The organism is Rhodococcus koreensis (genome assembly GCF_017068375.1).
Classification (GTDB): Bacteria; Actinomycetota; Actinomycetes; order Mycobacteriales; family Mycobacteriaceae; genus Rhodococcus_F; species Rhodococcus_F koreensis.
The window spans coordinates 401,540-459,210 of sequence record NZ_CP070611.1 but is presented as its reverse complement, the minus strand read 5'-3'; the positions used below and the strand labels follow the sequence as shown (position 1 = coordinate 459,210).

Genomic DNA, 57,671 nt, shown 5'->3' with positions numbered 1-57,671 from the left:
CATGGCCTGCACATCCTCGCATCATGAGGCGAAGCGAGGGTGCCCACACGATGCAAACTGCACGAGCTAGACGCGCTCATGTCACGACACGGACCCGACGCACGACATCCTGTCGTCCTCACCTGACGCTACCCGCCGAATTACCGTGACCTCAGGAAATCGATGCGTACCCCACGAGCACACTGGGCGACGGTCACGGATCGGGGGCGGTAAGGGAGGCGATCAGCGTCTGGGCGACGCGGTGCAGTTTCGTGCGGGTCCGCTGCGAGATCTCCACCAGCCGGAAGAACGCCTCGTCGGCGGTGATGTTGTGCATCGCCATCAGCATGCCCTTGGCCTGGTCGATCTCCGCTCTGGAAACCAGCGCCGCCTCGAGTTGGCCGACCTTCGCCGCCGCGCTGTGCCAGCGGCGGCTGTTGCTGATCGCCGCCGACGCCGCCGTCGTCAACAGACACATCAGCTTCTCGTCGAACGGGTCGAACGCCTCCGCCCGGTAGCTGTAGACGTTGAACGACCCGACCAACTCCCCCGGTCCGTCGCCGTCGACGATCACCGGGACCGACAGATACGCGCGGATCCCCGCCAGCTTCGCGGCCGTATCGAATTCGGGCCACTGATCGGTATGTTCCCCGATCACCGCGCGGACCGGTGCGCGGCGGTGGGCGGCGGCGAGGCACGGTCCCCGGTTTGCCGCGTACTGCTGCGCGTCAATGTCCAGCACGGTGTCGTCGGTGGCCACGATCGTGACCGGATCCGGGGTGTCGATCCGTGTCACGCTGACCGCGTCGGCATCGAGCAGGGCGATCACTGTCGTGCGGGCAAGCCGGCCCAGCACCGCCTCGAGGGTTTCCTCCGCGGCGGTCGCCGACCGCAACTGATCCAACGCCTCGGTGACGGTGTCCAGCGCGACAGCGACCGTCTCCATCGATACAGACCCGGCGCCGTTCGCACCCAGCTCACCCATCACGACCAGGCCTCCTACCCACTCAACCCCGCTCCCCTGAGTATCCCCCTCCGCATGCGCCGCGCCGCCGTCATTCTCGGCTGACCATCGCTGCTGCCCACTGAGGCGCGTGCCGTGCTGTATGGCCGGCTCAGGGCCGCCGCGGCATTGCAAGTCAGCGCACCGGAACCCCGGCAGGAACACCGGCCCCGTGCACCTCATTGCCGACGCCGGGTGCGCCGTCTGCGCTCGCTCTCGCACATCCTGTCCCACGTTCCGTACGGTTCGGCCACCGGCAGGGCGTACTCGCGGCATTCGATGAGCATCCGGCCGTCCTGGCACACGCGTTTGGTGTGCGTTTCGCCGCGTCCGGTCCCAGCCACCCTCCTGTGAGGGGAGAAGAACAACGACGACGCGGCGGTCCGGCGCGAGCCGCGGAGGCGCCAACCTTGGCGATCATGGTCGACGGTCAGTCCGGTCCGCGGCCGGTGTTTCACGGCGGGAAGCCAGCGCAGTCCTCGGCGGACGAATGGGTTCTGCAGTCACCGGATCGGTGTCACTCCTCCACGTTTCGAAACCCGTGCAGCGGATCACCGCCAGCCGGAAAGCCACCCAGTCCCCCGTCGTGGACGTCGAGGACACCGACACCGCTGAATCCTTCGAACTGCATCGACGGCCAGGCTTCCAGATCCCATGCCGTCGCGATTCCTGGTTGCTGACTCAGGGTGGGCCTGTACGCGACCCAACCTCCGACAACTACATTGCGGCGCTGGCTGTTCGCGCTGACGATCCGGTCGACTATGTTCGCCCACTCCACGGACGCCTACCACCGCAAAACGGCGGTGCGGCGCGGACAAACGGTCACCACCAAGGTTGCAACGTTGTCGCAACCCTCCCGCTCGTAGTGTTGTGAATCACATCCATATGTGGGGATGAGAAGCACACCGTTGAGGAGTTATCGATGACCGTGTATGCCCGCCCGGGTTCGCCGGACGCCGTCATGTCCTTCCAATCGCGTTACGACAACTGGATCGGCGGCCAGTGGGTTGCGCCCGTCAAGGGCCAGTACTTCGAGAATCCGACACCCGTCACCGGGCAGCCGTTCTGTGAGGTCGCGCGTTCGACGTCCGAGGACATCGAACTTGCGCTCGACGCCGCACACGCTGCGGCTCCGGCCTGGGGTAAGACGTCGGTGGCCGAGCGCGCCATCATCCTGAACAAGATCGCGGACCGCATCGAGGAGAACCTCGAGTCCATCGCGCTCGCCGAGTCCTGGGACAACGGCAAGCCGATCCGCGAGACCCTGAACGCCGACATTCCGTTGGCCATCGACCACTTCCGCTACTTCGCCGGCGCGATCCGGGCGCAGGAAGGCGCACTGTCGGAGATCGACTCCGACACCGTCGCCTACCACTTCCACGAGCCGCTCGGCGTCGTCGGCCAGATCATCCCCTGGAACTTCCCGATCCTCATGGCCGTGTGGAAGCTCGCTCCCGCACTCGCCGCGGGCAACGCGGTCGTTCTCAAGCCGGCCGAGCAGACCCCGGCGTCGATCCTGCACCTGATCTCCGTCATCGGCGACCTGCTGCCCGCCGGTGTGGTGAACATCGTCAACGGCTTCGGTGTGGAGGCGGGCAAGCCGCTCGCCTCGAGCCCGCGGATCCGGAAGATCGCTTTCACCGGTGAGACCACCACGGGTCGGCTCATCATGCAGTACGCGTCGCAGAACCTGATCCCGGTCACCCTCGAACTCGGTGGCAAGAGCCCCAACATCTTCTTCTCCGACGTTCTGTCCTCCAACGACGACTACCAGGACAAGGCGCTCGAGGGCTTCACGATGTTCGCCCTCAACCAGGGCGAGGTGTGCACCTGCCCGTCGCGTTCGCTGATCCAGGAGGACATCTTCGACGAGTTCCTCGCGATGGCGGCCATCCGCACCAAGGCCGTCCGCCAGGGCGACCCGCTCGACACCGACACGATGATCGGCGCGCAGGCCTCGAACGATCAGCTCGAGAAGATCCTGTCGTACATCGAGATCGGCAAGGGCGAAGGCGCCAAGGTCGTCACCGGCGGTGAGCGCGCCGAACTCGGCGGCGATCTGTCCGGCGGCTACTACGTGCAGCCGACGATCTTCACCGGTCAGAACAAGATGCGGATCTTCCAGGAGGAGATCTTCGGTCCGGTCGTCTCCGTCACGTCGTTCAAGGACTACGACCAGGCCATCGAGATCGCCAACGACACGCTGTACGGCCTCGGCGCCGGCGTGTGGTCGCGGGACGGTGGCGTCGCCTACCGGGCCGGACGTGACATCCAGGCCGGCCGCGTGTGGACCAACACGTACCACCAGTACCCCGCGCACGCCGCGTTCGGTGGCTACAAGCAGTCCGGCATCGGCCGCGAGAACCACCTGATGATGCTCGAGCACTACCAGCAGACGAAGAACCTGCTGGTCAGCTACGCCCAGAAGGCTCAGGGCTTCTTCTGATGGACACAGCCCGGGCCCCTTAGCGCCCCTGAGACTGAGCCGTGGTTCTTTTTCAAGCAGGAAGATTCACACGACAGGCACGATGACGGCCGCGACCATTCACGAATTCGGATTCCGACACCGGTCCGCAACGAGGACCTGGTGAAGGTCGAGACCAGCGGAATCTGCCACACCGATCTTCATGCTGCGAATGGCGACTGGCCGGTCAACCCTCTCCGGCCTACATCCCGGCCACGAGGGCCACAGGACGGTCGTCGAAAAAGCGAGACCGACCAATCTCGAAGAGGGTCAGCAGCAGCGGGGGCCGGCAATGCGTGGCTGCGGTCGACGACGTGCCTATAGCGCGGGGGGTGCCGCACCCCAGGGGGAGACCCTCTGCGTGAAGCAAAGTCCAAACCTCAACGGTCTCCCCTGGGGGACTTCCCGGCGCCCCTGTTCGACACCGCACTCGAGGACCTGACCATCGGCGGGTCGAGCGTCGGTACCCGCCAGGACACGGAGACGCTCGACTGCTACGCCCGCGGCAACCCCCCCGGCAAAATCACCCCCACAACGCACACCGGCAAGCCCGAGGGGATCAACGCCATCTTCGAGTTGCGTCGACGCAAGATCGGCGGACGTATCGTCCTCGAACTCACATGAACGCACCACGAGGGACGAGACGGACGGACGAGAAACGTCTTCAGTCCGCAGTTTCGCATTCTCGTCGCACACCACGACCCCGACCTCACCACCGACCGCCGCCTCACAACCACAACAGCCGACAGGAGCGCCACCCCATGAGCACCAGTTCCATCATCGAAGACACACGCATCATCGAATTCGCGCGGCGCTGGCTGCCCTACGGTGGCGGCACCACCGGTGACCTGCTCGTCGAATTCGGCATGACACCCGCCTGCTACCTCGCCCGGCTCGGCAAGATCCTCGACAGTCCCGCCGGCCGGCAACTCGATCCACAACTACGCGCCGACCTGCTCACCTTCGTCGCCACGCGCACCCCCACCCAGCACCCCACAGGATCGGTATCCAACCGCACCGTTCCCGTCCCGGGAGCCACCCCCTCTCCCGCGAGCTAACCCGCACCCAACAAACCCGGTACGACCCCACAGCCGCCACCTCGCGATGACACGTGTCTGCAATCCCCGTGACCCCGACAGGAGGCGCGCTTCAGCTAAACCGGACCCCCGTCTTCGTCGCCAACAACAAAGCCCGAGAACCACAACGCGGAACATCGCACCGAAACGCCAAGACCCCCGCGAGGTGCTCATCGCGAGGGCTGCGGTTGGTGGGCTGCCTCTTCACCGTCGTGGCGATGACCTACACGGTCACCTACCGGGAGATGCCCACCAGCGCCCCCATCGCGGGTGTGTTGATCGCCTCCCTCGCCCAGTTCTCTGGACTTCCGCCGTGCTCATCTTCGAAGTGACGTGCCCGTTCGCATTCGTCAACAAGAGCAATCGGGCAGAGATCTTCGCCCAGCCTTCGCGGGCGCCTTCGCGGCCATGATGCGGCCGCCGGTGCCCGGTTGCTGCCGAATGGGCAGGTGATCTGGGATCAGTGTTGAAATTCCTGTCCTCGCGGTAGCGCGCCGTCGACTTCATTCCCGCGGCCGGCGAGGTCCTTTACGCGCGAGTATTTTTCATCCCCCACGCGCCCACCGAAAGCCTGCGGATCACGTTCCCGTCGGTGTGCTCTGCTCTGCGATGAATTTGAGTCGCCGCAGAGATTCACGGTTGCGTGGGTACACAAGCGTGTCGTGCACCTCCCGCGGTATCCGGTTGAAGGGTCGATGGGCGACCATCTCGGACATCTCGATGCGGCAACCGGTGCCGCGAGGTTCGAGGAGCAGTGTCACCTCCGCCTGGCCTGCCGGCAAGGCGCGGGCCAGCAACCGCAGTTCCCGCCCCTCAACGGCCGACAGGACCTCGGTGTGGTCGTGCAGCAGCGCAGGCCACAGCCCGACCGAGTGGTGGAGACGACTGCCGACTTCCGGCCAGTTGTTTTCGACGGCCCGCATCCGTGCCGCCCCGACCACCCACACCGGGTACATCCATCCGTCGGATAGCACCGACCACACCCGGGCTGCGGACGCCGTGGTGTCGCAATGAGCTCTGATGTCGATCACTCCCTCGTAGGGACGACGGAACCTGTTGGCGCTTCGCGCATACCCGGCATCCGGGGCGGCGAAACTGCCACCCCGGGGTCTGTGGACCTGTCCGCGTGCTGGTTGTCGCAATCGACAGGAGGTGGTCGTGGGTGCTGGCGAGGTCCGAGAATTGCTCCCGGGCGACGCGACGGATGTGCTGGAGTGTTTCGCCCCGAGACCGTCCCGTTCGCGCTGGGGCGGGAGCATTCCCGCGGACGCGGCCTACCACGTCACATCGCTTTCGCAGTGCTGCCCGGTGAGACAGCAGTTTTCACCGAGCGGTGGGGTCACGGCACGCTCGTGGTGTCGTGGCGGGCACCGGCGCGGATCGACGTGGTGCAGTGTCGACGGAAGGCGGGGTCGGGCTGGTCAGTGGGTCGTGTGAGGTCGTTTTTCGACGACATCTTTGAATCTTTTCATGTCCTCCTTGACACGGTGGTCGAGTACGCCGGCGTGGTCGGCGACGAACTCTGTCACAGTGCCGGGATCGATCTCCATCTCGGCGGTGATGCGGGTGTGGTCGTCGTCGAGCGGTGCGAAGGTGATGATGCCGCAGTGACGGGGTCCGGTCTCCGATCGCCAGGACAGACGCTGGTTGAGGTGTTGTTCGAGGATGGTGGCGCGGAACCGTCGGCTGGTGAGCCCGACCTTGACCGTCCAGTCGAGATGGGTGTCGTCCACCCGCTCCACGGACTCGACTCCCTCCATGAAGGTGGGGAAGGATTCGAACTCGGTCCATTGGGTGTATGCGACGCTCGCCGGTACGGCGACGTCGATGGATTCGGTAATACTCATGACCACCGGGTACCCGGATCAACGTAGCCTGCACTGTTGCGGTGCATCATTGCGGTCCCTGTGCGGAACGGAGACGTTCGAACAGCCCGGGCGGGGTGGTGCCGGCGATCAGGTCGTCGATCCGGTGGGGCGTCGATCGCGCTGACACAAGGAATTCCACGGTCGCGGGCCTGCTGGAGCAGCACGGCGTCCTCGGTGGGGCAATGATGGTGCAACACCCGGGTGGGGGCTACCGCACAGATCACGGACTCGGTCAGGGTGCGGGTGGGTGTGAGCCGTGGCGGATAGCCCAGTGACGGAACACCGCCCACCGTTCGACCTCGGAGGATTCGATGGGATTGCCGATGACAGCAGCATCCGCGGTGGCGGTGGTGGTTCGGGGCCGGTCATCGCGCGCTCCGAGAGGTGGTGCCTGCCACGGTGGCAGAGGGAATCGCGTCGGCACCCGTTTCGGTTATGCGGGCGGCGACGTCCATGTCCTGCACCTGTGGCGGACCCATCACGCGATGCTACTTCCTGTCAGGCGGTCCTCTGCCGGAGAGACGATGTACGCGAACGAATCCTCTTCATCTCACTCGTAATCGTTGCGGTAGCGCAATCATTTGTTTTCCGGCGGCCGTCTACACACCCTCGGTTGCCGCTGCTCGTGCAGTGGTCCGCCGATCCACACTCGCTGCCTGCGTTTTGTCGACTGGTCGGTGGTGGGCACGGTCAGAGCGCGGCCGAGGCATGGTTGTGCCCCGTCGGGTTCGACAGTTCGGGGGCGATCCATCGGTTGTCCCGGTGTTCGATCGGGATGGTCGCGGTGACGATCGGCGGTTCCATCGGGAACGGTGCGTGGATGCGCGGGACGCGGTCCCCGCTGCCGGTGGTGTGCCAGGTGACGTCGACTCCGGCGTCGGTCAGTGCCTGTTCGTCGAGCACGATCAGCAGCAGCGGTGCCCTCACGTGGGCGTAGGGGTGGGCAAGCACAGCAGGTAGCCGGGCGGCGGTGGTTGCGTGAATGTATCCGGTGTCGTCGAACGGGGTGACCAGGGTGGCGACGTCGTACTCGCCGAATCGCAGGCATCCCTCCCAGTCGTCGGCCAGAGCTACGTGCAGGATTTGTTGACCCATGTGACTTTCCTTTCCGAAGGGGTTGACTCCTGGGTGGGTCAGCTGGCCAGCACTTGGGGTGCGAGGACCTTGAGCATGGCGTTGGTCCACCGCAGTTGCCGCAGCGTCTGCGGGTGGCAGCGCTGGGTGAGGGCGAGCAGTTCAGGGTCTGTGACGGCCTGGGCGCCTTGTGCGAGCAGTTCCCAGTCGACGGACACTCCCGCGGCGACCCGGTGCAGGTGCCGCAGATCCATCAGCAGCACCAAGGCCGGTTCGGGTCGGTGCCCGAGCAGTTCGCTGAGCTTCTCTTGCACCGGAGTGGTGAGGGCCTCGGTCCGCGGGGCGGCGTTCAGGTCGAGCCCGTACCGGGTTCCGGCGGCGGCGAGCTCGCACAGGTGGTTGTTCGACCAGTCGGCGAGATCGAGTGCGACGTGGTGGATTTCGTGGTCGGTTTTGTGCCGGGCGGCCAGTGCCGACAGGGTGAGGGCGAGCTTGTGCTCGGAGCGGTGGAGTTCGCGCAGGGCGAAGTCGATCTTCATCGTCGTTCTCCCCCGTGGGGGTGGGTGGGTCTGCCGGTGGTGTCGGTGACCATTGCGGGAGGCCGGCCGTCGGTTTCGGTGACCACTGCAGTGGGTCCGCCGGTGGTCGGTGCGATGCCGGCGGTGGTGGGTGCGGACGCCGTCGTGGTCGGTGCCGGGGCCGGCCCGTCACCGGCCCGGACACGAGCAACGGTCGCGGCGGCGGTCTTGAAGATCGGCTGCTTGGAGGCGGGATCCCAGTCGGTGACCGTCAGTTCGTTCGCCGCCCGATCATGTTCGCCCTCCGTGGCGGTATCGGTGTCCCAGTAGCCGTAGTGGAACGGAATGAACAGCACGCCGGGCCGGATGCCGGTGATCCGCGCCTGGGCGTGCAGGGTTCCCCGCGGGGAGGAGATCGCGAGCACGTCCCCGTCCACGATTCCCTGTTGTAGTGCGTCCTGTGGGGAGATTTCCACCCACACTCGGGGTGCGGCAGCGTTCAGCTGCGGGGAGCGGCCGGTTTTGGTGCGGGTGTGAAACTGGTAGAGGGTGCGGCCGGTCATCAACGCGAACGGGTAATCGTCGTCGGGTTCCTCGTGCGGGGGAAGGTATTCGGCGGCCTTGATGATCGCCCTTCCGTCGGAGTTCAGCGCCCGGTACTCGGTGGGTTCGAGCGGCGCCCCGGTGACCAGGTCCTTGCCGTAGGACTCGCAGTAGTCCGGTGCGGAGTAGAACCGTCCATCGGTGTAGAGGCGTTCGGTGCCGTCCGGGTGCTCGGTGGTGCAGGGCCATTGGATGCCCGATCCGCCGCGCAGGCGGTCGTAGCTGAGTCCGGTGTAGTCACAGGGCCGCCCGGCCGAACATTGCTTCCACGCCTCGAACGTAGAGGCCGCGTCCTCCCAGCCAGGCAGGGGGTGGCCGTCCTTGTCGCGGAAGTCCATCCGGCGGGCGTAATCGAGGAAGATGTCCAGATCGGGTCGGGCCTGGCCGGGCGGGTCGACCGCTTTGTCGGACAGGTGCACGGTGCGGTCGGCGTTGGTGAAGGTGCCGGTCTTCTCCCCCCACGTAGCCGCGGGAAGAACGACATCAGCCAGTTCTGTTGTCTCGGTGCGAAAGATGTCCTGCACGACCAGGAACAGCCGATCCTGGGACAGGATCGACCGGATCCGCGCCAGGTCGGGCATCGAGACCGCGGGGTTGGTGGCGCTGACCCACAGCATCTTCAGGCTGCCCTGCTCGGCGTACCGGAACATCTGCATTGCATGCGTGGGCGGCCCGTAGTGCGGGATTTTGTCGGTCTCGACGTTCCACAGTTTCGCCAGTTCGGCGATGTGCGCGTCGTTGGCCCAGTTGCGGAACCCGGCGAGATCACCGTCGGCACCGCATTCGCGGGTGTTCTGCGCGGTGGGCTGGCCGTTCATCTGCAGCACCCCGCAGCCGGGTTTGCCGAGCATCCCCCGGATCAGGTGCAGATTGTTGACCTGCACCGCGGCGGCGGTGGCCTGATGGGACTGATAGAACCCCTGCAAGACCGTCGAGAGGAGGCGGTCGGTGGTGCCGAGCAGCCGTCCCGCCTCCCGCAGATCGTCGGCGGGGACATCGCAGGTCGCCGCCACCTTCTCCGGTGTGTAGGGGGCGAGTTGGGTGCGCAGTTCCTCGAATCCCACCGTGTGGCGATCGATCCACTCACGGTCGACCCAGTCGTTGGCGACGATCTCGTGGAGTAAACCGTTCATCAAGGCGACATTCGTGCCCGGCAACGGGGCGAGATGGACCGTCGCGTGGTCGGCGACCGGGGTCGGTCGCGGATCGACGTATACGATCGCGGGTGGATTCGGGCCGGCGAGCCGGTCCAGGATCCGCGACCACAGCACGGTCTGGGTTTCGGCGACGTTGTGCCCGAACAACGCGATCACGTCGGCATGGTCGACATCGGTGTAGGAACCGGGTTGGCCGTCGCAGCCGAACGATTCCTTCAACGCCTCCGCCGCGGTCGCGGTGCACAGCCGGGTGTTGCCGTCGACGTGATTCGTGCCGATCGCCCCGTGCGCGATCACCGAGAGGGTGTAGTACTCCTCGAGGAACAGCTGCCCGGAGGTGTAGAACCCGATCGCACTCGGCCCCTGCTCATCCAGCAGTTCCCGGCTACGCGTCACGATCCGGTCCATGGCGGTGTCCCAGTCCGTCTCCACCAGCTCACCGTTCTGTCGGATCAGTGGCCGGGTGAGCCGGTCCGGGGACGCGTTGGCCTGCCACCCGAACAGATCCTTCGGACCCAACCGGCCGCGGTTGACCCGGTCGACCCCGCGGCCCCGGACCCCGACGATCTCGTTGTCCTTGACCGCGATGTCGAGGGCATCCCCATTGGAGTGGAGGATCGACGCCGACTGCACCCACCGATCCACCGAGCCTGGGTCGAGACCGCCGGCGAGGTACTGATCGACCCGCTGCGGCCACGACCGGCCCGGCCCGTACGGGGTGCGAGTACCCCAGGGTTCGGCGATCCGGTCCTGTGAAGCGGTCATCGGCAGCTCACTTCCTGTCGGGGTCGATCACTGTGTTCGCGAGGCTCTGGTCGTTCCCTTCCGGCATGCAGGTGCCGACACCCCGCCTTCCCTCATCAAACGCGCAATGGTTGCGATTACGCAATGGTCAGGTGCAGGATGGAGGGGCAAGAGTGGGTGTGAAAGCGACTCAGGATGGCGCGCCGCCCCTCGCGGCACGGGGATCGCGCACACATTCGTGCGAGGCCGCCGACGATCGGTAGTGGTCGCTCGCGCAGCGCACCACCTCGATAGTCGGCCTGGGAAGAGATCGAGAACACTATGCCTACGTTCGTCGTCGAGTACACCTACAGCCCCGAATCCTCCTCCGGTCGTGACGATCACCGAACCGATCACCACGCCTGGCTCGCCGAACTGGTGCGCCGTAAGGTGGTGCTGTCGTCGAGTCCCCACGCCGACCACAGCGGCGCCCGGTTCGTCGTCGACGCTGCGGACGCCGACACTGTGGAACGCCTGTTCGGGCACGACCCATTTGCGCAGGCGCACCTCGTGTCCCATGTATCCATCAGCCCGGGAGCCGGTGACTCGTTTCCGGGGTTCGCTACGCATTAGGGCTGGCGCTTCGGGTCGGCACCGGGGTGGAAGGTGGCCGCGCTGGCGGCAGCCCAGTCGGCGGCCCACGTGCGCGGGGTCTCGTCGAGTTCGCCGGGTGCCAGCCAGTCGTAGATGTTCGCGTAGGAACTCACACAGGTCGGGGAGATTTTCTTCCGCAACAGGCGCGGGGTCAGCTTGGACGGGTCGGCGATGCCCATCGAGGCCATGATCTGCACGGCCTGAGGGACCGTGACCGCTCGCGGTACCGGTACGCCGGAGAGTCTTGTCCGCCACGCCGCAAGCGCGCATGCGTTTCGGGTCCTGGGTCGCGACACCGACCGGGCAGCTATTGGTGTGACAGCGCTGCGCCTGGATGCAGCCGATAGCCATCATCATCGCCCGGGCGGCATTGCCGTAGTCCGCGCCCTGGCCTCAGCCGCTTGACGATGTCGTTGCCGACCGCGACCTTGCCGCTGCCCCCGAGCCGGATCGGCGCCCGCAACCCAGTTCCGACTACGGCGTTGTGGACGGTCATCAGCCCCTCGGGTTCGCGGCGGCATGCACGCATCCTTGGGCTCGGCGAGAGGCAACATTAGTCCGTTTCACTGGCAGCAAAGCTCCATTCAGGCAAGCCCCGCCCGATCGCAGATCCCGGGTCGCGTAAGCGACAATGCTGCGAGGAGACGCTCCGCACACCCGCCTCCGAACGCAATGGTTGCGGTCACGCAATGACCGGGTGCAGGATTTGGGTATGAGCGCGGCGCGGGGACAGCGGACACAGTCGGGGCCACGATTCACCGAGCAGGTGGAGGCGGTGCTCTGGGCGTCGCGGGCGCTGGTGGGCATCGCGGCGGCGTCGGTCGCCGAGGTCGAAGACGTGGTCACGGTGCCGCACCTGCGGATCTTGGTGATGGTCGATACCCGGGGGCCGCTGAATCTGGGTGCGGTCGCCGACGCGCTGGGAGTCAATCCCTCCAATGCCTCGCGGGCGGTGGACCGGCTGATCAAGGCCGGGTTGCTGGATCGGCGCGATGCGCCGGAGGACCGGCGGAATCTGAATCTGACGCTCACCGCCGCCGGACAGAAACTGGTCAATCGCGTCAGCACGCACCGCCGGCAGGCGATTTCCGGGGTCCTCGACCGAATGGCACCCGAGGACCGGGATGCGTTGGCGTCCGCGTTGCGTCGGTTCGCCGCAGCCGCGGGCGAACCGATCGACGGTGATGTTCTCACGTTGTTGTGGCCGCCCGCCCACTGAGCCGCGGGTCGACAGTGCGGCGAGCGACCTGAAGACCGGCAGCGGCGAAACCGCTGGCGCCCAGCATCTCTGCAACCGCCGCCGCTCGACGCCGGCGGAGGTCGCAGAGCGCGCACAGCATGCTGGCCGCGTGCGCGGCATCGACACCCGCGCCGCACAGCTGCAGCATTCCGTCACCCAGACGAACTGCTCCAAGGAGGGCGGGCGGTCATCGCCGGCCCCGGAGGGTGAGGAGGACGGCCGCGCCAGCGGCGAGCGCACCCGCGGCGGCGCCGAGCATCCCATGGTGCTGCGACGCCCACAGTTGTCCACTACGCGGGTGGGCTTGGTCGTCGAAGATGCCGTGGGCACCGAAATCGCGGCCTCCGGTGCCGTCGGCGGGGTGCCACAGATTCGAGGGTTGCTGTCGGTCGCGGGGCTGGTCGGTTTGCTGGGAGGAGAAGCCGGTGGCTGCGAGGTACCGGTCGAGCAGACCCGGTGCGATGGCGTTGGCGGCGAGGGTCGCGGCGGTGCTGGCGCCGACCCAGTATTCGCGGCGGCGGGGGTGCTCGGCGGCGTAGAGCACCGCTCGGGCGGCGACTTCGGGTTGGAAGATCGGCGGCACCGGCTGCGCGTGGCGGGGCAGCCGGTTGAGCACCCAAGAGAACTGGGGGGTGTTGACGGCCGGCATCTGCACCATCGTCACCCGGATACCGGATTTGTCGTGCAGCAACTCGCAGCGCAGTGCCTCGTTGAAGCCCTGGATGGCGTGTTTGGCGCCGCAGTACGCGCTTTGCAAGGGGATGCCGCGGTAGGCAAGGGCCGAGCCGACCTGCACGATGGTGCCGCGGTTGCGGGGCCGCATGCGGCGGAGCGCGGCCATGGTGGCGTAGACGTAGCCGAGGTAGCTGACTTCGGTGACCCGTTTGTATTCTGCCGCGGTGATCTCGGTGAACGGGGCGAAGACGGAGGTGAAGGCGACGTTGATCCAGATGTCGATCGGCCCGAGGGTGTTCTCCACCGCATCGGCGGCGGCCTCGACCTGGTCGGGGTCGGCGACGTCGGTGGGCACCGCCACGGCGATCGCCCCGGCGTCCTCCACCTCCCGAACGGATCCGTCGAGGCCCTTCTTTCCGCGGGCAAGGAGGGCGATCTTGTCACCGCGGGCGGCGAAGACGCGGGCGACGGCGCGACCGATTCCCCCGGAGGCGCCCGTGATCACGACGACACGGCCGGATGCCGGTGTGCTCATGACGATCATTCCTTTCTCGGACGGAGCTGGCCGGCCTAGTGATGGGGTGGCCGCGGCCGGGCGAGACGGTGTGCGGATTCCAGTAGCAGGGCGTGGACGAACGCCTGCGGGAGGTTGCCCCGCAACTGGTGTTCGACGACGTCGAATTCCTCGGTGAACAACGCCGGGGAACCGCAGGCCGCCCGGTTGCGTTCGAACCAGCGCACCGCGTCGACCTGATGGCCTTGCTGGTGTTCGGCCAGGGCCATGAGAAAACCGCAGAGCAGGAACGCCCCTTCGGCGTCGGCGAGCGGGCGCTCGTCTTGGCGAAACCGGTACACATAGCCGTCGCGGCCGAGCTCGCGGCGCACCGCGGCCAGAGTCAGTGCGGTGCGCGGATCGGCGGCGGGCAGAGCGCCGCGGATCGCGGGTAACAGCAGCGCCGCATCGACCCGGTCATCACCCGGGGCGCGTTGCCACCGTCCGGTGCGGTGCAGGCAATCTCGGGCAGTGTCGGTAACCAGCAGGTCCGCGAGAGACGACCACTGCGCCGACTGCGGGGCGGGCGCAGCGGCGGCGATCGCGCGCAGTCCAGCCGCGCAGATCAGCCGCGAGTGCGCCCAATGCTCGTTGCCGAGTTCCCAGATCCCGGCGTCGGGTTCTCGCCAGCGGCGTTCGATCGCCGACACCGCGATGTCGGCGGCCTGCCAGTGCTCGCGATCCAAGCGGTCGTGGCGAGCGGCAGCGGCCAGCAGCAGCAACGCCTCACCGAAGTTGTCGAGTTGGAACTGGTCGTTGACCCAGTTTCCGGTGCGGGCGTCGGCGCCGGGATACCCGGGCAGATCGAGGGTGGTCTCGTCGGGGACCCGGCCGCCGCCGACGGTGTAGGCGGGTTTGAGGTCGGGGCCGTCGGCAAGCAGGCGGTCGCTGACGAATCCGACGGCGTCGTCGAGCAATGGGAGCGGACCGGCGGCCGCGGCGACGGCCTGTCCGGCGTAGCACTGATCCCGGATCCAGCAATACCGGTAGTCGTAGTTGCGGCCCTGCTCGGCCCGCTCCGGCAGTCCGGTCGTGGCGGCGGCGACCATGCCCCCACTCGCGCTGGTCAACCCGCGCAGTACCGCATAGGCGTGCCGGGAATCCCGGTCCGCCAGAGACCCGTCGATCGGCGGAACCGCCTCGTGCCAGGCCTGTTCGGTGCGCTGCCACAACCGGCCGGGGTCCGGGACCTCGTCGGGAAGGGGGCGGTCGCCGAGCTCGAGGACCAGATCGTGATGCTGGCCTGCCGCGACGTCGAGGACCGCCTCGAGTCGTCCGTTGCGGTGATGCGCCGCCGGCGCTCCGGACCACCGCACCTGCAGTGATCCGGCGCGCAGGGTCCGGATCCCGTCCTGATGACCGATCTGCTGCATCGGATGCGCACCGAAATCGGCGGCCACGTCGAGTCCCACACTGACCTGCGCGTCACCGTCCACAGCAAGGACCCGGCGCAGCAGCACCGCGGTGTGCCGATCACCCGGGAAGGCCAGCGCCTCACGGCATTCGATGATGCCGTCCGCGGTGACCCACCGGCTGCGCCAAATCAACGTGCCCTGCTCGTAGTAGCCGCCCCAGGTGAACCGAAGATCGGTCGGGGAGAGCGCATAGACGCCGGGTCCCCCGAGCAGCACCGAAAACACCGCCCCGTCGGCCCAGGACGGGGTACACAGCCACGCGATGTCCCCACGCGGACCGATCAAGGCACCGCGCTCACCGTCCGCGATCAGCGCATACTCCCGGAGCACATGCGGAGGAAAGAGCACCTTGTCAGCGCGCCCGCCCATCAATCACGTCCCCTTCATATCGTCCGCAATCTTTGCGGAACCGCAAAGAAGTGCTGCTACGACGAATTCCCTGTAATGGCCCGTCCAAACATTTCCGTCCGGCTGCGGACGGTTCATCCCTCACAGGTGGGTACAGGGACCCACGCGGACATGTAGTTCTCGGCGCGCATCCTCTTCGGGGACGCATCCTGCCACGATCATCACCGCGCCGACCACTGGCCAGTGGCGTCCGTACTACGGCACAATGCCCGTTGCTTCGCGGACGTCGAACACCCACACGTCGATGCCACCGCACACGAGCGCCCCCGCCACACCTGAGTCGTACCCGTCAACCACACACTCGCAATCATTGCCCTATCGCAAATTTTTTGGTGGATCCCGGTTTCGGTTCCCCTGGGTCGGGTACGTGGGAAGAAGTGCGGCCACCAACCCGTGCTCCGCGCCGAAAATGACCCCTTGGGTGTGCGCCCTCATTGCGGCTAGGAGGATTCGATGGCAGACCAGAATGTCGCCGATTACCTACTCGAGCGCCTGCGCGCGTGGGGGATCGAGCACGTGTTCGCCTATGCCGGGGACGGCATCAACGCGGTCCTCGCCGCCTGGGCCCGCGCGGACAATCAGCCTCGTTTCGTCCAGGCCCGGCACGAGGAGATGTGCGCCTTCGAGGCCGTCGGCTACGCGAAGTTCACCGGCCGGGTCGGGGTGTGCATGGCCACCTCCGGGCCGGGCGCGGTGCATCTGCTCAACGGACTCTACGACGCCAAACTCGACCACGTCCCGGTGGTCGCCATCGTCGGGCAGACCAACCGCACCGCGATGGGCGGCTCGTATCAGCAGGAAATCGACCTGCTCAGTCTCTACAAGGACGTCGCCAGCGACTACGTGCAGATGGTCACCGTTCCCGAACAACTCCCCAACGTCCTCGACCGGGCCATCCGGGTCGCGATCACCCAACGCGCCCCCACCGCCCTGATCATTCCGGCCGACGTGCAGGAGCTCGACTACTCCCCACCGACCCACGAATTCAAGATGGTGCCCTCCAGCATCGGCATCGACTGGCCCACCACCACACCCGACGACCAAGCGATCATGCGGGCGGCGGAGATCCTCAACGCCGGCAGCAAGGTCGCCCTCCTCGTCGGGCAAGGTGCCCGCGGCGCCCACGAGGAGATCGCCCAGGTCGCCGACCTGCTCGGTGCCGGGGCCGCGAAGGCACTGCTGGGTAAGGACGTCCTCTCCGACGAGCTGCCGTGGGTCACCGGCTCCATCGGCCTGCTGGGTACCCGCCCGTCCTACGAGATGATGACCGGCTGCGACACCCTGCTCACCATCGGGTCCAGCTTTCCCTATACCCAGTTCCTGCCCGAGTACGGGCAGGCGCGTGGGGTGCAGATCGACATCGACGGCCGGATGATCGGGATGCGCTACCCCAACGAGGTCAACCTGGTCGCCGACGCGAAAACCGCTTTGCGGGCGTTGATCCCGCACCTAACCCGTAAGGACGACCGGTCCTGGCGGGAGGAGATCGAGGCAAATGTGGCCCGCTGGTGGGAAACGATGGATATGCAAGCACAGGTGGACGCCGACCCGGTCAACCCGCTGCGGCTGTTCGCCGAACTGTCCCCGCGGCTGCCCGACGATGCGATCGTCACCGCCGACTCCGGGTCGGCGGCGAACTGGTACGCCCGCCAGTTGCGGTTCCGCGGGAACATCCGCGGCTCCCTGTCCGGGACGCTGGCCACCATGGGACCCGGCGTCCCGTACGGGATCGGCGCCAAATTCGCCCACCCCGGCCGCCCGGTGATCGTCTTCGCCGGCGACGGCGCCATGCAGATGAACGGTCTCGCCGAACTGATCACCGTCAAGCATTACTGGCAGCAGTGGGACGATCCCCGCCTGATCATCGCCATCCTGCACAACAACGACCTCAACCAGGTCACCTGGGAGATGCGGGCGATGTCCGGATCCCCCAAATTCACCGAATCCCAGACGCTTCCGGATGTCGACTACGCCGCCTTCGCCGCCGGCCTGGGCTTGCACGCCGACACCGTCACCGACCCCGACCAACTCGCCGGGGTCTGGGAGAAGGCGTTGTCGGCGGATCGTCCCACCGTCCTGGACGTGCACACCGACCCGAACATGCCCCCGATCCCACCGCACGCGACGTGGGAGCAGTTCAAGTCCGCCACCGCCGCCGTCCTGGCCGGCGACGAAGACTCCTGGGGGTTCATCAAGACCGGGATCAAGACCAAGGCGCAGGAATTCCTCCCGCACCAGAACACGTGAGCCACGATCCGCCATGATCGACACCACCCCGGTCACCGGCGTCACCGCGGCCGCCTACACCATCCCCACCGACAGCCCCGAGGCCGACGGCACCCTGGCCTGGGACTCCACCACCATGGTGCTGGCGCAGGTGTCCGCGGGCGGGCAGGTCGGGACCGGGTGGACGTACGCACCCCCCGCGGCCGCGGCCGTGGTCACCGGCATCCTCGCCGACCTGGTCACCGGCGAGGACCCGACGGCTGTGCCCGGCCTGCACGCAACCATGGCCGCGGCGATCCGCAACGCCGGCCGACCCGGCATCGCAGGGTGCGCCCTCTCCGCCGTCGACATCGCCCTGTGGGACCTCAAAGCCCGGCTGCTGGGGGTGTCGCTGCACCGGCTGCTCGGCGCTGCCCGCGACACGGTGCCGATATACGGATCCGGCGGCTTCACCACCTATCACCGGCACCAACTCGAGCAGCAACTCACCGGATGGGTGCAGGAGCAGTCGATTCCGCGGGTGAAGATCAAGATCGGCGAAGCCTGGGGCACTCACACCGACCGGGACCTGCACCGGATCCGGCAGGCCCGCTACGTCATCGGCGACGATACCGCACTGTATGTCGACGCCAACGGCGCCTACGGGCGCAAACAAGCGATCCGGGTGGCCGCCGACGCCGCCGACGCGAATGTGGTGTGGTTCGAAGAACCCGTTTCCTCCGACGACCACGCCGGACTCCAGCAGATCCGCCAGATGGTGCGCCCGGATGTGGCCGCCGGCGAATACGGCTACGACCTGCCCTATTTCGAGCGGATGTGCGCCGCCGGGGCGGTGGACTGTCTGCAGGCCGACATCACCCGCTGCGGCGGGATCACCGACTGGCTGAAGGTGGCCGCTGTCGCCGCCGCCCACAATCTGGAGATCTCCGGGCACTGCGCCCCCCACCTGCATGCCCATGCCGCGGCCGCGATCCCGAACCTGCGGCACCTGGAGTGGTTCCACGACCACGTCCGGATCGAACAGCGATTCTTCGACGGCGCGTTCAACCCTACCGGCGGCATCCTGCGGCCCGACCCGCACGCCCCCGGGCACGGTCTCACCCTGCGCGCACCCGACATCGCACCGTTCCGGGTCGCCTGAACCGAGGAGGTTGCTGTGACCGCCGAGCACACCCGTACGACACCGCTGTTCCAGGCTCTCGAACAGCGACTGCACGAGGCGGTCGAGGGTGAGGTGCGGTTCGATCCGGGGTCGCGGGCGGCGTATTCCACCGACGCCTCCAATTACCGGCAGGTCCCGATCGGGGTGGTGATCCCCCGCACCCCGGACGCCGCCGAGGCGGCGATCGCGGTGTGCCACGACTTCGATGTTCCGGTCCTCTCCCGCGGCGGGGCCACCAGCCTGGCCGGGCAGTGCTGCAACACCGCGGTGGTGCTGGATTGGAGCAAGTACTGCACTCGCGTCGAATCATTGGACGTCGACGCCGGAACCCTGGTGGTGCAACCCGGCATCGCCCTCGACCCGCTCAACGATCACCTCGCCCGGTGGGGGTGGATGGTCGGCCCGAAACCGTCCACCCACGTCTCCTGCACCATCGGCGGGATGATCGGCAACAACTCCTGCGGCTCCACCGCCCAGGCGTACGGGAAGATGGCCAACTCGGTGCGCCGCCTCGAGATCCTCACCTTCGACGGGCACCGGATGTGGGTGGGCCCCTCCCCCGAAGACGAAGTGGATCGCATCATCGCCGCTGGTGGTCGGCGCGGTGAGATCTACACCGGGTTGCGGCAACTGCGCGACTCCTACGCCGACGAGATCCGTGCCCGCTACCCCGACATCCCCCGCCGGGTCTCCGGCTACAACCTCGACCAGTTGTTGCCCGAGAACGACTTCCATGTCGCCCGGCTGCTCGTCGGCTCGGAAAACACACTGGTCACCGTGTTGCGGGCGGAATTGTCGCTGGTGCGGGTGCCGGCGGCGACGTCGTTGGTCCTGCTCGGGTTCGACGATATTTGCTGCGCCGCCGACGCCGTCCCCCGGGTCCTCGAACACACCCCGGCCGCACTGGAGGGGATCGACCACCGGTTGGTGCAACTCGAGCACAGTCAGCACCTCGCCGCCGCCGCGCTGCGGGAGCTACCCGACGGCACCGCGTGGTTGATGGTGCAGTTCAACGGCGAGGCCAAGGACGACACGGATGCCAAGGCCCACGCCATGATCGACGACCTGCATCCGGTCACCCCGCACGCGAAGCTCCTCGACGATCCCGACCACGAGCAGCAGGTGTGGGCCGCCCGCGAAGCCGGACTCGGGGCGACCGCGTACCCGCCGAACGACCCGGAAACCCACGAGGGCTGGGAGGACGCCGCCGTCCCACCACGGTCCCTCGGCAACTACCTGCGCGACTTCCGGAAACTGTTGGACAAATACGACTACGGGACCGCGTCCCTGTACGGGCATTTCGGGCACGGCTGCGTCCACACCCGGATCCCGTTCGACCTGCGCACCGCCGAGGGAATAGCGAAGTACCGGTCCTTCGCCGAAGCCTCCGCCCGCCTGGTGGTCGACTATGGCGGATCGCTGTCCGGGGAGCACGGCGACGGGCAAGCCCGCGGGGAACTGCTGCCGATCATGTTCGGTGACCGCCTGGTCACCGCGTTCGGGACCCTGAAAAGCATCTTCGATCCCGGCAATCGGATGAACCCCGGCAAGATCGTCCACCCGTACCGGCTCGACGAGAACCTGCGGCAAGGAGTGAACTACCTGCCGATCGAACCGGCCACCCACTTCGCCTACCCCGACGACGACCACCGCTTCAGTAGGGCGGCCGCCCGCTGTGTCGGCGTCGGCAAATGCCGGGGCCACGAATCGGGGGTGATGTGCCCGTCCTACCGGGCCACCGGCGAGGAGGAACACTCCACCCGCGGACGAGCCCGACTGCTGTTCGAAATGCTCCAGGGCGAGGTGATCACCGACGGCTGGAAATCGGTCGCCGTCCGCGACGCCCTCGACCTGTGCCTGGCCTGCAAAGGATGCCGCTCCGATTGCCCGGTCAATGTCGACATGGCCACCTACAAGGCCGAATTCCTTTCCCACCACTACCGGTGGCGGATCCGGCCCCGCTCGCACTATGCGATGGGCGCGATCCCGCTCTGGGCCCGCCTGGCCGCTGTCGCCCCGACCGTGGTCAACACGCTCACCCACACCCCCGGTGTGTCGGCCGCGATCAAGATCGCCGGTGGTGTCGACACCCGGCGGCCGTTCCCCCGGTTCGCGCGGCGTCGGTTCACCGCCATCTGGCCGCGCCGACCACTCGCAGCCCGCCCGGGCAGCCGGGGACCGGTCGTGCTGTGGCCGGACACCTTCACCAACAACTTCGACCCGCACATCGCCGCCGATGCCGCCGACGTGCTCGCCGCCGCCGGTTTCACCGTCGAGGTTCCCACCACCGCGGTGTGCTGCGGGCTGACCTGGATCTCCACCGGCCAACTCGCCACCGCCAAGCATGTCCTCACCCGCACCCTGCGGGTGCTGGCGCCCGCGCTGCGGGCCGGTACCCCGGTCGTGGTCCTCGAACCGAGTTGCGCGGCGGTGTTCCGCTCCGACCTGCCGGAGTTGTTGCACGGCAACGAAGACGCCCACCGGCTGGCGCAGCAAACCGTCACCCTCGGCGAGGTCCTGCACCAGAAGGCACCGGACTGGTCCCCACCTCACCGCCTGCGGGGGGTGTCGGCGCTGATCCAACCGCACTGCCACCAGCACGCGGTCCTGAAATACGACGCCGACGAGCAGACGCTGACGGCGGCGGGTGTGGACACCACCGTCCTCGACGCCGGATGCTGCGGTCTCGCCGGGAACTTCGGCTTCGAGAAAGGACACTACGAGGTGTCCGTTGCCTGCGCCGAAGACACTCTCCTGCCCGCGATCCGCCGGGCCGACCCCTCCGCCCTGGTGCTGGCCGACGGGTTCAGTTGCCGCACCCAGATCCGCGACCTGCACCCCGGGGCTACGCCCCTGCACGGGGCGCAGGTCCTCGCCGCCGCCGTCCGCGGCGAGGACCCCACCGACTCCCGGGCACGGACCGATCTTTCACGGCCCGCCGTCCCCTCGCGCACCGCGCTCCTGGCAGCGCCCACCGCGGTGGCTGCCGCCCTGCTGGTCCGTCGCATGCGACACCACCACAACTGACCCACCCTGGAAAGGGGGTACACGCCGAACATGCCCAGACACATCCCCGATGTCGTGGTCATCGGATCGGGACCGAACGGGCTGGCCGCGGCTGTGATTTGCGCCCGCGCCGGGCTGGACGTCCAGGTCCTCGAAGACCAACCCACCCCCGGCGGTGGGTGCCGCACCGAAGAGGTCGCCCTCGCCGGCGCCGCACTGCCACACGACCTCTGCTCGGCGGTGCACCCGATGGCCGCCGCGTCCCCCTTCTTCACCGCCTTCGACCTCCCCGCGCGCGGTGTCCAACTCAACGTTCCCGCAGCGTCCTATGCGCACCCCCTCGATCACCGGCCCGCCGGGATCGCCTACCCCGACCTAGGCAGGACCGTCACCGAACTCGCCGAGTACGGCTCCCGTGCCGATGCCGCCGCGTGGCAGAACCTGATGCACCCACTGGTCGAGGACTTCGACACCCTGAGCGCGCTCTGTCTCGGGGACATGCGTTCGGTACCTCCGCAGGTCCGTGACCTGCCGGGGATGCGGACCGCGTTCGGATTCGCGACCCGGGTCCTCGAGCAAGGCACCCGGGCCCAGAACCGCCGGTTCGCCGACGACATGGCGCCGGCGATGTTGACCGGGATCGGTGGGCACGTCCCCGCCCCCATGCCTTCGCTCGCTGGCGCCGCGAGCATGCTGTTGCTCGGTTCCGCCGCCCACACCGTTGGCTGGCCGATCCCCACCGGCGGCTCCCAGGCCATCACCCACGCCTTGATCGCCGACCTGCACGCTCACGGCGGCCGCCTCGACTGCGATCAGCGAGTCTCGGACTGGCGGCTGTTGCCGCCGGCGCGGGCGTACCTGTTCGACACCTCCCCCTGGACGTTGGCCCACATTTTCTACAATCGGCTACCGGGCCGGTACCGGCGGGCGATTAGCCGCTACCGGCCCGGTCTCGGGATCGCGAAGGTCGACTTCGTCCTGAATGCGGAGGTGCCCTGGGAAGACCCGCGGGTACGGCAGGCCGGGACGGTACACTGCGGCGGCACCCGCGGCGAGATCACCGCCGCCGAATCCGCCATCGCCGCCGGCCACCATCCGACTCGGCCGTTGGTCCTGGTCAGTCAACCCACCGTGGTCGACCCCACCCGGTCCAATCGGGACGCCCGCCCGCTGTGGACGTATACGCACGTGCCCAACGGCTCCGACGTCGATGTTACCGAGACGATCATCGCGCAGATCGAACGATTCGCCCCCGGTTTCCGCGACACCGTCGTCGCCTCCCGCTGCATTCCGGCCGCCCGGCTGAGCGCCCACGACGCCAACTACCGCGGCGGCGACATCGCCGCCGGGCAGGTGTCGTTGTACCGGATGATCGCCCGGCCCACACCGAAATGGAACCCCTACCGCACCCCACTCGACGGGGTGTACCTGTGCTCGGCGTCCACCCCACCCGGACCCAGCGTCCACGGGATGCCCGGCTACTACGCCGCCCGCCAAGTCCTGGCTGACAAATTCGGTATCACCACCCTCCCCGACCTCGGCCCGACCCCCGGTCAGCGCACCACCGCACCCACGGACAACAAACCCATGAACGGACGGTTCGTATGAGCACCCACACCGGCTGCACCGCAACGACATCGACGATCTGCATGCGCGCAGCACCCATGTCCTCGACACCGCCGAAGGTGTCCTGATCGCACTTCGACGGTGCACACCCGGCGAAGCAGTCGCCAAACTGATCCAGGTCGCCGCCCACCACCGACTCCACCGTTCACCCTCGGGCACGCCCTGGTCACCCTCGCCATCGGCGCACACACCGGCCACCCGCACACCCCACCGCATCCCCCGTCGCGGAGGAGCACTGGGGACACCTGCTTCCCACACCGACCACCCCAGGAGCACCGACATGACCACCCGGCACCTCACCACCGACCACGAAGAGATCCGCCACTGGATCCAAGCCCACCACGGAGCCTCCGCACGCCTGGCGCACACCACCCTTCCCATCGGTCCGGGACAACTACGGATCGACATCCTCGACATCCGCCACCCCGATCTCGAATACCCAGATGGCACGACTGGTTCACCGTATTCGACGCCCAATCACTCGCCCTGAGCTACACCGGCAGCGACCGACCAGAGTTCCCGGGCACCTGGGAACTGGTCACCGCCCCAGATCCCAATAGACCGTCCCAAGATCTCCCCGATCGGTGTGAGTGCCGCCCTGCGCGGGTACGCCCAATTCGGGTCGCAGGCCAGATCTGCGGCCGGAAGTTGAAACCACAGCGCGGAGATGAGCCCCATGGTAACGGTGCCCGAACCCAACCCGAGCACCGGGCGTGCTGACGTTCGTGACAATCATGCGAGGGATGGACGGGAAACGCTGTCGCTCGCGGAAGGCGTCCTCATCGCACTACGACGATGCAGCCAAACCGACGCATTCGAAGAACTACTCGAAGTCGCGCACCGTCACCACCTCGGTGTGCTCACCGTCGCCCACGCTCTGGTGGATTTCGCAATCGACGCCCGTCCCCCTCTGGGCTCCCCCCAACGACACGCGAACCCATCCGCATCGGTCGCCGAGTGGGAGTCACGACTCACGCACCGGCCAGGGCCTTCCAGGTAGTGCGCCCGTGCGGCAGGCGCGAATGCGCCAGTGCCGTAGAGGAAATAGTGCTGCGTACACTATGCTTCCCGACCTGCAATTAGATGAGCGAGCCCCGGCAGTGCGTGGGACGGGGTGGGCAGGATACATGCGGCTACGCTGCGGTTTTCGGATCCCCACCTGCGGAGCCGCAGGACGACACCATCCCCTTCGGCGCCTCACGGGATCGACGCCGGGCGCGGATCCCACCTATGAAATCACCGGCCCGCACCAGTCCTGGCGATGCACCGTCCAGTAGATGCTCAGGCGTGCGCGCGGTACTGCGTTGCGGCACGCGGAGAACCGAGAAACCGGCGCGTGAGGCCCATCGTCACCTCGGGGAGCTCCAACTGCGGTACGTGTCCGCAGTCGGGGAGCACGATCGATTCCGCGGTAGGAACAGCCACACTCACGTGCCGGGCGAACCGCGATGGGACCAGCCGGTCACGGCGACCCCACAAGAACAGTGTCGGAATCCGGACGGTGGTCAGTCGCTCCCAGAACCCGCTGTCGCCGAACGGTTCCTCCAGATAGATGTTGATCAGCGCGGACAGTGCCGCCCGGCGGCGGGCGCCGTGGCCCATCGCGATCTCGAACTCGTCGACGGCGGCCTCGAACCATGGTTGGGGCACCCGGTCGGGACGCGCGAACATCGCCTTGGCGCCCGCCATCACCACCGGACGCGGCGGGCTGATCATCGGCAACCGGGCGATGTCCACCGGCCACCACCGGGCCAGGGGCGCCAGTTGGCGGAACCGGCGGAACGCCGGGGAGGGACACAGCAGCACGAGTTTGTCGACCATGTCGGGATCACGCATACCCAATTCCAGTGCGAGTCGGCCGCCCAGCGAGTTACCGATCACCACCGCACCGAAGGCGTTCACGGTACCGAGGAAGTCCCGCAGCCAGCGGTGGAGTTGCTCGGCGGTGTAGGTCCAGGCCGGCGCCTCGGAGGCCCCGAACCCGGGCAGGTCGGGTGCCAGAACCCGGAAATCCTCGGCCAAATCCGCGAGAACCGGCAGCATCGACGCATTGGTGGCGCCGAGGCCGTGCAGCAGCACCACCGGGGGTGCGTCGGCGCGTCCTGCCTCGAGATACGCGGTGCGCACCCCGCACGCGGTGACCTCACGAGACCGGGGGCGGGTGACGAGGTCGACGTCCGGAGCGAAGGCGCCTCCGATCTGCAGGACCGTCGCGAGGCTGCCGCGCGTGGTGAGGTCACCATCGAGGAATGCGTCCACCCCGCTGCGGCGGCCGATGAGCACATCGGCGAGCGTGTCGGCGTCGGTGTGCACCGTAGTTGTCGGATCCGTGGCGGCCTTCGTGGTCACCTTGGCCATGCCCTCGTCGACGGCGACGGTCCACCGTCCGTGGCCCGTGATGTCGAGGACGAGGCTCGCATCCGAATGGGTGAGCGCCGTATCGGTCAGATCGCGCGGAAAATGGTCCGCGAGAACGGCGCCAGGATCTGGGTGTGATGACTTCGGCACGGAGATTCTCCTCCACTCGCTGCACCCCGGTTAACCGGGCGATGCGCACCGAGTACCCGAATTCCGGTATCACAGGCTGATGGTTTCGCAGAAAGGCATTACACCCCAGCAGAATCCACTGTTTCGGTCATCTGTTTACCGCATCCCGGTGTGGGGTACCGGTCTTACATCGACGCTTTCCGGCGCTGATCGGCGGTATGCGCTAGCCGGCGAGGCCGTGATGCTCGCGGTGATACGCAGCGCGCTCAGAGGCAGACAAGGCACCCCAGATCCCGAACGGCTCCGCCATGCTCAATGCATGCTCGCGGCACTCGACGAGCACCGGACAGCGCCGGCACAGTGCCTTGGCCTGAGCCTCCCTGCGGGCACGGGCTCGACCCCGCTCACCGTCCGGGTGGAAGAAAACGGCGGAGTCGACCCCTCGGCACAGGCCTTGCAATTGCCATTCCCATGCCTCCACGATCGGCGTGGGACGGTGATGATGCGCAGGCGGCATGCGGACTCCTCTGCTTCGTGCTCGACAACCCGAGCGGACCGACGTCGTTCACGTCCAGTACCCCCGCGTCTTTCGACCGAAACAGCGCAACCACCGTCCGGTTGAGACCCTCCCGTTGGATCCGATCACAGTTCAGCTGCGGACACAGCAGTAGAGCATCGGCGGGAAACATGACCTGGCATCCGCGCGGTGGTCTGTATGACGCGGATGTGCCGCTCGAGATGGTCAGTGCGGTTGCAGTTTCGCCACCACTGCTTCGGCCGCGGCGCGAGCGCTGCCCGGGTTCTGACCGGTGACCAGCAGTCCGTCCTCGACGACGTGGGCGTCGAAGGGTTGGTCGGCGATGCGGTAGTTCGCACCGAGCTTCTTCAGCTCGTCCTGCAGACTGAATGGAACGGCATCAGCGCGTTGCGCTGCTTCCTCTTCCGGCCAGGAGAAGCCGGTGACATTCCTGTCCTTGACCAACGGGTCGCCCGTGCTCAGCGGAACGTTGAGCAGACCGGCCGGTCCGTGGCAGACCGCCGAGACGACGCGGTCACTCTCATAGAACCGTGCGGTCAGCGCACCGAGATCGTCACCGCGGAAATCGAACATCACGCCGTGGCCGCCGGTGAAGTAGATCGCGTCGTAATCCTCGACGTCGAGATCGGTCGCCTTCTTCGTGTTCTCGAGGAGGTCCATGAATTCGCGGTCGTGGTAGCGCGTGTCGGTGCCGAGCTCACCGAGCACCTCATGTGCCAGGCTCTCGGGATCGATCGGCACGTAACCACCCGCGGGGCTGGCGATGTCCACCTCGAATCCGTGGTCGGTGACGTAATCGTAGAAGTGCGTCAGCTCACCGAGCCACAGCCCGGTGCGATAACCAACCTTCTCGTACTCGCCGACGTTGGTGACAATGATCAGAATCTTGTTCGTAGCCATGCCGTGCTCCTTTTCCGGTCAGACTTCAGGGGATGGCGAGGGGTTGTTGCGGTGTGGTTCCGCGCCTGGCGCGCGACCCCCTGCTCAGCAGGCAGCGGAACTGTCTCCGCTCTGGGGCACCAATGACAAGGGACTCGGCGTCGATCCAGTAGCGCTCCATACGTGTCGTGCCCTCACGCACTTGTGCTCGCACGCCAGCACGGTGCGCAGTGACGGGGCCGGGGTACGCGTTCGGCGGCCAGAATCAGAGCAAGCACGCGGGTATGAAAGTCCCAGTGCGCAATGATCGCGTCGAGCGTCCCGGGAAAACCGTCGAGTATCCGCCGCCGACACTGCTCGAGGAGGTCGCCGAAGACGTACTCGTCGGGCGCGATGAGGGTGTAGTCCAACAGGCCGTGAAAGTGCCTGTTCGTCCGCTTGCCGAACGGTTCCGAGCTCACCGCGTTGGAAGTCGGCGAGCCCGAGGACGGAGATATGCGTGCCCATGCGAGGCGCGTACCCCGGCATCCGCCAATTCGAAACCATCGGTTTGATCGATATGCCGCCGACCGACCGCCAGCTGATGTTCGGCGGCGGGCTGCCGCTGCCCAATTGTTCCCAGGTGTTCGGCGATGTGGCGCGGAGGAACGATGGCTCGGCGCATGCCGACGTGGCAATTGCCGATGGTCTGAAACATGTTGTTCGGCACGCAATCTAAGCGGCATTGCGTCACAGCCGTGCAGGGTGCGCGCGACGATTCAGTTGCACCGGCGCACACGCACTTGTGGGTGACGGGGCGGGTCAGCCGTGCCCCGAACGTCTCTTCGTGTCCCGCTTCTTGTACAGGACATAGGCAATGACCCCGACCAGAATAAGTATCCCGATAATCTCCACAGGGAGCGGATACCCGGTTGATGCGTTCCTCACGCGGGACGCGCACACGTGCCGGGTGGACCGAGCGCAAACCTCTACGGCGACTGTCTACCGCAGACCGCGGCAGTTTTCGGTGGTTCGTCACGTAAACGCGCCGTTTGATGGAGTTGGTCCGCCCACGCCCGGATCGGAGGCTACTTCGGGTGCGCGCACCGCCTGGGTGAGGGACCCATCCGCGGGAGAATCCCTCGCTCCAGTCCAGGGTCCCGGAAAATGGTGTTGTCTCGCCCGGTAGCGGTCTCCGTCAGGTTGCCCCCCCGCCACAATCACGCGGACCTTCGCCGCCGTCCCGCCCTGGTCAGGCTGTCGGTTCCGGAAAGAAGGTTCTCTGGTCCCGGAACGGGCACTCCGACGGTCGAGGAGCCGACGAAGCCCACTGATCTGTTGCCTCCCAGACCCGATCAGCGGGCTCCCGCGCTGGGCACCGCGACCGGGCAACCCGTCGAAGGTCCGGACACGGCCCGCGGCCAGCAGGGTGAGCACCTCACCACGGCGCAGGGGGCGCGGCTGTACGACACCGATCACTCGCTCAAGGCTGGAACCCGGGGACCGACCCTGCTCCAGGACCACCATCTGCGTGAGAAGATCACGCACTTCGATCACGAGCGGATCCCGGAGCGCGTGGTGCACGCACGGGCGGCCGCGCACGGCGTCTTCCGCGGATATGGTTCCGCCGACCCGATCAGCAAGGCGGCGTTCCTCGGCAAGGACGTCGAGACGCCGGTCTTCGTCCGGTTCTCCACCGTCCTCGGCTCCCGCGGATCGGCCGACCCCGTCCGCGACACCCGGGGGTTCGCGACCAAGTTCTACACCAGCGAAGGCACTTTCGACTTGGTGGGAAACAACATCCCGGTCTTCTTCATTCAGGACGGCATCAAGTTTCCCGACGTCATTCACGCCGCCAAGCCGCACCCCGATCGCGAGATTCCGCAGGCGCAGAGCGCGCACGACACGTTCTGGGACTTCGTGTCCCTACGCACCGAGGCCACCGCGCACACGTTGTGGAACATGTCCGATCGCGGTATCCCGCGGTCGTACCGGATGATGGAAGGCTTCGGCGTCAACACCTTTCGGATGGTGAACGCGGCGGGCGAGAGTTCACTCGTGAAGTTCCATTGGAAACCGAAACTCGGTGTGCACTCACTGGTGTGGGAAGAAGCGCAGATCGTCAACGGCATGGACCCCGACTACCACCGCCGCGACCTCGCCGACGCGATCGAGTCCGGCGCGTACCCGGAATGGGAGCTGGGCATCCAGGCGTTCCCGGACACCCCGGACCAGACGTTCGAGGGCATCGACCTGCTCGACCCGACCAAGATGGTGCCCGAGGAACTGGCCCCCGTGCAGCCGATCGGGCTGATGACGCTCGACGCGAATCCGACGAACTTCTTCGCCGAGACCGAGCAGGTGGCGTTCCATCCCGGGCACCTCGTTCCCGGCATCGACGTCACCGACGACCCGTTACTGCAGGCGCGGCTGTTCTCCTACCTCGACACCCAGATCAGCCGGCTCGGTGGGCCCAACTTCGGTCAGATACCGATCAATCGGCCCCAGGCCGAGGTCAACGACATGCTGCGCGACGGCATGCACCAGACGGGCGTCCACCCGGGTGTCGCGCCGTATCGGCCGAATTCCCTCGACGCCGGTTGCCCGTTCCTGGCCGGCGCGGACGCTGCCTTCGTGGAGGTTCCGGTGCCGATGCCGGAGTCGACGAAACTACGCGCCGCCCCCGCGAGCTTCGACGACCACTTCTCGCAGGCCCGACTGTTCTACGCCAGCCTCAGCCCGGTCGAGCAGGCGCACGTCGCGCAGGCCTACACGTTCGAGCTGGGAAAGTGCTACGAGCAGGTGATCAAGGAGCGCGCACTCGAGGTCGTCGCGAACATCGACCCCGGTCTGTGCGAGCAGGTGGCCGCGGGTCTCGGACTCCCGGCACCCGCGCCGACCGTCGCCTACGACGCGGCGTCCACGCCCAGTCCCGCGCTGTCGCAGGTCGGTGCCGAGTGGCCGCTGGACGGCCGGACCATCGGCATCGTCGCCGACGACGAGTCCGAACTGTCCGAGGTGGCCGACACCGTCGAGATGATCGGCAAGGACGGCAAGAACGGCATGGTGCCGCTCGTCATCGGCCCGCACGGTGGCGAACTGGGGTCGGGCAAGGGCGCCGTGCCGGTGTCCCGGACGTTTCACACCATGCGGTCGGTCGAGTTCGACGCCGTTATCGTGCAGTCCCCGTCGAATACCCGACCACCGAGACACCAAATCGGTATCCGCCCCACGACGTTGGACCGGCGCGCGTCCTGTTTTCCCGCCGACCGGCTCGGGTAGACGGCGGATGAGGTCCGGGGCGCACTCGCCCGGCCCGGCATGCGGGGACTGCCCTGCGTTGATCGGCACGCGTTGACCCGGAGGTATTCGATGACACTGACCGCCACAGGACCGGCCGCAACCGCTCGGGAGCGCCGCGCGGCGCTGCCCGACGTGGCGCGCTTGTTCGGTCAGGTAGCACTCCCGTTCCTCGCCGCCGACGCCATCGCGCGACGCCGTCCCGTCATGGGTCTACTCGAGCGACTGCAGGCCGACGCGGCCACGGCGCGGCAGATACCCGCACTCCGAGAACGCTACGGTGACGGACCGCTGCCGCTGCGAGTATTCGGCCGGGACCTCGCCCTGGTCCTGTCAGACAAGGACGTCGAGACCGTGCTGCGCACCGATGCCGACGCCTTCACCGCGGCGAATCGCGAAAAGACGGCGGCGCTGAGCCCGTTCCAACCCAACGGTGTCCTGATCTCACAGGGCGACCTTCGTGCGCGCCGCCGGGACGTGAACGAGCAAGCACTGGACACCGAGCAGCCGATGCATCACCTGGCAGCCCCGATCGCGCAGGTGATTCGAGACGAAGCAGACAAGTTGCTGCGCACTTCCCGTGCCACCGGCAGCCTCGACGCCGCCGAGTTCACGCTCTGGTGGTGGCGGATAGTACGACGTGTCGTGTTGGGAGAGTCCGCGCGAGACGACCACGAATTGACCGACCAGTTGTGGACGCTGCGCGCGAACGGGAACTGGTCATTCGCTCACCCTACCCGGCACGCCTTGCGGGACAGGTTCACCCAGCGGCTCCAACGTTACGTCGAGTCGGCACCGCCGGACAGCCTCGCGGGTGCGCTGCGTGAGGTCTCCACCAGCGCACCGATCGACCCCGTCGGCCAGATCCCGCATTGGTTGTTCGCGTTCGACGCCGCCGGAATGGTGACGATCCGAACGATGGCACTCCTCGCGACTCACCCCCGGCACCGCATCAAGGCACTGGAACGGATCGAACCATCGACTCTGGACACGCCGCAGCCCTACAAGTACCTGCGTGGGTGCGTCCTCGACAGCACCCGGCTCTGGCCGACCACCCCCGCCATCCTTCGGGATTCCCTCGTTCCGACGGAGTGGGAAGACAACAACGGACGGTACTCGATCCCCGCCGGTTCCGCGTTCGTCATCCTGGCAACTGCCTTCCACCGGGACCACCACGCCTTCCCGTTCGCCGACCGATTCGAACCCGAAATATGGATCGACGGACGGGCCGAACACTACCGCGGGCTCGTCCCCTTCAGCGCCGGACCGACAGCCTGCCCCGGCCGCAACGTGGTCTTGCTGGTAACCAGCACGGTGCTCGCCAACCTCTGCACCCGCGCCGACTTCACCGTCACCTCACGCACCACACCCGACCCGGACCAACCCCTCCCCGCCACTTTGAACAATTTCGGGATCACCTTTTCCGTCCGATGAGTCACCCGTCCGCCTCCATCGGTGCTCGTCCACTCGCTCAGGTGCGGGAGGGGTAGATAGGTGGCGCACGCTCCCCGCAAAGTCGTGATCACCGGTCCCACTGGAAATGTCGGCACCGCCCTTCTACGCCTCTTCGCCGTACAGGAACCCGCAACCGTGGTGACGGGAATCGCCCGCCGAACACCTCCCCACACGGCACCCTACGAGCGCGCGCAGTGGCATGAGATCGACCTGGCCCGTGAGGAGGCATACTCAGAACTCGTCCCGCTGTTCGAGGGCGCGGACGCCGTGGTCCATCTGGCGATCGCATTCCAACCGGCACGAGACCGTGACTATCTGAGGCGCACAGCGGTCGACGGGACGCGTGCGGTCGTGCAGGCGGCGCGCGATGCCTGCGTGAATCAGGTGGTCCATCTGTCCTCTGCGGCGGTGTACTCCCCCGGCGCCTACGGCGGATACGTGACCGAACATTGGCCCCGCCGCGGCATGCCGCGATCGATCTACAGCGTCGACAAGGTCGCCGAGGAAGACGTTCTCGACGAAATCGAGCAGGCCATCGCATCGGACGGACAGGCGCCTCTTGTCGTCACCCGGCTACGCCCCGGCCTGATCGCCCAGCACGACGAGGCCACCGCGCTCCTGCGCTACGCGGCACCGAGTTACCTGCCGCGAAGCCTGACGGCGCGGATACCGGCACTGCCGGTACTGCTCCTCGACCGCGCACTGACACTCCCGGTCGTCCACACGGACGACGTCGCCGACGCGGTGATGAAAGCCCTCACCCATCGTGCGCCGGGAGCGTTCAACATCGCAGCCGACGAACCACTGACCGCGAACCTGCTCCGCGACGCCTTCGACGCTCACCTGGTGCACGTACCGGCAACAGCATTGAACATTGTCACCAACATGGCTTGGTCGCTCCATCTTTCGCCCATTCACCGGGGATGGATCGACCTCGCCTACGCCACCCCGCTCGTCGATTGCTCCCGCGCCCACACCGAGCTCGGGTGGCGCCCCCAGCACGACACCGAATCGGTGATTCGCGAACTCGTTGCAGGATTCGAGGACCGATCACGCAGTACCAGCGCAGTCCTCGGCGAACGCTCACCGGCCGTGCGGCTGCGAAAACTCCTTACCTCGGGGCCCGTCACGAGACGGAGACTGCCGTAACCGCACGGCACACGGCTCCCGGTCACGTCACGCAAGTCTCGGTCTGGAGTCGAAACTCTCTCGTGCACCACGCGAAGTGCATCACCGGATCCCGCGCGGGCCGATGATTCGTGGGGTAAGGGCCGCAGAAGGTGGCCGCTCGAGGGCCGAGGGGGATGCGGTCCCGGTCAGGAGTCTGGCGCGGCTTCAACGAAGCCGGAATGTCGACCCAAGCTGCGTAGTGCCCCTGTGCACGCGGCACTACGCAGCCTACTTCCGGCCAGGTGCGGCCGCTCCCCCCTGGTTGTCAGACCTGTCCTGCCGCCCTCTCTTCGTCATCGGGTGACCACGCGGATGCGCCGGAGGGATCCGTCGGCGGCATCGGGTACCTCCATCCCGGCATCCACGCCGCTGCGCAGATAGTCGATGACGGGTTGGTCGAGTCGCTCGCCCGGCACCACGGCGGGAATGCCCGGTGGATACGGGGTCAGTGGTTCGGCCGCGATGCGCCCGGCGGCCCGGTCCGCGTCGACCAACTCCACCGGGCCGAAGAACGCATCCCGTGGGGACATCACCGACTCGAGCTGCAGCTCCTCGGGACTCGGCAACGAGATCGGTGCTGGTGGATCGAACGAGGACACGGCGTGGGCCAGATCGTCGAGCGCGGTGACCAGCCGGTCGGTGGTGGTGTCGTCGTCGGCCATCGATAAGGTCGCCGCGATGCGGCGGTGATCGTGCATGCCGACATCGAGGTGGCAGTGCTCCCGGAGCCAGTCGGTGCACTGGAACCCGGACACTTCGAGTTCGCTGACATCGATGAGGATCTGCATGCGGTCGAGATCGTGCGAGGCCTGCTCCCCCAGCAGCCGATCTTCGAGCACGGTCAGTCCGTCGATGCGGGCGATCCGTTCCCTGGTGCGGCCGGTGAGCGCGAGCGCGCGGCCGAGCAGGTCCGTGCCGTGCTCGACCATCTGCCGCCGCCACCCGTCGATGGCCGCATACAGCATCACGTTCGGGCTGGTGGTCGTCAGCAGGTCCGCGCACTGCGACAGGTGCGTGCCGTCGACGAGGTCACCCTGCAGGTGGTAGACCGATCCCTGCTCGAAACCCGCACCCATCTTGTGGACGCTGACCACGCAGACATCGGCGCCGGCGTCCATCGCCCACGTCGGTAGGCCGTCGTGGAACGGAAGGTGCGCTCCCCATGCCTCGTCGACGATGAGCGGCTTGCCCTGCTCGTGGCATACCTGTGCGATGGCGTCGAGGTCGGCGCAGGTGCCGTACGGGCTGGGGCTGACGATCAGTGCACCGGCGGCGTCGGGGTACTTTTCCCACATGGCCCGCACCTGGTCCGGGGACGGAGGATGGGAGAAGTGCATGTCCTGGTCCCAGCGTGGGGTGATCCAGCGGGGTGTCACACCGCTGAAGATCAGTCCGGCGACGATGGACTTGTGCGAGTCGCGGGAGACCAGCAAACCGCCGGGATCGTTTCCGGCGACGGCCATCATCGCCGCCTTCACCGACAGCGAACTACCGCAGGTCGAGAAGAAGGCCTGCTCGGCCCGGACCGCGTCGGCCATCAACTGCTCGGCCTTGGACAGGTAGCCGTTACTCGACCTACGGTCGTCCAGACCGCCGGAGGCGAGCACGTCCGACCGGAACGGGTCGGTGCCGAGAACCTTGGTCACCCGCTCGTCGGCGCCGCGCCCCTGGCGATGCCCCGGCGGGGAGAACCCGTATCGGTCGAGCCGATGGTACTGCTCCAACGCATCCAACAGCGGTGCCTGCGACTGGTCCATACCCGACGGTGTACCCGCACTCGTTTCGTCCTGAACCCCGACCGCACCGCTGACCGGCGCACCTTTGCAGGGCAATCGCACCACCAACAGCCGTCACCTTCATCTAGGACCGCTCGATCGGGAAGTCCGACATTGTCGTCGTCGATCAGAATCGGGAACTGCACCGGGTGGGTGAGGAGGCATCAGGTTCGCCTGAGCATCGACACCCGGTTTCATATCCGCGGAATGCGGGGATACCTGCTGAATGAGCCCTGCAGCAACGGAATCGGGCCGCGACCTCACCGTGGGAGTGGAGGAAGAATTCTTCCTCGTCGACGGGTTCGGTCATCTTTCCACGGCGGGACCCGACGTGGTCACCGAGGCCGGCCACGACATTCACGGGCTCCAGCGTGAGCTCGCCCGATGCCAGATCGAGACAGCGACCGGCGTGTGCCACACGGGCAAGCGACTGCACGAGGAACTGTGCGGCCTGCGCCGCCGGCTGGCGAAGGCCGCCGCAGCCCGCGACCTGTTGCTGCTGCCCAGCGGGACGGCTTTGACCGACGAGGGACTGCCCCCGGCGATCACCCCGAACCCGCGGTATGAGGAGATGGCCCACCGCTTCGGGTCGATCGTGGACACGGTGACCACGTGCGGCTGCCACGTGCACGTGGGGATCCCGAACCGCGACGTCGGTGTTCAGGTCAGCAATCAGATGCGCGGTTGGCTGCCCGTGTTGCTCGCGCTCGCCGCGAACTCGCCGTTCCACAGTGGGCACGACACCGCATATCACAGCTGGCGGCACATCATGTGGTCGCGATGGCCGTCAGTGGGACCCCCACCACATTTCGACTCCGCGGACCAGTACGAGTCGGTCGTCGACGCGATGATCGGGACCGGTGCCGCCATGGATCGGGGAATGATCTACTGGCACGTCCGGCTCTCCGACAACCAGCCGACCATCGAGGTCCGGATCGCGGACGTCGCCATGACCGCCGCGCACGCGGCGCTCTACGCGGTGGCCGTAAAGGGACTCGTCGGGTGGGCGCTACGGTCGCTGGACGACGGCCTCACCGTGCCGTGGCTGCGCGGCGAGCTGCTGCGGGCGCAGTTGTGGCGCGCAGCCCGCGACGGACTCGACGGGGAATGCACGAGCCCCGCCACCGATCGGTCCCTACCGATCCGCCGGCAGCTGGAAATGCTGAACGACTGCGTCGCCCCGGGGCTCGGCGCGAGTGATCGGGCGTTCCTCGAGTCGGGGCTCGACACCGTGCTGCGAGAGGGCACGGGCGCCGAGCGGCAACGCGCCGAGTTCGCGCGCGGCGGCACCCTGGCGGCGGTCCTCGACCTCCTCACGCGCGAAGTGGTCAGCTGACCGGGCGTGACAGAGTCAGCTCAGTGACGCCGGCGGCGCCGGCGGCGCCGCCATCCGAAACGACGTGCCCAGAACCGAGGTCGATGGCATGTCAGGCATCACTGAACTCTGTCGGCGGGTACGCGTGGGGGCAGGCCAGGCACTGCTGACCACCACGCACACATCGCGCGGCCGACCCCGACGTACGAGCCGAAAGGGGCGCCGATGGGGCCGCCCTGGAGAACGTGGCTACCACGCCCGCGCCCTGGGCAGGCGAGAATATCGAGCGGAGGGTGTGATGACGGTCATCGAGTGCGTCGGAAGTGGGCGGGCGCGCGGACGCGCTCATGGTGAACAGGCCCGCGACTTGGTCCACACCGCCCTGGACCGGTGGCGCGAGGGTACGAGCGCCCGCAGTCGTGAGCACCTCGCGGCGACGGGACTGCTCGCGGCGGTCGAGGCCGCCGTACCCGACCTTGCCGAGGAGATGCGCGGCATCGCGGAGGCAGCGGACGTCCCGTTCGCGGAGATCTTTGCGTACAACTTCATGGACGAACAGTGGTGGGTGCACCGGGAGCATCTCGAACTCGGCTGCAGTGTCCTCGGACGGGCCGGCACGGACGGTGTGTTCCTCGCCCAGAACATGGACCTGCCCGATTTCATGGACGGCTCACAGGTCGTTCTGCGTGTCCGTCCGGAGGTGGGCCCGGAAGCGCTCGTGCTCAGTTCGGCGGGCATGATCGGGATGACCGGAATCAACGCAGCCGGGATCGCGGTATGTGTGAACGCGCTTGGCATGCTGCGCCACAACCGTGCCGGTTTGCCGGTGGCCGCCGCGATCCGAGGCGCGCTCGCCCACTCCTCGCGCACTGAGGCAGTGGACTTTCTGCACCGTATCTCGCACGCGAGCGGGCAGCACTACGCGGTGGCGGATGCGTACGGCTTTCACGGTGTCGAATGTTCGGCTGCCGCAGTCGTTGTCAGTTGCCGGGCAGATTCACCGCTGTTGCTCCACACCAACCACCCGCTGGCGAACAACGACATTGACCGCAACGCCGAGCGGGAACTACACGGGCAGGGACGGATCGCCGATTCCCGGCTTCGCCTCGACTTCCTCGAAACGAACGCGAGGTCCGTCCGCGACCGGGCCGCCGCCGAGCGCCTTCTCAGCGACCACACCGGACCGCTGTGCGTCGTACCGCGTCGGGGTTACCGGACGCAGACGTTCGGGGCCGTCGCCTTCGAGTTCGGCACCACACCGCCGACAGCGCGCTTTCGTCTCGGCCTACCGAACCAACGACCCTGGATCGAACCGGGATGGCAATCGCCATCACAGCATGCCGAACCTTCCACATAAAACCAACCATCACACCTTCACTGTGATCAGCCCGGGGATGACTACCGTCAGTCCGCCCCCGGTTTCCCTCAACTACATGCGAAATTCTGTCCATAAACTTCAGAAATCTCGTGATGCGTGCCTCGACTTCCGCGGGTTTCTCACGAGGGCACTCAAGAAGGACAGCCACGGCGGACCGAGACCGACACCGATCAGATGTTGCCTCACGCCGGCCGCGCCACGCTGCGTTCCCCCGCGCGGTCCGAGGCTGGCGTAGTTGTCTATCTGCTGACGAATTAGCTCGTTCGTGTGGCGTCCGTCGCGGTGGTCCGCCCACGGAATTCTCCGGTCCGCAACTGCATGAACCAGTCGATGCTGGCGGTGTCGAGTCCTCGTCCGGTACGACGGCATTGGTAACCCCTGCATGAGGCACGGTGCAGCTTCCGGCGCGAAGTGTCGGTGGCACCGATCTGGGTGCCGATTGTTTCACACCATCACCCTCGGGCACCCGAACCTGAGAAACCACTGACGAAAGGGTGAGCACTCGTGAAAGCACTCGTGTGGCACGGCATCGGAGACATCCGACTCGACGACGTCGACATCCCCGACATCACCGCACCAACCGACGCCATCGTCCGGCTGACCACCAGCGCGATCTGCGGCACGGACCTACACCTGGTCCGCGGAACGATGCCGGGCATGAAGGAAGGCACCATCGTCGGCCACGAGGGCGTCGGTGTCGTCGAGAACGTCGGCGCCGAAGTACGCGGCTTCACTCCCGGTGACCGGGTAGTGATCTGCTCCACCATCGCCTGCGGGATCTGCTCGTACTGCCGGGCCGGCTATTTCGCCCAATGCGACAACGCCAACCCGAACGGGCCACAGGCCGGCACCAGCTTCTTCGGCTGACCGGAAACCACCGGGTCCGTCGACGGGTTGCAGGCCGAGTACGCCCGCGTCCCGCACGCCACCACCACCCTGGTCAAGATCCCCGACCCGGTGACCGACGACCAGGCAATCATGATCTCCGACGTGATGCCCACCGGGTGGTTCGGCGCCCGCCTGGCCCAGGTCACCGACGGCGACTCCGTGCTGGTGTCGTCGGCCAATGCGCGATCGCCTCCGCAAAACGTCAGGGCGCAACCCGAGTTCTGGTAGTCGACGGTCTCGACGACCGCCTCGCCATCGCCCGGACCCAGAATGCCGAGGTCATCAACTTCAACACCGAGGACCCGATCGAGATCGTGCGGGACTTGACCGGCGGGATAGGCGTCGACAGGGTGATCGACGCCGTCGGGATCGACGCCCAACGCCCCTCCGGTGGACTGGGCGCAGAGGCATTGCCTGTATCCGATGACGACTTCGACGCCGAACGGGACAAGGCCGCACCCGATGCCCATCCCGACGGCGAGACATGGGTACCCGGCAACGCACCCAGCCTCGCCGTGCGATGGGCGATCAAATCCGTTGCGAAGGCCGGCAGCATCGGCATCATCGGTGTCTACCCGCCCAACTTCGACGTGTTCCCGCTCGGCGAGATGATGAACCGCAATCTCACCGTGCAAGCCGGAAACTGCAATCACCGCCGCTATATCCCCCACCTGTTGGCAATGGCCGCGACCGGGTCCCTCGACCCGACGGCGTTCATCACCCAGCACGCCGCACCTGCCCACGCCCTCGACGCCTACCAGCGGTTCGACACCCGCGAGCAGGGATGACTCAAGACCGTCCTCGACGTCACCTGATCGCGAGGCACACCATCCTTTCCACAGGACTCGCAGTAATCGGGTGCGGAGAAGAACCTGTCGTCGGTGTACAGGCGTTCGGTGCCGTCGGGATGGTTGGCGTTGCAGGACCATTGGATTCCGGAGCCGCCGCGCAGGCGGTCGTAGGTGATGCCGGTGTAGTCGCAGGGCCGGCCGCCGGCTGAACTCTTCTTCCACGCCTCGAACGCCGTCTCCGGATCTGCCACCACGGCAGCGGGTTGCCGTCCCTGTCGCGGAGGTGCATTCGGCGCCGTGGAAGTCCAGAACCATATCGAAGCGTCGTGATGTTCCGCGAGGAGGGCTCGCGCGAATCGACTGCAGGCCGGGCAGAGTAGCGCTGGCACTCACTGGCTTTCGCTACGCAATTCGTCGCGAAGGTCCGAGTCCAAGGAGACCCGCACCAGCGCGGCCGCCGGTTCGGCAACTCGACCCTCCGGGACGAGATCGGACAATGCGTCGGGATCGTCCGGTAGACCCAGCTCACGCGCAGATTCGCGCGCACGCCTGTCGAAGTACGGGCGCACCCACGGCAACTCTCCCATCCGCCCCCGGCACGACACCGTCGAGGACCAGACTGTCGACGAGGTGACGCCGGAGCCGGAGACCACTCCTCGGAAAGGCCGCCCTCGGCGGTCGTCGCCGGGGCGGCGACCGCGACTGGGGGACAGCTCTTCCCGGGAACGCGCCACCGACGACCCCCACTGACAGGGCCGGAACACGCGATAGCGGCGAAGCAAGTTCGGTGACACTCGGGGTCGCGTGTGGCGTATTCGAGGGCGAGCTCCTCTGGTTTGCGGTGATGCCGGAGCGCTCGTACGCGGTGAGAATTCCCGCGCACTCGGTGCAGGCAGCCCGTGCGGCAAAGGCCACGAGCAGCTCCTCGGCGGACTGGGATCCGCGCTGAGGCGGAACCGTTGACCTGTCGTCAGCCTCCTGCTCTTTCCTCCCCACATCCCGGCGACGGTGGCGCGAGCCGATGGGCCGCCACGTCCACCCAGCGACGATCCCTGCGAACCGGCGATGTCGTCACCGGCAGGGTGGCTCGTGAGCGGCGGAGGCGGTGCCGAACCGGTGGACGAGCGTGGGAACCGGAAAGTTGTCCGGGGACCGGCATTCGAGGTGCATCAGGTCGGCGGCGAGCTCGTCGACCCGGTCGGCGATCACCTCCGGTTTCGGGCATCGGCCGATCCCGAGGCCGCCGATGATCAGGACACGGTCGGTGCGCTGTCCCTCGATGCCCAGGGACCATCCGAAGTGATGGTTCCACGCGATCAGGGTGCGGCGTCCGCTGTAATACCGGAACTGCTCCGCCAACACCAGCACGGCATCGAAGGTGACCGTGTCCCATTGGCGGATCGCGTCGGCGTTCAATGCCCGCGCGACCGAGAACACATATCCCTGGACGTCGGGAGTTTCGCCGGCACCCACACCGTGGCTCATCGTGAACACTTCCTCCATCGCGGATCATGTACCCGTCCGCGGCGACGCCGAAACTACACCTTCTGCGCTGGTCAGCGGAAGAAACTATCGCGATCCGGCGCCGCGGACCGCCGGGGACTCGGCCACGGCATGTTTGGGATCGGATCCGGCCGGGCACGACGCACTGGAAGCCATTCCCCGGGTGTCGACGGAGGTGACCTCGATGGTCGGATTGCCCAGTCACACCACGCCCGATGCCCGCGGTACCGGATCGCGTACCCGCGCGCTCGACACCGCCGAGGGCGTGCTCATCGGGCTCCGCCGGATCCCGGCCACGGACGCCTTCGACGAACTGGTCTCCGCGGCCCGCCGCCACGGAATGTCCGTCTTCACCCTCGCCGAGGCCCTGGTCGCGCTCGCCAGCGGGAACGAGTGCACCGAGCCCGCCACCGCCCGCGCGGCCCGCGCCGAATGGGGCGCCCTGTTCTGGCCCTGAACCGCCGCGGGACCCAGGTCTGTCCGGTATGCGCCCGCGGTTTCGGCGGAATCGTCGGCGGATACTCTACGGGCACTACCGTCCGGACAGGTTCGGACACACCGTTGTTCGGACGGTAGGGCCCACCAGCTACGGTGATCGTTGGGCGCTCACCGGCTGGTGGGCCACCTCACCGGCCGCGACTGTCCGGTGCGATCAGTGACATTTCTTCCTCTGGGTCCTTCACGACCCGCGACTTGGTGCGGTCATACCGGACCGCACCGGGCGGGGCCGGATTGTTTCCAGACGCGGCCGGGTATTTCGGTATTCACGCCGCCCCCGCGTCCGGACGCGCGTGACGGCCAGGCTCCCCGGTTCAGCCCCGTAGCTGGCGGAGCCGCCCCGGCGTAGTTCCGGGCGCAGGGTCTCGGCGCGTCCGCGCCGACGTCCTGCGACCTGATCCGACGGGTCACTACAGTCCGTGAGAGCGCATCAGAGCCGTTGCGCGGGAGAAAGGTGGAGGAGAGTTGCTCAATGTGGCGTCGTTGGTGATCGCGGTCGCGGCGGGTATGGCGGGAGCTTCCGGACTTCACCATCTCGGCCGCCGAAGCGCCCTGCACCAGGACTGCAGTGCAGATGCATGAGCCGCATGATGAGTGCGCCGAGCGGATCTCGGCGACAGCGCGCGGTCGGCAACTCACCGTTGCCACCGCGGAATCGCTGACCGGCGGACGGATCTCGTGCGTTCTCGGGGCCGCGCCGTCGTCGTCCGAGTGGTACCGAGGCAGCATTGTCGCCTATGCCAGTTCGGTGAAACATGGATTGTTGCGGGTTCCCGACGGCCCGGTTGTCAGCGAACCCAGTGCGCGCACGATGGCAGCCTCGGTCGCCGAGCTTCTTGGCGCGGATCTGGCGGTAGCGGTCACCGGAGTCGGTGGACCGCAGCCTCAGGACGGACAACCACCGGGCACCGTGTGGTTCGGGGTCTTCGCTGGCGGTCAGATACTGAACCACGACACTTCGACGGTGATCCCGGCGAGGTCGTCGAGGCGACCACGGCCCATGCCCTGTTCCTGCTCGAAGATGCCCTCGACCAGTAGGTGCGGGTACTCATGGAATTTCGGACCGGCAGGTGTGAGGAGTGGTCGATGTTGCTGCGGATCCCGGGTGTTTATGCCCCACAGGACGATACGTGGCTACTTGCCGACGCAATGGCAGAGCATTCCTTGGACGCGGATACGCGCGTCCTCGACCTCTGCACCGGCACCGGGGCGCTAGCCGTGCGGGCGGCCAAGCTGGGTGCCGGCAGCGTGACTGCGATCGACATCTCCCGTCGCGCCGCCCTCACCGCCACACTCAACTCCCGCGTGAACGGGCACACGATCCGGGTGCTGCGCGGAGACCTCACCGCCCCCGTCCGTGGGGAACGCTTCGATCTGGTGATTTCCAACCCGCCGTATGTGCCCGCCGAGGACGATCGGATTCCCGGCACGGGCATGGCGCGGGCCTGGGATGCCGGCACCGACGGGCGAGCGCTGCTCGACCGGATCTGCACGCAGGCACCCGACATCCTCGCCCCGGAAGGAACACTGCTTGTTGCCCAGTCGGCACTGAGCGGGGTGGACAAGACCCACGTCATGCTCGAAGAGCAGGGGTTACAGGCCGACATCGTGGCTCGCCGCGAGATTGCCTTCGGGCCCGTCCTGACCGCACGCCGCCGCATGCTGGAGTCTCGCGGCGTCATCACAGCTGATCAACGTAGCGAGGAAATCGTGGTGATTCGAGCCCGCCGGCACCGGTAGACGCCACGTGTGTCGTCCGAATCATCCGCACTCCGCCCACTGACTTCGAAACAGTTGCAGGCGAATGGCACTCGACCTCACGCACTGGAGAACCCATCGAGTCATACCCGTGCGGTGCCTCGCGGCGAGTGGAGATCATCGATGGTGCCGACCGCCATTCATCACGGTAGGGCAGGTCAATCACGGGACCAGTGCCGTCACCCGCGCCGATGTCTCCCCGCGGCCGCGACGTCGAACCATGCCGGACTCATTTCGAGTCGGACGACGCTGACGGACGTCCGGTCCGGTTCCGGCACCCGAACCGCGTGGCATGTGTACATATCACGGCCTGGCCCCTCGTGCCGGCGCTGGTGTCGTCGGCATCCTCGTCGATGTAGTGCTCGACATTCTCGATCGGCACGAGTCTGTCACGATCGTCCAGACCGCCCAGTCCGCCCAGTCCGCCCAAGAGGAAGCGTTAGCGGACGGTTCCCGGGGTCGCGCCGGGGGCCGTGGCGGCGACAGCGCGACGCCCGAGAAGCACACCGAGGGCGATCATCCCGAGACCGAGCACCAAGTGCAGCCAGTTGTCGGCGTTGTTGACCGGAACGAAGTTGGCGGCGCTGTCCATATCGATGAGCAACCCATATAGCCACAGCACCAAGTAGATGATCCCACCGCCGACGAGGAACGCTTTCGCCGTAGCCGCGGCCCTCGCCATGACCAGGCCCGCGATCCCGAACAGTAGATGAACAACATTGTGCAGGATCGAGACCTCGAAAATACCGAGGAGCTTGGCGCCGGAGTGGTGGCCGGCGAAGGTGAGCATGTCGTAGTCAGTGGTGATACCCGGTATGAAGCCAAGGATCCCGACGAGCAGGAACACCGCCCCGACCGCCAAGGCAGCGATTTGGACAGGGGAACGTGTCATCGATGTCGCGGTCGAACGTTGAGTCATTGCGATCACCCTTCTTGGCGTAAATGGACGACGGGGACGGGATTGATGACCGTGGGTGCGTTCGGCGGGGCCGAGGCAACGGTCAGCAGTCGGCGCGCGCACACCCCGCGAGGCCACCTGCCGTCTTCGGGCTCCGGGTACCCGAAGCCAACCGTATCTACACCGTGCGGCGACGGGCGCGGCCCATGAACCCACGCTCTGGAGTGAGCACGCCAATGTGACGCCGCTTACTCTTCCCCGATTCCATTGAATCCTCAACCAGCGTGTCGTTACCCTGATATCACGCCCTCACGCCAGCACTTCCGCAGGCGACGAGGACAGGGAAGCAGCCCCCGGACACGGCGCCGTCCCATTCACCGATGTCGAGAACAGGCATCAGCGCACCGGCACCGCCATCCCGCTTCCGAACGTGGTGCCGATAGGCCGTCATCCCCGCCGTCGTCGCGTCACCGCCTGACCGCGCCCTTCTCCAGGCGCGCCGAAGGAAACCCGGAAACGTGTCGAATACCACTGTCGAGCAGCATGTCTCGGATACGTCGCTGCGCATACCGGTTTTCCAACCTTCGCTACGAGGAGGCAGCCCACCCGCGTCTTCACATCAGACGGACCGGCACGGACCGTGCATCTACTCGCCGGCCGCCCCTTCCCACACCGGCACACCCCACTGCATAGTCCAATGCCCCATTCTCGAAAGCGACTCATCCCGCCCGTGTCTGAACTTTCGCACCCCCGCGTCCCCGCCGACGTGAACTGGCAGGACCGCGCATCGTGCCGCGGTACCGATACCGACCTGTTCTTCTCCCCCGACGGGGAACGCGGGAAGGTCCGCGCCCGCCGCGAACACGCCGCCAAACAGATCTGCCGCGACTGTCCCGTGCTGACCGAATGCCGCACCCACGCCCTGTCCGCCGCCGAACCGTATGGCATCTGGGGCGGTATGTCCGAGACCGATCGCACCCGCCACCGACGACGACGCACCCGTCCTGACAGCGCACCCGCACTGAACCAACCCGCATCGTGTTCGAGCAGGTGACAGGCACTCCACGAATAAGACGCCCACGCCGACGACTGCCGCGCCCTGCTCGCCGGAACCTCGGCACCATCCCGCCAGAGGGAATCTTCTCGCCGCACCCTCCCAAACCCACCGAACGGACTCACCGATGACCCCACCCGCGCCGCGCCCTTTGACCACCGCGGTGTCCACCGCATGGATCAAACACCACCTCGACCGCACCCGATCACACACCCGCGCCCGGCCTCAATGCCCGACCCCACGAAAACAATTCGAAGTCCGAGGTAGGCAGGCGCCGATGAATGACATGTGCGGACGCCAATGAATACCGATCCCTCCTTCGAGGAGTCCGCGGCATCTACGCCTGCCCCCTGTCCACGCCTCAGCACGACCGGTCGGCGTCCTCGAACTCCACCGCACCCACCCCCGAACCCTCACCCACGCCCAGGCACCGATCCACCCAGCGCTACGCCGCCGCCCGCGCACCGACCCTGGTCACCGAACTCCACACCAGCACCGCGACCCCCTGGCGCGATGACCACCACATCTTCCGCCGTAGCAACATCCCCGTCGCCGCCCGCCTGACCGCCGGTCGCCTCGATGTTCCCGCCGCCGAGGCACTCCTGCGCTTACCGCCGCCGCCTACGCCGACAACCGCTCGATCACCGACCTCGCGCCGACATCGTTGCAGGACGCCGCACCCTCTGACCGGCACACGAAGACACCGCTGCAGTAGACGGACCCGAACCGGCTGACCGCGGGCAGGGACCAGGGCTGCACCCCTTCGGTGGTGTTCGTGTCGGCCGTCAGCGTTCGGGTACTCGGCTCACGCCCCACTCAACCTGTCGCTCGTCCCGGGAGGCTCGATGGAGACCACCTTCACCTTCATCGGCAACGCCACCGCCCTCATCCGGCACGGCGAGATCACCGTCCTGACCGATCCGAACTTCCTCCACCAAGGACAACGCGCCTACCTCGGATACGGCCTCGTCTCCCGGCGCCTGCGCGAACCCGCGATGCGTATCGACGAACTGCCGCCGATCGACGTGATCGTCCTGTCCCACCTGCACGGTGACCACTGGGATCGCACCGCGCAGCACAACCTCGACCACGACATCCCGGTGGCCACCACCCCACACGCCGCGAAGATACTCGTCAAACGCGGATTCGGTCGCGCCCACGGCCTCTACACCTGGTCGACCCACGAGGTGGTGAAAAGTGGTACTCGACTGACGATCACCTCCCTGCCCGGCCGGCACGCACCCGGTTGGACGCGGCGGCTGCTTCCCCCGGTGATGGGGACGATGCTCGAGTTCGGACCTGAAACAGGGGCGGTGGAACGTCGCCTCTACCTCTCCGGCGACACCCTCGTCGTCGACGACCTCACCGCCATTCCGCAACGCTTCCCCGACATCGACACCGGTGTGCTGCACCTCGGGGGCACCCGCCTACCCGCCGGCCCCGCGCTGCCGTTCGGTCTCACCGTGACCATGGACGGCCGCCGCGGCGCCGACGCCGTGGAACTCCTGGACCTGCCCCGGGTCCTTCCCGTCCACTACGACGACTACACCGTGTTCGCCTCACCACTGTCCGACTTCGCCCGCGAACTCGACCGACGCGGATTGAGCGGGCGGATGATCCACGTCGACCGCGGCGCCACCATCACCCTCTGACCACAACTCAGCGACCCTCCACCCTGTCCCCCCACCCCGTGTCGGCCTGATGTACGTGCGCAGCGTCGTGTCGACCTCTACGGCCCTCGACGGCGAGCACACGAACCACGGGTTCCCGGACCGACGAACGCAACCGCAGTGGACGAGCAGACTTACTGGGGCGCAACCTAATCCATTCGCCGGCGCGGCCGGAGTCAGGCACCTCCGATCCCGGACCACCTCCGCCGGATTCCCATCCAGCGAGCACGGTCGTTGCAGTTGCGTCACTTCGACGGCGGTGCCCATATCGTTCGCGGGCCGAGACCGTCCAGGAGCAGGAGCCTCGAGAATTGTCTGTCGGTGCGGGCAGCGTCCTCTACGGTGAAACCATGGCGGAGCGTGGTGCGCGTCCCAAGGTTCCCAAGGCGCAGAAACGGTTCCTGCGCGCGATCCGGCACCTGTTCAGTCCGTTGCGGCCGGACGACTACCTCGAGCTGATCAACCCGCTGTGGACCACGAGGGAGCTGCGTGGACGGGTGGAGAGGATCGAACCCGCCGGCGAGGCCGCGGCCACGGTGGTGATCCGGCCGGCTCACGAATGGTCGGGACACCGGGCCGGGCAGTACGTGCGCCTCGGGGTGATCATCGACGGCGTCTACCACTGGCGGGCGTACTCGTTGACGTCCGACCCGCACGCCGACGACGGTCTGATCAGTGTCACCCCGAAGGTGGTGCCCACCGGCACGGTCTCCCCGTACCTGGTCCGCGAGCTCGCCCCCGGCGACATCGTGCGGCTCGGCGAGATCGAGGGCGTGTTCACGCTGCCCGAACCGCTGCCCGAGCGCCTGCTGTTCGTCAGCGCCGGCAGCGGCATCACCCCGATCGTGAGCATGATGCGCGATCTCGACCACCGCGGGGGTCTCCGCGACGTGGTGGCCGTGCACTCCGACCGGACCGCCGACCAGATCATGTTCGACTCCACGCTGCGCGAGCTGGACCGCCGCCACGACGGCTTCCGTCTCCAGGTGCGGCTGACCGAAACGGAAGGCCGCATGACACCGGCCGATCTGGACACGCTGTGCCCCGATTGGCGCGAGCGTGAGGCGTTCCTCTCCGGGCCCGGCGACATGCTCGACGCGATGGTCGAGCACTGGGACAAGCACGGCGACCCCGACAAGGTGCACCTCGAGCGTTTCCAACCGATCATCGGCGGATCCGCGGGCGCCGGTTCGGGCGGACGGATCCATTTCACCGAAAGCGAGATTGAAACCGACTGCGATGGGGGTACACCGATCCTGGTAGCCGGAGAGGAAGCGGGAGCCACACTCCCCTACGGATGCCGGATCGGGATCTGTCACACCTGCACCGGGACCCTGCGGTCGGGGCAACTGCGAGACCTCCGCACCGGTGAGGTGGCCGACCTCGCGGGCAAGGTGGTGCGGACCTGCGTCAACACCGCGGAAGGCGACATCGAGATCGAACTGTGAAACGAAGGGACCCCCAAGGTGAGCATCGATACCGAAAGCCCCCTCGCGCACCTGAGCGAGGACACCATCGAGGCGCTGGCCAAAGAGTTCGATGCCATCCACGCCCAGGTCTACGCGGACCTCGGCGAGCGTGACCGCCGATACATCAAGAACGTGATCGCCGTCCAGCGGCAGTTGGCGGTGGCGGGCCGGGTCCTGTTGCTGGGGTCGGCCTCGAAACCGGCATGGCTGGCGGGCACCGCCTGCCTGGGGATGGCCAAGATCCTGGAGAACATGGAGATCGGTCACAACGTCATGCACGGCCAGTGGGACTGGATGAACGACCCGGACATCCATTCCTCGTCGTGGGACTGGGACACCGCGTCGACCGCGAAGGCCTGGAAGCACTCGCACAACTACATCCATCACACCTTCACCAACATCCGCGGCAAGGACAAGGACCTGGGCTACGAGATCATGCGGATCGACCCGCATCAGAAGTGGCACCCGGTCTACCTGGCGCAACCGTTCTACAACGTGCTGCTCATGGCGTTCTTCGAATGGGGAGTCGCCCTGCACGACATGGACCTCGAGGCCGTGCGGGCCGGCGAAAAATCCTGGCCGGAGGTCTGGGAGGACCTCAAGGGCATCGCGGGCAAGGCGCGGGCGCAGGTGGTGAAGGACTATGTGGGCTGGCCGTTGGTCAGTGCCGGCGCGTTCGGCCTGGCCCAGCTCGCCTTCCGGGGCCGGCTCGGCCAACCGGCAACCTCCCGCCTCGGGCGGCGGCTGCGGGCCCTGCGCTCGACCGGACGACTCTCGGTCGTCGCCGATGCACTCGATCGGACCATCCCGGGAGTCGAGCGCACGTTCCTGTCCACCCTGATGGCGGACGCCACCGCGAACATCATCCGCAACGTCTGGGCGCACGGGATCATCTTCTGCGGGCATTTCCCGGACCAGACCTACACGTTCAGTCCGGACGAGGTCGAGAACGAGACCCGAGGAGGCTGGTACGTGCGCCAACTCGTCGGCGCGGCGAACATCGAGGGCAGTCCGCTGTTCCACATCATCAGCGGGAACCTCGGTTACCAGGTGGAACACCACCTGTACCCGGACATGCCCAGTACCCGCTACGCCGAGATCGCGCCCCAGGTGCGGGAGATCTGCGAACGGTACAAGCTGCCGTATAACTCCGGGCCGCTGATCCGGCAGTGGTTCATGGTGCACCGGACCATCCTGCGGCTCGCGTTCCCCGGCGGAACAGCACGCCCGAAGCCGGGCCCGTACCACGGTGAACTCGACCACGACGGCGCACCCGGGCCGAGTGAGGCGGCCCGGTTCCGGGAACGCGTACCCGCCGGCGGCCCGACCGCGGGCCCCGAACACGACCCCGGCGGGGTGCAAGGCTCACCACCCCTGAACAGTGAAAACGCCCCCGGCACCCCGCGTGGACAGGAGTAGTTCCGGGTCGCCACGGAACCTGACGGCTTCGTGACCGCCACCAGGCCTCGTCTCCTCTTACACGCGGTCCTGCAGCGAGACAATGACTTCGTCCTCGCATCAACCCAACGGAGGGACGGACCGTTCGCTTGTGCCCGCAGCCCTCGGCGGTCGAACACCGCTGTCCAGAGGCGCTGGCGTCGCTGGGCGCCCGTGCCCGCGGGTGCGGATGCCGATGCGGATGCCGATCATGCGGTGGAGCTGGGGTATCGGGACGACTGTCCGGTGCGGTGCGCCCGGGTCAGTCGCCGGTAGACGTCGATGTAGGCGTCGACCATGACACGGTCGGAACAATGCTCTTCGGCCCGGGCGCGGGCCGCCATACGGGACAGTCCCACGGTCTCCGGGATCGCTCGCACCAAAGCACCGAGCTCATCGGGTGGGACCAGCCGGCCGCAGTCGGCGGTGAGCACCTCCGGGATCCCGCCCCGCGCGAACGCGGCCACGGGTGTGCCGCAGGCGAGTGCTTCGGCGACGACCAGGCCGTAGGGCTCGTCCCATACCGGTGTCACCAGCGCCGCCGCGGACCCGCCGATCGCCTCGGCCAGTGCGGGCTGCTCGAGGTGGCCGAGATACGTGACGCCGGAGCCGAGATGGGGGCTGATGGATCGGACGAAATAGTCCGTGTCGCTGATCGGGCCGGCCAGCACCAGAGGGTATCCGGCGCGCCGCGCGGCGATGATCGCGAGGTGGGCACCCTTCTCGGGTACCAGACGGCCGAACCAGATCAGACGTCGGCCGCCGGCGCCGACCGGCCACGCGGCGAGGTCGACCCCGTTGGGAATGACGTCGATATCGCCGACCACATGCGCCCACGCGGCGGCGGTGTGTGCGCTCACCGCCGCGAACTCGGCGCCCTGCCCGCGGCTGACCGCGATGGCCGACTCGAGCCATGGTGTGGGCGGGGTGTGCAGCGTGCACAGGATCGGGGTGGGGACGGTGTCCGCCATGGCCACCGGCAGGTAATGCAGGCTGTGGTTGTGGATCACGTCGAATGCTCCCGCCAAGGGTCCGGCGAGGTCGAGCATCAATTGCAGATAGGCGTGATGCTCTGCCATGAATTGGGTCGACGGCATCGATGAGTCCACCTGGGCGGCCGCGCTCATCTCCAGTGGCCGGACCGCGAGGTGCGCACATTCGAGCGCCGGATCCGAGCCCGGTCCGGCGAACAAGGTCACCCGGTGCCCGCCCGCAGACAAGGCGCGCGCCAACCACCACACATGCGACTCGAGACCACCGGCAAAAGGCTGCCGGATCGGGTGTTGGCTGGACGCGAGGAGCGCGATACGTAGCGGCGCCCCGCTCACGAGAGTGCCCGATGCTGCCGACGAATCAACAACGGACCCTGCATCTCCGGTGACCGCCGCCCTCCGGGCACCGTCGGCCGTTGGGTCGGCACCGGGCCCAGAAGCCGGACACGGTCATCGTCGTCGAATTCGGAGGGACGCCGAACAGTCACCTCCGACGCCGACGCGACCCTCATCATCTGCACGCCCTTTCGCCGAAGAAAATGCTGTCGTCACGGGCAGCGTCCCTACCCTTCCGCAACCGTCTGCGTTCCGACGCGTGCCCGAAACGGAATCCGCCCAAACGGGTGCTCCGTCGGATGCACTCGCTGTCCCGATCCCCGGCACCCGGGATCGCCTACGCCGCGTTCGATCTGTGGTGACGGGCTGTTGCGCCGCGAAGCGTCACCGCTTCGAGGGCGTGAGTTCGAAGCGGTGGCGCTGCTCGCGCAGCGGCATACACGATCGGCAGTCGAGCCGAGGTGGTGTAGCCGAGCGCGGCCACCTTCTTGGTTCCTTCGATTCCATGTCGACGAGCCGAGGCGGCCGGGAACACTCTCCCGCGCGGAGATCAGCGCGCCTGCTCGACCGGTAACACTGTCCCAGCATCCTGTCCCAGCGTCGTGGCGTCCCGCCACCGCAGCGAGGGCGGTGGAATTACGCTGCCGCGTAGGCACACCCACGCCGTTTAGGTGGTTCAGTAACGCGCTGTAGCTGGGCAGCGACGTCAGTCGATGACCGCGTCCACCGCCTTCTTCAGAGCGGAAGGCTGCGCCGGTGAGGTCGGCGCCTTCTCCTTCAGTTCGAGCAATCCGGCACCGATCTCCTGCAGCTTCTTGCGTCCCAAATGCTCACGCACCCGCGGGAACCACTCGTCTTCTTCTTCCTGGATATGGTGCTCGACGTTCTCGATCAGCACGGTCGTCTTGGCGTCGAATCTCTCGTCCTCCGGGGACATCGCCGCCAGTTCAGAGACCAGGACGTCGGCGACATGGTGTTCCTCATAGGACTCGAGCACATCGTCCTCCAACTCGGGAACCAGGTCGCGGACCTTCGGATACATTCCTTCATTCTCGATATAGGTGTGGACGGTCAACACCTCGATGATCTTGCCGACAACCTCACCCTTCTTCGCACCGTCTTCGGCACTGCGGAACGCACGGAACAACTTACGGATTTCTTTGTGATCGTTCTTCAAGATCACGATGGCATCGGACGACATGAGATCCCTCGATGAAATCGGGCCCGATTCCGGGCTGATGGACGCCAGACGTTAGTACCCCAAGTCGCACGAGAGAAAACCGTGCGGCAACACCACACAAGCCAGTCGGGGGCGGGAGACCGACTGTTCGGCCGCCGCGTACGATCGCCCGTCGCCCGTCGCCCGTCGCTGTCCGGCAGGACGGGTGCCAGCGGGCCGGTGTCGGCTCGTTTCGGCTTCAGTGGGGTGGGGCACACGGGGTGACGTCGTTGTGGCGAGACCACCAAAGGGCCTCTCTCCCCGATGGTGACCACGACGTCACGACGTCACGCGCTCACGCCGCACTCGGCTGTCGGGCGGACCGGTCACGTCGAACTCCACCCGAGTCCGCGCAACGGCGCAGGCGTCTCCCTGCGGAACGGTAGGCAACGATGAGAATCGCAGTGTTCGGTGCCGGATACCTCGGTGCCACTCACGCCGCCTGTATGGCCGAACTCGGACACGACGTGTTGGGCGTCGACGTCGACCCGGCGAAGCTGGCGACACTCGAAGCCGGCCAGGTGCCGTTCTACGAACCCGGACTCGAGGACGTGCTCCGCCGCAACGTCGCCGCCGGGCGGCTGCGCTTCACCTCCTCGTATGAGCAGGCCGCCACGTTCACCGCGGTGCATTTCCTCTGCGTCGGCACCCCGCAGAAGAAGGGTGAGTACGCCGCCGACCTCGTGTACGTCGACACGGTCATAGACACCCTCGCGCCCCTGATCACCGGTCCCGCGGTGCTCTTCGGCAAATCAACCGTGCCGGTCGGCACCGCCCAGCGGCTCGGCGCCCGCGCACGAGAGCTCTCACCCGCCGGAGCCGAAATAGAGGTGGCGTGGAACCCGGAGTTCCTGCGGGAGGGATTCGCCGTCCAGGACACCCTGCATCCCAACCGGCTGGTGCTCGGCATCGACCGCCACACCGACCCGGCCGAGCAGAAGAAGTCGCACGCGAGGTGTACGCGCAGCTGCTGGCCGAGGACGTCCCCTTCCTCGTCACCGATCTGGCCACCGCCGAGTTGGTGAAGACGGCGGCCAACGCCTTCCTCGCCACGAAAGTCTCGTTCATCAACGCCATCTCCGAGGTATGCGAGGCCGCCGGCGCCGACGTCACCGTGCTCGCCGACGCGCTCGGATACGACGCCCGCATCGGCCGCCGCTTCCTCAATGCCGGAATCCGGTTCGGCGGCGGCTGCCTCCCGAAGGACATCAGGGCGTTCATCGCCCGGGCCGGCGAACTCGGCGCGGACCAGGCACTCACCTTCCTCCGCGAGGTCGACAACATCAACATGCGGCGTCGTACCCGCACGGTCGCACTGGTCCGGCACACCTGCGGGTCCCTCCTCGGTGTGCGGGTCGCGGTCCTGGGTGCAGCATTCAAGCCGGACTCCGACGACGTCCGCGACTCGCCCGCGCTGAACATTGCCGGCCAGATTTAGCTGCAGGGCGCCTCCGTCAACGTCTACGACCCGAAGGCAATGGACAACTCGCGCGCGCTGTTCCCGACGCTGGGCTACGCACCGACCGCTTCGGACGCCTGCCAGGGCGCCGATGTGGTCCTGGTGCTCACCGAGTGGTCGGAGTTCTGCAAACTGCAACCGGCCGACCTGGATGCGGTCGTGCGCCACAAGGTGCTGATCGACGGCCGCAATTGCCTCGACCCCCAGCAGTGGCGCCGTGCGGGATGGACCTACCACGGACTCGGGCGACCATGACACGAAATCCAGCGACCCGGCGTTGGGCGCGAATGACGTGCGGTTGGCGTCTCGGTGCCCGGCGCTTTTCTGGGTGATGCCGAACGCAAACCGATTGCCACTGACATGTTCAGGTGTTACCCGTGAGCCGGTGCAATGACACCAACCAACGGTGTCTCAGGCGCTTTCGTAACCAACGGTGTCTCAGGCGCTTTCGTGGTCTTCGAGTCCGACCGCGTCACGCAGTTCGTCCCGGTGCCGGGACAGTGCGGGTTTGTCGGTCGCGAGTTCGCCCATCAGGTCGCTCAGTGTGTCGGCGATCGCGTTGAGCTTGTGCCGGGCGTCGTCGGCCCGCTTCTGAGTGTTCTGCAGCAACGCGACCAGCAGGGACCAGCAGGAATGTGACGATCGTGGTCAGGGTGTTTGATGAACAGTTGCCAGGTGTCGATGTGCTGATCACCAGAAACGACGGCTCCCACACCAGCACCAGGAGAACGCGCAGCGCGAAGAACCACGCATGGTGACTTCCTTTTCGCACATGCTCCCTATCCCCTACCCCAGCACGGCAACTCTCAACCGGACATCGAGGCGGGACCGAGGCGCAGACGCCTGGCCGAAGGGATTTTCGGGGGACAGTGACCAACCGGGCTGCGCCACTTCGGGGTCCGGAACCGGCGACGGTGACGTGCCGGGAGTACCTCCCCGAACCTGCGCGCCGACACCCGCCCGGTGCATGGGCAGGACCGGTTTCGGGCCCCCAGGTACTCGACACAGACCGCCCACACCTCCGCACACCCGGAAGGGAATCATCATGGCTACCGGAGAAACCGGCTTCGACGACGTGAGCTTCGATCTCATCTCCGTCCAGTACCACTCACTCAAAGCCGGCCACGACTACGGCCAATATGTGCGTGACGCGAAGAACGCCGGCCGTGATGACATCGCGTCGTTCTTCGAGCAGGTGATGGCCGAGGATGCCGACCGCGCCCGCCGCTGCCACGCCTTCCTCAAGGAGTTGTCGGGTTCGGCGGAGGCCGGTCCGGCGATGACCTGATGCGATGAAAGGGGCGGGGCCTCGAGCCGAAACTTCGTTTGCTGATGTGTATCCGTGCAGCTGCCTGTCCGGGATGGTCGGGCACCTATGGGGTGCTGGTGAGGTCGGTGTCCTTCGCGTTGTCGAAGTCGTCGTTGATCAGCACGGTGGTGCGGTCGGGGCGGTCGATCATCGAGGCGGCGACGGAGGAGCGGTAGCCGGAGGCGCAGTGCACCCAGATCTCCCCGTCGGGGAGGGTGTCCCGGCGGTCGGCGAGTTCGTGGAGCGGAATGTTGATCGCCCCGTCGATGTGGCTCTTCTCGTATTCGTTGCGTTGCCGCACATCGAGGACGGTGATGTCCTTCTCCCGCAGTACCTCTGAGAGGGCGGCGAAGTCGGCGACCCGGTAGGACCGCAGTGCGGTGCCGGCGACGAGGGTGTGGATGTCGCCGACCGCGGCGCCGTCGAGGTCGTCGATGCCGATGCGGACCAGTTCACGACGGGCCTGCGCGACCTGGCCTTCGTTCTCGCCGATCAGGGTCAACGGTGCACCCCATGTGTAGAGCCAGCCGAGGTAGGTCACGAACGAGTCCGACAGTTCGAAGCCGAGGGTCCCGCCCAGGTGGCCGGCGGCGAAGGCGGTGCGCTCACGCAGGTCCACCACCCATTCGCCGTCCTCGATGCGCCGGCGCAGCTCGTCCGGGTCGACGGGTTTGGGTAGTGACAAATCGACCGGGGGCGGCCCTTCGGTGTTGAGCACGCCCATGTGCGCGTAGTAGGCCGGGTAGTCGGCCAGCCCGGCGAGCAGTTCGTCGACGTAGCGTTGTTCGTCCCGGGTCAGGGCGGGGTTGGTGCCGCGTTGTTCGCCGACGGTGGAGGAGTCCCCGGCGGCGGGGGTGGCGGCGCAGAAGCCCCCGAACCCGTGCGTGGGGTACACCGCGGTGCCCGGAGGGAGCTCGCCGGCGAGGCGGCGCACCGAGTGGTACTGGGCGTGGGTCAGCTCCTCGGTGTGCTCCTTGCCGAGGAGGTCGGTGCGGCCGGTGGTGCCGAACAGCATCGATCCGCCGGTGAAGACGCCGCGGATGCCGCCGGTGTTCTCCCGCAGCACGTAGCTGACGTGGTGGTGGGTGTGGCCGGGGGTGTGCATCACCTGCAGGAGGATCGGGCCCGCGTCGATGAGGTCACCGTCGGACACGGCACGCCGCTGATAGCCGACATCGTCACCGGCGGGGACGACGTACTCGGCGCCGGTCGTGCGGGCCAGTTCGAGGCCGCCGGTGACGTAGTCGTTGTGGATGTGGGTCTCGAGGACATGGGTGATCCGCACGCCGCGGTCACAGGCCAACTCCAGCACCCGGTCGATGTCGCGCTGCGGGTCGACGACGACGCCGACAGCGCCGTCGGCGATCAGGTAACTGCGATCGCCCAGGCTCGAGGTCTCGATGATCGACACGTCCATATCTCGTACCTTCCTCACATGTTCTCTGTAGGTCGCATACCCGGGAGGGCGTCGGGGTAACTGTGCGGTGGTCGGCTCCCGCCCCTCTCTGCGGTATTCGCCGTCGGCCGTCGACGGCAGAGCCGAGATCAGCATTCTCACGACGGCAAGACCCCGCCAGGATGCGCGAGTTGATCTCCGGAGTGGTCGTGCACACGACGGCCGAGGGCGCCGTCCGGATCATCCGTTCCACGGTTCGCTTCGCCGGACTGCCCGGCTTCCCGCCGCGGTACCGCAATACTGAGCGGCTGCGGCCACTCAGGATGTTCTCGCGGCCCAATCCATCCCCAATAGCAGTGGTCGCCGCGCGAAGAGGGTGTGAGACAAGGGAATTTCGGGTACCTCCAGATTGCAGTGCTCGGTACCGGACCGGACGAGCGCGCACCTCGGTCCGGCCTACCCTGACGTGGGGCCGCGCGTCACGTCGCGGTGACCGATCCTTTTCGAGAACAGCGGGCTGGACATGTCGGACAGCAGCAATGAGCGGGCGCGCGGCGACGACGACGAGTGGAACTACCGCGCTCGCCACGAAACCACAACCCAACGGCTCGACCGAAACTGGGAGGCACTGTTACAGGAACTGCGCGTCGTGCAGACCGGAGTGCAACTGCTCACCGGATTCCTGCTGACGTTGCCATTCCAGCAGCGCTTCGCGGACCTGACGGACTTCGAGGTCGCGGTCTACCTCGTCACGGTCGCCCTATCCGTCGTGTCGACGATGCCGTGGTCGCGCCCGTCGGGATCCATCGAGCGGTGTTCCGCCAGCATGCCCTTCCCGCCCTGGTGTCCACCGCGCACACACTGACGATCTGCGGTATCGCCACATTCGGGGGCGCGCTCGTCGGGGTCGTGCTTCTCATCTTCAGTTTCGTCGTATCCCCGAGGGTCGGCCTCGTCGCGGCGGCGATAGCAGCGGCCACCTTCTGCGGACTGTCCCTGTTCGCCACCATCCTGCGCCGACGGCACCGCTCCAGCTCCGATCCCCCACCGTCCGCCGGCAACTGAGGAACCTGCCGAAACACCGCCCACCCCATCGAGGGTTGAGGCTCAGGCTCATCACGTCCTTCCTTGCGCACAGACCAGCGCCGTGGGTTACTTTCACCCAGTACCGGTTCGGGCACGTGAAGTCCATCCCGTAGCCGGCGCCGGACAGGACGGGCCCCCGTGCCGCCGCGGCACCGGAGGAGGGACCCGTCGATGGTCGGTTCTCAGGGGGTGGGGCGGTCGA

The 57,671-nt window shown here is 67.0% G+C and carries 44 protein-coding genes and 8 pseudogenes (1 of these 52 cut by a window edge); 28 read left to right on the top strand and 24 right to left on the bottom strand.

Features of this window, described 5'->3' with window-relative positions; genetic code table 11:
* Window positions 1-193 precede the first annotated feature (193 nt).
* The 3 genes from JWS14_RS48725 to JWS14_RS48715 all read right to left on the bottom strand — a co-directional run bounded on the left by JWS14_RS48725 (window position 194) and on the right by JWS14_RS48715 (window position 1,760).
* Complete coding sequence (locus JWS14_RS48725; protein ID WP_206017284.1) at window positions 194-964, bottom strand: ANTAR domain-containing response regulator; 771 nt, start codon at window positions 962-964, stop codon at window positions 194-196.
* 197 nt (window positions 965-1,161) lie between these two features.
* On the bottom strand, window positions 1,162-1,440 hold the full coding sequence (locus JWS14_RS48720; protein WP_241031933.1) for a WhiB family transcriptional regulator: 279 nt from the start codon (window positions 1,438-1,440) through the stop codon (window positions 1,162-1,164).
* Window positions 1,441-1,499: 59 nt separating this feature from the next.
* Window positions 1,500-1,760 (bottom strand): hypothetical protein, encoded by a 261-nt coding sequence (locus tag JWS14_RS48715; protein WP_206017283.1) that lies wholly within the window; start codon window positions 1,758-1,760, stop codon window positions 1,500-1,502.
* Window positions 1,761-1,904: 144 nt separating this feature from the next.
* Here JWS14_RS48715 and adh point away from each other — a divergent pair, with 144 nt between their 5' ends.
* The 3 genes and pseudogenes from adh (at window position 1,905) to JWS14_RS48705 (ending at window position 4,504) form a co-directional block, all read left to right on the top strand.
* Window positions 1,905-3,428, top strand: coding sequence for an aldehyde dehydrogenase (gene adh / locus JWS14_RS48710; protein WP_005239499.1), 1,524 nt, complete (start codon window positions 1,905-1,907; stop codon window positions 3,426-3,428).
* Window positions 3,429-3,533: 105 nt separating this feature from the next.
* Window positions 3,534-3,684 (top strand): annotated as a pseudogene (locus tag JWS14_RS52170) (alcohol dehydrogenase catalytic domain-containing protein); the annotation flags it as partial.
* 523 nt (window positions 3,685-4,207) lie between these two features.
* The gene (locus tag JWS14_RS48705; protein ID WP_206017282.1) at window positions 4,208-4,504 is read left to right on the top strand and encodes a DUF3263 domain-containing protein; all 297 of its coding nucleotides are present in this window, start codon (window positions 4,208-4,210) and stop codon (window positions 4,502-4,504) included.
* A 596-nt stretch (window positions 4,505-5,100) separates the two neighbouring features.
* Here the strand turns inward: JWS14_RS48705 and JWS14_RS48700 are convergent.
* From JWS14_RS48700 to JWS14_RS48680, 5 genes are all read right to left on the bottom strand, one after another.
* Complete coding sequence (locus JWS14_RS48700) at window positions 5,101-5,553, bottom strand: SRPBCC family protein (RefSeq protein ID WP_241031932.1); 453 nt, start codon at window positions 5,551-5,553, stop codon at window positions 5,101-5,103.
* Between the two features lie 390 nt (window positions 5,554-5,943).
* Window positions 5,944-6,369 (bottom strand): SRPBCC family protein, encoded by a 426-nt coding sequence (locus tag JWS14_RS48695; protein ID WP_206017280.1) that lies wholly within the window; start codon window positions 6,367-6,369, stop codon window positions 5,944-5,946.
* 711 nt (window positions 6,370-7,080) lie between these two features.
* Complete coding sequence (locus JWS14_RS48690; RefSeq protein ID WP_206017279.1) at window positions 7,081-7,485, bottom strand: DUF952 domain-containing protein; 405 nt, start codon at window positions 7,483-7,485, stop codon at window positions 7,081-7,083.
* Between the two features lie 38 nt (window positions 7,486-7,523).
* Window positions 7,524-8,003: a hypothetical protein gene (locus JWS14_RS48685; RefSeq protein WP_206017278.1), complete on the bottom strand. Its 480-nt coding sequence runs from the start codon at window positions 8,001-8,003 to the stop codon at window positions 7,524-7,526.
* The gene (locus JWS14_RS48680) at window positions 8,000-10,507 is read right to left on the bottom strand and encodes a molybdopterin oxidoreductase family protein (RefSeq protein WP_206017277.1); all 2,508 of its coding nucleotides are present in this window, start codon (window positions 10,505-10,507) and stop codon (window positions 8,000-8,002) included. The genes JWS14_RS48685 and JWS14_RS48680 overlap by 4 nt, the downstream gene beginning before the upstream one ends.
* Before the next feature lie 300 nt (window positions 10,508-10,807).
* Here JWS14_RS48680 and JWS14_RS48675 point away from each other — a divergent pair, with 300 nt between their 5' ends.
* Window positions 10,808-11,098 carry a YciI family protein gene (locus tag JWS14_RS48675; protein ID WP_206017276.1) on the top strand — a complete coding sequence of 97 codons (291 nt, stop codon included), beginning with the start codon at window positions 10,808-10,810 and terminating at the stop codon, window positions 11,096-11,098.
* Here JWS14_RS48675 and JWS14_RS48670 read toward each other — a convergent pair.
* Window positions 11,095-11,624: pseudogene (locus JWS14_RS48670) on the bottom strand (glutamate synthase-related protein); the annotation flags it as partial. The gene JWS14_RS48675 and the pseudogene JWS14_RS48670 sit on opposite strands and share 4 nt — an antisense overlap.
* Before the next feature lie 207 nt (window positions 11,625-11,831).
* On the opposite strand from JWS14_RS48670, the gene JWS14_RS48665 reads away from it, so the two are divergent.
* Entirely contained in the window at window positions 11,832-12,338 is a 507-nt protein-coding gene (locus tag JWS14_RS48665) for a MarR family winged helix-turn-helix transcriptional regulator (RefSeq protein ID WP_206017275.1), read from the top strand.
* 208 nt (window positions 12,339-12,546) lie between these two features.
* Here JWS14_RS48665 and JWS14_RS48660 read toward each other — a convergent pair whose 3' ends face one another.
* Window positions 12,547-13,569, bottom strand: coding sequence for an SDR family oxidoreductase (locus JWS14_RS48660; RefSeq protein WP_206017274.1), 1,023 nt, complete (start codon window positions 13,567-13,569; stop codon window positions 12,547-12,549).
* A 35-nt stretch (window positions 13,570-13,604) separates the two neighbouring features.
* A complete protein-coding gene (locus JWS14_RS48655; RefSeq protein WP_206017273.1) occupies window positions 13,605-15,371 on the bottom strand; it encodes a glycoside hydrolase family 15 protein in 1,767 nt (588 codons plus the stop codon).
* 492 nt (window positions 15,372-15,863) lie between these two features.
* Here JWS14_RS48655 and JWS14_RS48650 point away from each other — a divergent pair, with 492 nt between their 5' ends.
* The 6 genes from JWS14_RS48650 to JWS14_RS48625 all read left to right on the top strand — a co-directional run bounded on the left by JWS14_RS48650 (window position 15,864) and on the right by JWS14_RS48625 (window position 24,430).
* On the top strand, window positions 15,864-17,657 hold the full coding sequence (locus JWS14_RS48650) for a thiamine pyrophosphate-requiring protein (protein WP_206017272.1): 1,794 nt from the start codon (window positions 15,864-15,866) through the stop codon (window positions 17,655-17,657).
* Between the two features lie 13 nt (window positions 17,658-17,670).
* Complete coding sequence (locus JWS14_RS48645) at window positions 17,671-18,777, top strand: enolase C-terminal domain-like protein (RefSeq protein ID WP_206017271.1); 1,107 nt, start codon at window positions 17,671-17,673, stop codon at window positions 18,775-18,777.
* A 15-nt stretch (window positions 18,778-18,792) separates the two neighbouring features.
* Window positions 18,793-21,825: an FAD-binding and (Fe-S)-binding domain-containing protein gene (locus JWS14_RS48640; protein ID WP_206017270.1), complete on the top strand. Its 3,033-nt coding sequence runs from the start codon at window positions 18,793-18,795 to the stop codon at window positions 21,823-21,825.
* A gap of 30 nt (window positions 21,826-21,855) precedes the next feature.
* Entirely contained in the window at window positions 21,856-23,412 is a 1,557-nt protein-coding gene (locus JWS14_RS48635) for a phytoene desaturase family protein (protein ID WP_206017269.1), read from the top strand.
* A 298-nt stretch (window positions 23,413-23,710) separates the two neighbouring features.
* Window positions 23,711-23,920: a hypothetical protein gene (locus JWS14_RS48630; protein WP_206017268.1), complete on the top strand. Its 210-nt coding sequence runs from the start codon at window positions 23,711-23,713 to the stop codon at window positions 23,918-23,920.
* Window positions 23,921-24,097: 177 nt separating this feature from the next.
* Window positions 24,098-24,430, top strand: a complete 333-nt coding sequence (locus JWS14_RS48625; RefSeq protein ID WP_338051842.1) for an ANTAR domain-containing protein — start codon at window positions 24,098-24,100, stop codon at window positions 24,428-24,430.
* A gap of 281 nt (window positions 24,431-24,711) precedes the next feature.
* On the opposite strand, the gene JWS14_RS48620 is transcribed toward JWS14_RS48625, so the two are convergent.
* The 4 genes from JWS14_RS48620 to JWS14_RS48605 form a co-directional block, all read right to left on the bottom strand.
* Window positions 24,712-25,938 (bottom strand): alpha/beta fold hydrolase, encoded by a 1,227-nt coding sequence (locus JWS14_RS48620; protein WP_206017267.1) that lies wholly within the window; start codon window positions 25,936-25,938, stop codon window positions 24,712-24,714.
* 202 nt (window positions 25,939-26,140) lie between these two features.
* Entirely contained in the window at window positions 26,141-26,434 is a 294-nt protein-coding gene (locus tag JWS14_RS48615) for a WhiB family transcriptional regulator (protein WP_206017266.1), read from the bottom strand.
* Between the two features lie 225 nt (window positions 26,435-26,659).
* Complete coding sequence (locus JWS14_RS48610; RefSeq protein ID WP_206017265.1) at window positions 26,660-27,355, bottom strand: type 1 glutamine amidotransferase domain-containing protein; 696 nt, start codon at window positions 27,353-27,355, stop codon at window positions 26,660-26,662.
* 173 nt (window positions 27,356-27,528) lie between these two features.
* On the bottom strand, window positions 27,529-27,795 hold the full coding sequence (locus JWS14_RS48605; protein ID WP_206017264.1) for a hypothetical protein: 267 nt from the start codon (window positions 27,793-27,795) through the stop codon (window positions 27,529-27,531).
* 38 nt (window positions 27,796-27,833) lie between these two features.
* On the opposite strand from JWS14_RS48605, the gene JWS14_RS48600 reads away from it, so the two are divergent.
* From JWS14_RS48600 to JWS14_RS48585, 4 genes are all read left to right on the top strand, one after another.
* Window positions 27,834-28,052, top strand: a complete 219-nt coding sequence (locus JWS14_RS48600) for a hypothetical protein (protein WP_206017263.1) — start codon at window positions 27,834-27,836, stop codon at window positions 28,050-28,052.
* A gap of 518 nt (window positions 28,053-28,570) precedes the next feature.
* Window positions 28,571-30,595, top strand: a complete 2,025-nt coding sequence (locus JWS14_RS48595; RefSeq protein WP_241031945.1) for a catalase — start codon at window positions 28,571-28,573, stop codon at window positions 30,593-30,595.
* 90 nt (window positions 30,596-30,685) lie between these two features.
* The gene (locus JWS14_RS48590; protein ID WP_206017262.1) at window positions 30,686-32,047 is read left to right on the top strand and encodes a cytochrome P450; all 1,362 of its coding nucleotides are present in this window, start codon (window positions 30,686-30,688) and stop codon (window positions 32,045-32,047) included.
* A gap of 60 nt (window positions 32,048-32,107) precedes the next feature.
* Complete coding sequence (locus JWS14_RS48585; RefSeq protein WP_206017261.1) at window positions 32,108-33,217, top strand: NAD-dependent epimerase/dehydratase family protein; 1,110 nt, start codon at window positions 32,108-32,110, stop codon at window positions 33,215-33,217.
* A 314-nt stretch (window positions 33,218-33,531) separates the two neighbouring features.
* Here the strand turns inward: JWS14_RS48585 and JWS14_RS48580 are convergent, their stop codons facing one another.
* Window positions 33,532-34,995 (bottom strand): aminotransferase class I/II-fold pyridoxal phosphate-dependent enzyme, encoded by a 1,464-nt coding sequence (locus JWS14_RS48580; RefSeq protein WP_206017260.1) that lies wholly within the window; start codon window positions 34,993-34,995, stop codon window positions 33,532-33,534.
* 244 nt (window positions 34,996-35,239) lie between these two features.
* Between JWS14_RS48580 and JWS14_RS48575 the strand changes: the two genes are divergently transcribed.
* The 3 genes and pseudogenes from JWS14_RS48575 to JWS14_RS48565 all read left to right on the top strand — a co-directional run bounded on the left by JWS14_RS48575 (window position 35,240) and on the right by JWS14_RS48565 (window position 39,382).
* On the top strand, window positions 35,240-36,349 hold the full coding sequence (locus JWS14_RS48575; protein WP_206017259.1) for a carboxylate-amine ligase: 1,110 nt from the start codon (window positions 35,240-35,242) through the stop codon (window positions 36,347-36,349).
* 277 nt (window positions 36,350-36,626) lie between these two features.
* A complete protein-coding gene (locus tag JWS14_RS48570) occupies window positions 36,627-37,685 on the top strand; it encodes a C45 family autoproteolytic acyltransferase/hydrolase (protein WP_206017258.1) in 1,059 nt (352 codons plus the stop codon).
* Between the two features lie 525 nt (window positions 37,686-38,210).
* Window positions 38,211-39,382 (top strand): annotated as a pseudogene (locus JWS14_RS48565) (alcohol dehydrogenase catalytic domain-containing protein).
* A gap of 41 nt (window positions 39,383-39,423) precedes the next feature.
* On the opposite strand, the pseudogene JWS14_RS48560 reads toward JWS14_RS48565, so the two are convergent.
* Window positions 39,424-39,680, bottom strand: a pseudogene (locus JWS14_RS48560) (nitrate reductase); the annotation flags it as partial.
* 776 nt (window positions 39,681-40,456) lie between these two features.
* Entirely contained in the window at window positions 40,457-40,870 is a 414-nt protein-coding gene (locus JWS14_RS48555) for a DUF6292 family protein (protein WP_241031931.1), read from the bottom strand.
* Between the two features lies 1 nt (window position 40,871).
* Between JWS14_RS48555 and JWS14_RS52165 the strand changes: the two genes are divergently transcribed.
* The 3 genes and pseudogenes from JWS14_RS52165 to JWS14_RS48540 all read left to right on the top strand — a co-directional run bounded on the left by JWS14_RS52165 (window position 40,872) and on the right by JWS14_RS48540 (window position 43,126).
* Window positions 40,872-41,345 (top strand): ANTAR domain-containing protein, encoded by a 474-nt coding sequence (locus tag JWS14_RS52165; protein ID WP_420855187.1) that lies wholly within the window; start codon window positions 40,872-40,874, stop codon window positions 41,343-41,345.
* Window positions 41,346-41,960: 615 nt separating this feature from the next.
* Window positions 41,961-42,424: pseudogene (locus JWS14_RS48545) on the top strand (CinA family protein).
* Window positions 42,425-42,472: 48 nt separating this feature from the next.
* A complete protein-coding gene (locus JWS14_RS48540) occupies window positions 42,473-43,126 on the top strand; it encodes a HemK2/MTQ2 family protein methyltransferase (RefSeq protein WP_206017256.1) in 654 nt (217 codons plus the stop codon).
* A gap of 457 nt (window positions 43,127-43,583) precedes the next feature.
* On the opposite strand, the gene JWS14_RS48535 is transcribed toward JWS14_RS48540, so the two are convergent.
* Entirely contained in the window at window positions 43,584-44,036 is a 453-nt protein-coding gene (locus JWS14_RS48535; protein WP_206017255.1) for a DUF4383 domain-containing protein, read from the bottom strand.
* 703 nt (window positions 44,037-44,739) lie between these two features.
* Here JWS14_RS48535 and JWS14_RS48530 point away from each other — a divergent pair.
* The 4 genes from JWS14_RS48530 to JWS14_RS48515 all read left to right on the top strand — a co-directional run bounded on the left by JWS14_RS48530 (window position 44,740) and on the right by JWS14_RS48515 (window position 49,654).
* Window positions 44,740-45,096, top strand: a complete 357-nt coding sequence (locus tag JWS14_RS48530) for a WhiB family transcriptional regulator (RefSeq protein WP_206017254.1) — start codon at window positions 44,740-44,742, stop codon at window positions 45,094-45,096.
* 845 nt (window positions 45,097-45,941) lie between these two features.
* Entirely contained in the window at window positions 45,942-46,748 is an 807-nt protein-coding gene (locus tag JWS14_RS48525) for an MBL fold metallo-hydrolase (protein ID WP_206017253.1), read from the top strand.
* Between the two features lie 368 nt (window positions 46,749-47,116).
* Complete coding sequence (locus JWS14_RS48520) at window positions 47,117-48,214, top strand: ferredoxin reductase (protein ID WP_206017252.1); 1,098 nt, start codon at window positions 47,117-47,119, stop codon at window positions 48,212-48,214.
* A gap of 18 nt (window positions 48,215-48,232) precedes the next feature.
* Window positions 48,233-49,654 (top strand): fatty acid desaturase family protein, encoded by a 1,422-nt coding sequence (locus tag JWS14_RS48515; protein ID WP_206017251.1) that lies wholly within the window; start codon window positions 48,233-48,235, stop codon window positions 49,652-49,654.
* Between the two features lie 227 nt (window positions 49,655-49,881).
* Here the strand turns inward: JWS14_RS48515 and JWS14_RS48510 are convergent, their stop codons facing one another.
* The gene (locus tag JWS14_RS48510) at window positions 49,882-51,000 is read right to left on the bottom strand and encodes a glycosyltransferase (RefSeq protein WP_206017250.1); all 1,119 of its coding nucleotides are present in this window, start codon (window positions 50,998-51,000) and stop codon (window positions 49,882-49,884) included.
* Window positions 51,001-51,706: 706 nt separating this feature from the next.
* Window positions 51,707-52,201: a hemerythrin domain-containing protein gene (locus tag JWS14_RS48505; RefSeq protein ID WP_206017249.1), complete on the bottom strand. Its 495-nt coding sequence runs from the start codon at window positions 52,199-52,201 to the stop codon at window positions 51,707-51,709.
* Between the two features lie 410 nt (window positions 52,202-52,611).
* Between JWS14_RS48505 and JWS14_RS48500 the strand changes: the two are divergent.
* Window positions 52,612-53,933: pseudogene (locus JWS14_RS48500) on the top strand (UDP-glucose dehydrogenase family protein).
* Window positions 53,934-54,116: 183 nt separating this feature from the next.
* Here the strand turns inward: JWS14_RS48500 and JWS14_RS52160 are convergent.
* Window positions 54,117-54,450 (bottom strand): annotated as a pseudogene (locus JWS14_RS52160) (low affinity iron permease family protein).
* Window positions 54,451-54,723: 273 nt separating this feature from the next.
* Between JWS14_RS52160 and JWS14_RS48490 the strand changes: the two are divergent.
* The gene (locus JWS14_RS48490) at window positions 54,724-54,966 is read left to right on the top strand and encodes an acyl carrier protein (protein ID WP_206017248.1); all 243 of its coding nucleotides are present in this window, start codon (window positions 54,724-54,726) and stop codon (window positions 54,964-54,966) included.
* Between the two features lie 85 nt (window positions 54,967-55,051).
* On the opposite strand, the gene JWS14_RS48485 is transcribed toward JWS14_RS48490, so the two are convergent.
* Window positions 55,052-56,404, bottom strand: coding sequence for an MBL fold metallo-hydrolase (locus JWS14_RS48485; protein ID WP_206017247.1), 1,353 nt, complete (start codon window positions 56,402-56,404; stop codon window positions 55,052-55,054).
* A 502-nt stretch (window positions 56,405-56,906) separates the two neighbouring features.
* Here JWS14_RS48485 and JWS14_RS48480 point away from each other — a divergent pair.
* A pseudogene (locus JWS14_RS48480) lies at window positions 56,907-57,448 on the top strand (DUF6328 family protein).
* A 203-nt stretch (window positions 57,449-57,651) separates the two neighbouring features.
* Here the strand turns inward: JWS14_RS48480 and JWS14_RS48475 are convergent.
* A protein-coding gene (locus JWS14_RS48475; protein ID WP_206017246.1) for an SRPBCC family protein crosses the window boundary here: on the bottom strand, window positions 57,652-57,671 show its 3' end. The gene runs 442 nt beyond the window's last position; only the last 20 of its 462 coding nucleotides appear in the window; the start codon falls outside the window, past its right edge; the stop codon is at window positions 57,652-57,654.

Excerpts from the sequence above, each read along its gene's own strand:
- JWS14_RS48655 (WP_206017273.1), bottom strand. The coding sequence starts at position 15,371 with ATGGGCGGGCGCGCTGACAAGGTGCTCTTTCCTCCGCATGTGCTCCGG.
- JWS14_RS48555 (WP_241031931.1), bottom strand. The coding sequence starts at position 40,870 with ATGAGCCACGGTGTGGGTGCCGGCGAAACTCCCGACGTCCAGGGATAT.
- JWS14_RS48685 (WP_206017278.1), bottom strand. The coding sequence starts at position 8,003 with ATGAAGATCGACTTCGCCCTGCGCGAACTCCACCGCTCCGAGCACAAG.
- JWS14_RS48630 (WP_206017268.1), top strand. The coding sequence starts at position 23,711 with ATGACCACCCGGCACCTCACCACCGACCACGAAGAGATCCGCCACTGG.
- JWS14_RS48540 (WP_206017256.1), top strand. The coding sequence starts at position 42,473 with ATGTTGCTGCGGATCCCGGGTGTTTATGCCCCACAGGACGATACGTGG.
- JWS14_RS48695 (WP_206017280.1), bottom strand. The coding sequence starts at position 6,369 with ATGAGTATTACCGAATCCATCGACGTCGCCGTACCGGCGAGCGTCGCA.
- JWS14_RS48690 (WP_206017279.1), bottom strand. The coding sequence starts at position 7,485 with ATGGGTCAACAAATCCTGCACGTAGCTCTGGCCGACGACTGGGAGGGA.
- JWS14_RS48590 (WP_206017262.1), top strand. The coding sequence starts at position 30,686 with ATGACACTGACCGCCACAGGACCGGCCGCAACCGCTCGGGAGCGCCGC.
- JWS14_RS48615 (WP_206017266.1), bottom strand. The coding sequence starts at position 26,434 with ATGCCGCCTGCGCATCATCACCGTCCCACGCCGATCGTGGAGGCATGG.
- JWS14_RS48635 (WP_206017269.1), top strand. The coding sequence starts at position 21,856 with ATGCCCAGACACATCCCCGATGTCGTGGTCATCGGATCGGGACCGAAC.
- JWS14_RS48520 (WP_206017252.1), top strand. The coding sequence starts at position 47,117 with ATGGCGGAGCGTGGTGCGCGTCCCAAGGTTCCCAAGGCGCAGAAACGG.
- JWS14_RS48490 (WP_206017248.1), top strand. The coding sequence starts at position 54,724 with ATGGCTACCGGAGAAACCGGCTTCGACGACGTGAGCTTCGATCTCATC.
- JWS14_RS48725 (WP_206017284.1), bottom strand. The coding sequence starts at position 964 with ATGGGTGAGCTGGGTGCGAACGGCGCCGGGTCTGTATCGATGGAGACG.
- JWS14_RS48575 (WP_206017259.1), top strand. The coding sequence starts at position 35,240 with ATGAGCCCTGCAGCAACGGAATCGGGCCGCGACCTCACCGTGGGAGTG.
- JWS14_RS48680 (WP_206017277.1), bottom strand. The coding sequence starts at position 10,507 with ATGACCGCTTCACAGGACCGGATCGCCGAACCCTGGGGTACTCGCACC.
- JWS14_RS48625 (WP_338051842.1), top strand. The coding sequence starts at position 24,098 with ATGAGCCCCATGGTAACGGTGCCCGAACCCAACCCGAGCACCGGGCGT.
- JWS14_RS48530 (WP_206017254.1), top strand. The coding sequence starts at position 44,740 with ATGCCCCATTCTCGAAAGCGACTCATCCCGCCCGTGTCTGAACTTTCG.
- JWS14_RS48645 (WP_206017271.1), top strand. The coding sequence starts at position 17,671 with ATGATCGACACCACCCCGGTCACCGGCGTCACCGCGGCCGCCTACACC.
- JWS14_RS48525 (WP_206017253.1), top strand. The coding sequence starts at position 45,942 with ATGGAGACCACCTTCACCTTCATCGGCAACGCCACCGCCCTCATCCGG.
- JWS14_RS48580 (WP_206017260.1), bottom strand. The coding sequence starts at position 34,995 with ATGGACCAGTCGCAGGCACCGCTGTTGGATGCGTTGGAGCAGTACCAT.
- JWS14_RS48705 (WP_206017282.1), top strand. The coding sequence starts at position 4,208 with ATGAGCACCAGTTCCATCATCGAAGACACACGCATCATCGAATTCGCG.
- JWS14_RS48505 (WP_206017249.1), bottom strand. The coding sequence starts at position 52,201 with ATGTCGTCCGATGCCATCGTGATCTTGAAGAACGATCACAAAGAAATC.
- adh (WP_005239499.1), top strand. The coding sequence starts at position 1,905 with ATGACCGTGTATGCCCGCCCGGGTTCGCCGGACGCCGTCATGTCCTTC.
- JWS14_RS48485 (WP_206017247.1), bottom strand. The coding sequence starts at position 56,404 with ATGGACGTGTCGATCATCGAGACCTCGAGCCTGGGCGATCGCAGTTAC.
- JWS14_RS48650 (WP_206017272.1), top strand. The coding sequence starts at position 15,864 with ATGGCAGACCAGAATGTCGCCGATTACCTACTCGAGCGCCTGCGCGCG.
- JWS14_RS48570 (WP_206017258.1), top strand. The coding sequence starts at position 36,627 with ATGACGGTCATCGAGTGCGTCGGAAGTGGGCGGGCGCGCGGACGCGCT.
- JWS14_RS48610 (WP_206017265.1), bottom strand. The coding sequence starts at position 27,355 with ATGGCTACGAACAAGATTCTGATCATTGTCACCAACGTCGGCGAGTAC.
- JWS14_RS48535 (WP_206017255.1), bottom strand. The coding sequence starts at position 44,036 with ATGACACGTTCCCCTGTCCAAATCGCTGCCTTGGCGGTCGGGGCGGTG.
- JWS14_RS48660 (WP_206017274.1), bottom strand. The coding sequence starts at position 13,569 with ATGAGCACACCGGCATCCGGCCGTGTCGTCGTGATCACGGGCGCCTCC.
- JWS14_RS48665 (WP_206017275.1), top strand. The coding sequence starts at position 11,832 with ATGAGCGCGGCGCGGGGACAGCGGACACAGTCGGGGCCACGATTCACC.
- JWS14_RS48675 (WP_206017276.1), top strand. The coding sequence starts at position 10,808 with ATGCCTACGTTCGTCGTCGAGTACACCTACAGCCCCGAATCCTCCTCC.